This window comes from Cognatishimia sp. MH4019 (assembly GCF_020177595.1).
Classification (GTDB): Bacteria; Pseudomonadota; Alphaproteobacteria; order Rhodobacterales; family Rhodobacteraceae; genus JAHTBL01.
Genome location: NZ_JAHTBL010000011.1, coordinates 55,526 through 99,907 on the forward strand (window position 1 = coordinate 55,526; position 44,382 = coordinate 99,907).

The 44,382-nt window shown below is 60.0% G+C and carries 48 protein-coding genes (1 of these 48 running past the window's edge); 21 read left to right on the top strand and 27 right to left on the bottom strand.

The features are described 5' to 3' along the window. Positions 1 to 153: the 5' portion of a CTP synthetase gene (locus KUW67_RS16430; protein ID WP_224826419.1), read on the bottom strand. The gene continues 27 nt to the left of window position 1, outside the view; 153 of the gene's 180 nt are visible here — the first part of the coding sequence; the start codon lies at positions 151 to 153; its stop codon lies beyond the left edge, outside the window. A 153-nt stretch (positions 154 to 306) separates the two neighbouring features. Between KUW67_RS16430 and KUW67_RS16435 the strand changes: the two genes are divergently transcribed. The 4 genes from KUW67_RS16435 to KUW67_RS16450 all read left to right on the top strand — a co-directional run bounded on the left by KUW67_RS16435 (position 307) and on the right by KUW67_RS16450 (position 2,322). Further along, complete coding sequence (locus tag KUW67_RS16435) at positions 307 to 729, top strand: VOC family protein (protein WP_224826420.1); 423 nt, start codon at positions 307 to 309, stop codon at positions 727 to 729. Continuing rightward, positions 726 to 1,028, top strand: coding sequence for a Dabb family protein (locus KUW67_RS16440; protein WP_224826421.1), 303 nt, complete (start codon positions 726 to 728; stop codon positions 1,026 to 1,028). The genes KUW67_RS16435 and KUW67_RS16440 overlap by 4 nt, the downstream gene beginning before the upstream one ends. 101 nt (positions 1,029 to 1,129) lie before the next feature. Next, positions 1,130 to 1,528: a hypothetical protein gene (locus KUW67_RS16445; RefSeq protein ID WP_224826422.1), complete on the top strand. Its 399-nt coding sequence runs from the start codon at positions 1,130 to 1,132 to the stop codon at positions 1,526 to 1,528. A gap of 164 nt (positions 1,529 to 1,692) precedes the next feature. Continuing rightward, positions 1,693 to 2,322 carry a hypothetical protein gene (locus KUW67_RS16450; RefSeq protein WP_224826423.1) on the top strand — a complete coding sequence of 210 codons (630 nt, stop codon included), beginning with the start codon at positions 1,693 to 1,695 and terminating at the stop codon, positions 2,320 to 2,322. A gap of 97 nt (positions 2,323 to 2,419) precedes the next feature. On the opposite strand, the gene lepA is transcribed toward KUW67_RS16450, so the two are convergent. Then, a complete protein-coding gene (gene lepA, locus KUW67_RS16455) occupies positions 2,420 to 4,219 on the bottom strand; it encodes a translation elongation factor 4 (protein WP_224826424.1) in 1,800 nt (599 codons plus the stop codon). Positions 4,220 to 4,364: 145 nt separating this feature from the next. Between lepA and KUW67_RS16460 the strand changes: the two genes are divergently transcribed. The 5 genes from KUW67_RS16460 (at position 4,365) to KUW67_RS16480 (ending at position 9,614) form a co-directional block, all read left to right on the top strand. Beyond that, positions 4,365 to 5,645 carry an ATP-binding protein gene (locus KUW67_RS16460; protein WP_224826425.1) on the top strand — a complete coding sequence of 427 codons (1,281 nt, stop codon included), beginning with the start codon at positions 4,365 to 4,367 and terminating at the stop codon, positions 5,643 to 5,645. 135 nt (positions 5,646 to 5,780) lie between these two features. Further along, on the top strand, positions 5,781 to 6,404 hold the full coding sequence (locus KUW67_RS16465; RefSeq protein WP_224826426.1) for a paraquat-inducible protein A: 624 nt from the start codon (positions 5,781 to 5,783) through the stop codon (positions 6,402 to 6,404). Then, positions 6,362 to 7,000: a paraquat-inducible protein A gene (locus tag KUW67_RS16470; protein WP_224826427.1), complete on the top strand. Its 639-nt coding sequence runs from the start codon at positions 6,362 to 6,364 to the stop codon at positions 6,998 to 7,000. The genes KUW67_RS16465 and KUW67_RS16470 overlap by 43 nt, the downstream gene beginning before the upstream one ends. After that, positions 6,997 to 9,060 (top strand): intermembrane transport protein PqiB, encoded by a 2,064-nt coding sequence (locus tag KUW67_RS16475; RefSeq protein WP_224826428.1) that lies wholly within the window; start codon positions 6,997 to 6,999, stop codon positions 9,058 to 9,060. The genes KUW67_RS16470 and KUW67_RS16475 overlap by 4 nt, the downstream gene beginning before the upstream one ends. Before the next feature lie 2 nt (positions 9,061 to 9,062). Next, a complete protein-coding gene (locus tag KUW67_RS16480) occupies positions 9,063 to 9,614 on the top strand; it encodes a membrane integrity-associated transporter subunit PqiC (RefSeq protein ID WP_224826429.1) in 552 nt (183 codons plus the stop codon). Positions 9,615 to 9,625: 11 nt separating this feature from the next. Here KUW67_RS16480 and arsH read toward each other — a convergent pair whose 3' ends face one another. The 5 genes from arsH to KUW67_RS16505 are packed head-to-tail and all read right to left on the bottom strand — an operon-like array spanning position 9,626 to position 16,625. Then, the gene (gene arsH / locus KUW67_RS16485; protein WP_224826430.1) at positions 9,626 to 10,333 is read right to left on the bottom strand and encodes an arsenical resistance protein ArsH; all 708 of its coding nucleotides are present in this window, start codon (positions 10,331 to 10,333) and stop codon (positions 9,626 to 9,628) included. Beyond that, positions 10,330 to 11,001, bottom strand: coding sequence for an MIP/aquaporin family protein (locus KUW67_RS16490; protein WP_224826431.1), 672 nt, complete (start codon positions 10,999 to 11,001; stop codon positions 10,330 to 10,332). Before KUW67_RS16490 ends, arsH begins: the two co-directional genes overlap by 4 nt. Then, positions 11,002 to 11,328, bottom strand: coding sequence for a helix-turn-helix transcriptional regulator (locus tag KUW67_RS16495; RefSeq protein ID WP_224826432.1), 327 nt, complete (start codon positions 11,326 to 11,328; stop codon positions 11,002 to 11,004). Positions 11,329 to 11,379: 51 nt separating this feature from the next. Continuing rightward, entirely contained in the window at positions 11,380 to 14,799 is a 3,420-nt protein-coding gene (locus tag KUW67_RS16500; RefSeq protein ID WP_224826433.1) for a translocation/assembly module TamB domain-containing protein, read from the bottom strand. Next, on the bottom strand, positions 14,799 to 16,625 hold the full coding sequence (locus KUW67_RS16505; RefSeq protein ID WP_224826434.1) for an autotransporter assembly complex family protein: 1,827 nt from the start codon (positions 16,623 to 16,625) through the stop codon (positions 14,799 to 14,801). Before KUW67_RS16505 ends, KUW67_RS16500 begins: the two co-directional genes overlap by 1 nt. A 208-nt stretch (positions 16,626 to 16,833) precedes the next feature. Between KUW67_RS16505 and KUW67_RS16510 the strand changes: the two genes are divergently transcribed. From KUW67_RS16510 to KUW67_RS16520, 3 genes are all read left to right on the top strand, one after another. Next, the gene (locus tag KUW67_RS16510; protein ID WP_370635024.1) at positions 16,834 to 18,048 is read left to right on the top strand and encodes a glycerophosphodiester phosphodiesterase family protein; all 1,215 of its coding nucleotides are present in this window, start codon (positions 16,834 to 16,836) and stop codon (positions 18,046 to 18,048) included. 143 nt (positions 18,049 to 18,191) lie between these two features. Continuing rightward, positions 18,192 to 18,863, top strand: a complete 672-nt coding sequence (locus KUW67_RS16515; protein WP_224826435.1) for an HAD-IA family hydrolase — start codon at positions 18,192 to 18,194, stop codon at positions 18,861 to 18,863. A 136-nt stretch (positions 18,864 to 18,999) separates the two neighbouring features. Then, positions 19,000 to 19,317: a hypothetical protein gene (locus KUW67_RS16520; protein ID WP_224826436.1), complete on the top strand. Its 318-nt coding sequence runs from the start codon at positions 19,000 to 19,002 to the stop codon at positions 19,315 to 19,317. Here the strand turns inward: KUW67_RS16520 and KUW67_RS16525 are convergent. Then, positions 19,299 to 19,742, bottom strand: a complete 444-nt coding sequence (locus KUW67_RS16525) for a low molecular weight protein-tyrosine-phosphatase (protein WP_224826437.1) — start codon at positions 19,740 to 19,742, stop codon at positions 19,299 to 19,301. The two genes, KUW67_RS16520 and KUW67_RS16525, sit on opposite strands and share 19 nt — an antisense overlap. A 27-nt stretch (positions 19,743 to 19,769) precedes the next feature. Here KUW67_RS16525 and KUW67_RS16530 point away from each other — a divergent pair, with 27 nt between their 5' ends. Further along, positions 19,770 to 20,459 (top strand): NAD-dependent deacylase, encoded by a 690-nt coding sequence (locus KUW67_RS16530; RefSeq protein WP_224826438.1) that lies wholly within the window; start codon positions 19,770 to 19,772, stop codon positions 20,457 to 20,459. A gap of 77 nt (positions 20,460 to 20,536) precedes the next feature. On the opposite strand, the gene KUW67_RS16535 is transcribed toward KUW67_RS16530, so the two are convergent. The 5 genes from KUW67_RS16535 to meaB form a co-directional block, all read right to left on the bottom strand. Next, entirely contained in the window at positions 20,537 to 21,040 is a 504-nt protein-coding gene (locus KUW67_RS16535) for a copper chaperone PCu(A)C (protein ID WP_224826439.1), read from the bottom strand. A gap of 42 nt (positions 21,041 to 21,082) precedes the next feature. Beyond that, positions 21,083 to 21,427 carry a hypothetical protein gene (locus tag KUW67_RS16540; protein ID WP_224826440.1) on the bottom strand — a complete coding sequence of 115 codons (345 nt, stop codon included), beginning with the start codon at positions 21,425 to 21,427 and terminating at the stop codon, positions 21,083 to 21,085. A 114-nt stretch (positions 21,428 to 21,541) separates the two neighbouring features. After that, on the bottom strand, positions 21,542 to 21,841 hold the full coding sequence (gene rpmB / locus KUW67_RS16545; RefSeq protein ID WP_224826441.1) for a 50S ribosomal protein L28: 300 nt from the start codon (positions 21,839 to 21,841) through the stop codon (positions 21,542 to 21,544). Between the two features lie 151 nt (positions 21,842 to 21,992). Further along, positions 21,993 to 22,778, bottom strand: a complete 786-nt coding sequence (locus KUW67_RS16550; protein ID WP_224826442.1) for an alpha/beta hydrolase — start codon at positions 22,776 to 22,778, stop codon at positions 21,993 to 21,995. A gap of 1 nt (position 22,779) precedes the next feature. Further along, complete coding sequence (gene meaB / locus KUW67_RS16555) at positions 22,780 to 23,757, bottom strand: methylmalonyl Co-A mutase-associated GTPase MeaB (RefSeq protein WP_224826443.1); 978 nt, start codon at positions 23,755 to 23,757, stop codon at positions 22,780 to 22,782. A 91-nt stretch (positions 23,758 to 23,848) separates the two neighbouring features. Here meaB and hrpB point away from each other — a divergent pair, with 91 nt between their 5' ends. After that, positions 23,849 to 26,239: an ATP-dependent helicase HrpB gene (gene hrpB, locus KUW67_RS16560; protein ID WP_224826444.1), complete on the top strand. Its 2,391-nt coding sequence runs from the start codon at positions 23,849 to 23,851 to the stop codon at positions 26,237 to 26,239. On the opposite strand, the gene argF is transcribed toward hrpB, so the two are convergent. After that, positions 26,236 to 27,162 carry an ornithine carbamoyltransferase gene (gene argF, locus KUW67_RS16565; RefSeq protein ID WP_224826445.1) on the bottom strand — a complete coding sequence of 309 codons (927 nt, stop codon included), beginning with the start codon at positions 27,160 to 27,162 and terminating at the stop codon, positions 26,236 to 26,238. The genes hrpB and argF overlap by 4 nt on opposite strands. A gap of 78 nt (positions 27,163 to 27,240) precedes the next feature. After that, positions 27,241 to 28,422 carry an aspartate aminotransferase family protein gene (locus tag KUW67_RS16570; protein WP_224826446.1) on the bottom strand — a complete coding sequence of 394 codons (1,182 nt, stop codon included), beginning with the start codon at positions 28,420 to 28,422 and terminating at the stop codon, positions 27,241 to 27,243. A gap of 221 nt (positions 28,423 to 28,643) precedes the next feature. Between KUW67_RS16570 and KUW67_RS16575 the strand changes: the two genes are divergently transcribed. Beyond that, on the top strand, positions 28,644 to 29,528 hold the full coding sequence (locus tag KUW67_RS16575; RefSeq protein ID WP_224826447.1) for a DMT family transporter: 885 nt from the start codon (positions 28,644 to 28,646) through the stop codon (positions 29,526 to 29,528). Here the strand turns inward: KUW67_RS16575 and KUW67_RS16580 are convergent. Next, on the bottom strand, positions 29,525 to 30,328 hold the full coding sequence (locus tag KUW67_RS16580) for an ABC transporter permease (RefSeq protein ID WP_224826448.1): 804 nt from the start codon (positions 30,326 to 30,328) through the stop codon (positions 29,525 to 29,527). The two genes, KUW67_RS16575 and KUW67_RS16580, sit on opposite strands and share 4 nt — an antisense overlap. A gap of 127 nt (positions 30,329 to 30,455) precedes the next feature. On the opposite strand from KUW67_RS16580, the gene KUW67_RS16585 reads away from it, so the two are divergent. Then, positions 30,456 to 31,019 (top strand): GcrA family cell cycle regulator, encoded by a 564-nt coding sequence (locus KUW67_RS16585; RefSeq protein WP_224826449.1) that lies wholly within the window; start codon positions 30,456 to 30,458, stop codon positions 31,017 to 31,019. A 58-nt stretch (positions 31,020 to 31,077) separates the two neighbouring features. On the opposite strand, the gene KUW67_RS16590 is transcribed toward KUW67_RS16585, so the two are convergent. From KUW67_RS16590 to KUW67_RS16605, 4 genes are all read right to left on the bottom strand, one after another. Further along, the gene (locus KUW67_RS16590; protein WP_224826450.1) at positions 31,078 to 31,422 is read right to left on the bottom strand and encodes a thermonuclease family protein; all 345 of its coding nucleotides are present in this window, start codon (positions 31,420 to 31,422) and stop codon (positions 31,078 to 31,080) included. A gap of 49 nt (positions 31,423 to 31,471) precedes the next feature. Then, positions 31,472 to 32,263 carry a DUF2927 domain-containing protein gene (locus KUW67_RS16595; RefSeq protein WP_224826451.1) on the bottom strand — a complete coding sequence of 264 codons (792 nt, stop codon included), beginning with the start codon at positions 32,261 to 32,263 and terminating at the stop codon, positions 31,472 to 31,474. Between the two features lie 211 nt (positions 32,264 to 32,474). Next, positions 32,475 to 34,454, bottom strand: a complete 1,980-nt coding sequence (locus KUW67_RS16600) for an AsmA family protein (RefSeq protein ID WP_224826452.1) — start codon at positions 34,452 to 34,454, stop codon at positions 32,475 to 32,477. Between the two features lie 69 nt (positions 34,455 to 34,523). Beyond that, on the bottom strand, positions 34,524 to 36,074 hold the full coding sequence (locus KUW67_RS16605) for a pentapeptide repeat-containing protein (protein ID WP_224826453.1): 1,551 nt from the start codon (positions 36,072 to 36,074) through the stop codon (positions 34,524 to 34,526). Positions 36,075 to 36,173: 99 nt separating this feature from the next. Here KUW67_RS16605 and rimO point away from each other — a divergent pair, with 99 nt between their 5' ends. After that, complete coding sequence (rimO, locus tag KUW67_RS16610) at positions 36,174 to 37,553, top strand: 30S ribosomal protein S12 methylthiotransferase RimO (RefSeq protein WP_224826466.1); 1,380 nt, start codon at positions 36,174 to 36,176, stop codon at positions 37,551 to 37,553. Positions 37,554 to 37,556: 3 nt separating this feature from the next. Here rimO and ggt read toward each other — a convergent pair whose 3' ends face one another. The 5 genes from ggt to KUW67_RS16635 all read right to left on the bottom strand — a co-directional run bounded on the left by ggt (position 37,557) and on the right by KUW67_RS16635 (position 40,809). Then, positions 37,557 to 39,311, bottom strand: a complete 1,755-nt coding sequence (ggt, locus tag KUW67_RS16615) for a gamma-glutamyltransferase (RefSeq protein WP_224826454.1) — start codon at positions 39,309 to 39,311, stop codon at positions 37,557 to 37,559. Between the two features lie 146 nt (positions 39,312 to 39,457). Next, a complete protein-coding gene (locus tag KUW67_RS16620) occupies positions 39,458 to 39,706 on the bottom strand; it encodes a DUF6455 family protein (RefSeq protein WP_224826455.1) in 249 nt (82 codons plus the stop codon). A gap of 71 nt (positions 39,707 to 39,777) precedes the next feature. Further along, positions 39,778 to 40,125, bottom strand: a complete 348-nt coding sequence (locus KUW67_RS16625; RefSeq protein WP_224826456.1) for a YigZ family protein — start codon at positions 40,123 to 40,125, stop codon at positions 39,778 to 39,780. Beyond that, positions 40,112 to 40,477, bottom strand: a complete 366-nt coding sequence (locus KUW67_RS16630; RefSeq protein ID WP_370635025.1) for a diacylglycerol kinase — start codon at positions 40,475 to 40,477, stop codon at positions 40,112 to 40,114. The genes KUW67_RS16625 and KUW67_RS16630 overlap by 14 nt, the downstream gene beginning before the upstream one ends. A 77-nt stretch (positions 40,478 to 40,554) precedes the next feature. After that, the gene (locus KUW67_RS16635; RefSeq protein ID WP_224826457.1) at positions 40,555 to 40,809 is read right to left on the bottom strand and encodes a DUF6455 family protein; all 255 of its coding nucleotides are present in this window, start codon (positions 40,807 to 40,809) and stop codon (positions 40,555 to 40,557) included. Between the two features lie 145 nt (positions 40,810 to 40,954). On the opposite strand from KUW67_RS16635, the gene KUW67_RS16640 reads away from it, so the two are divergent. Then, complete coding sequence (locus KUW67_RS16640; protein WP_224826458.1) at positions 40,955 to 41,257, top strand: hypothetical protein; 303 nt, start codon at positions 40,955 to 40,957, stop codon at positions 41,255 to 41,257. Here KUW67_RS16640 and KUW67_RS16645 read toward each other — a convergent pair whose 3' ends face one another. Beyond that, the gene (locus KUW67_RS16645; RefSeq protein WP_224826459.1) at positions 41,258 to 41,998 is read right to left on the bottom strand and encodes a M48 family metalloprotease; all 741 of its coding nucleotides are present in this window, start codon (positions 41,996 to 41,998) and stop codon (positions 41,258 to 41,260) included. Positions 41,999 to 42,111: 113 nt separating this feature from the next. Here KUW67_RS16645 and KUW67_RS16650 point away from each other — a divergent pair, with 113 nt between their 5' ends. The 3 genes from KUW67_RS16650 to KUW67_RS16660 are packed head-to-tail and all read left to right on the top strand — an operon-like array spanning position 42,112 to position 43,924. Next, positions 42,112 to 42,477 carry a thiol-disulfide oxidoreductase DCC family protein gene (locus tag KUW67_RS16650; RefSeq protein WP_224826460.1) on the top strand — a complete coding sequence of 122 codons (366 nt, stop codon included), beginning with the start codon at positions 42,112 to 42,114 and terminating at the stop codon, positions 42,475 to 42,477. Positions 42,478 to 42,515: 38 nt separating this feature from the next. After that, positions 42,516 to 42,749, top strand: a complete 234-nt coding sequence (locus KUW67_RS16655; RefSeq protein ID WP_224826461.1) for a hypothetical protein — start codon at positions 42,516 to 42,518, stop codon at positions 42,747 to 42,749. A 41-nt stretch (positions 42,750 to 42,790) separates the two neighbouring features. Further along, positions 42,791 to 43,924, top strand: a complete 1,134-nt coding sequence (locus KUW67_RS16660; RefSeq protein WP_224826462.1) for a carboxylate-amine ligase — start codon at positions 42,791 to 42,793, stop codon at positions 43,922 to 43,924. A gap of 155 nt (positions 43,925 to 44,079) precedes the next feature. Here the strand turns inward: KUW67_RS16660 and KUW67_RS16665 are convergent. Beyond that, the coding region (locus KUW67_RS16665) for a transposase (protein ID WP_224826463.1) at positions 44,080 to 44,382 on the bottom strand (303 nt) is incomplete at its 5' end.

Genomic DNA, 44,382 nt, shown 5'->3' on the forward strand with positions numbered 1-44,382 from the left:
GTAAGCCGCTGGAATCGCGATAATAAATCCAACACCCGCAGCGGCCAGAATTGGCGCAAGCGTGCCATAGCCCGACACCAATGCAATCACCACGCCGACCCCGGCAAAGGTCGGTGCGGCCATGGTGTAAAGGGTGAGCGCGAGACGGATCATGGGAGCCACCTTAGCTGATCTGCGCGCATGATATCGCGCACCCCGGAACTGTCTTTGATGCAGGACAAACTGTCTGGTTCGGGTATGGTTTCGGTATGGCTTGCGTATGGCTCCTGTATGGACACTGCGCGGCGCAAAACCGGGAGGAAACGGATGAGCTGGTCAATCCATCATGTGAACCTAGAGGCGCGCGATTTGCGCAAAACAGCCGGCTTCTACGCCGCGATGCTGGGGATGGAGGAGCACGCCTGGGCGTTCCCTGCGTCCCGCGGATATCTGCCGGGCGATCCGGACAAACTGGCGCTGTTTGGCGATGGGCGCGACAGCCATTCCGGGCTGCACCTGATCGCGCCGGATGAGGCGTTCGCAGCGAAGAACGACCTGACCCACAACCCGTCAGTCGGCGGGCATGTGGCGTTCGAGGTGGACGATCTGGAGGCTGTGATTGCGCGGTTGCGGGCGGCGGGCATCCGCTATTCCCTGACGGGCGAGTTCGCCATTCCGGGGATGCGGCATCTGTATGTGGAGGATCCAGACGGCAACATGATCGAAGTGAACGAAAGGTTAAAGCGATGATCCGGCATATCGTGTTGTGCAAGGTGTCTGCAGAGGCGGACCCGGCGGAAGTCGCGGCGGTCTGGGCGGGTTTGGCCGCGCTGGAAGGCGTGGTGCCGGGGCTTCTGGGGAGCCATTTCGGCGCCGATGTCAGCCCCGAGGGCATCGGGCGCGGCTATAACCACGGGTTCACGATGGATTTCGAGGATAGGGCGGCGCTGGAGGGGTATTTGGTGCACCCGGCGCATGTTGAGGCCGGGGGGCGGTTGGTTGGGATTTGTGAAGGGGGTGTTGAGGGGGTTTGTGTGGTGGATTTTTGATAGCACCAATATTGTAAGTTTTTTTGCCCGATAAGAATTTTTGCACCGTTTTTGACAAAATTTGTGTTGGCGCACCGGCAAAGCACTGTATGTTGTGACCCATGAGGACACTTAGCGAATTGGAAGTAGCGAATGCCGAGATGCTGGCATCCAAGCGGAGACTTGATGATGCGCTTCATGAGTTCCGTGATGCCTGTGCAAAGTATAGCTACTATTATGAACAGCAGTTTTCTGGCGCCGCCCACAAAATTGAAGAAAAAGATCGAGAAAGACAACCAAAGGGTAGAGTCGAGGACTTGGTGCGTGCGGTCTTTCAAACAGGCAACCTAGGTGCTGCAAAGTTCGGTCAACTACGCGACGCCGTTGGTGCTATAGCAGGAACCGAGGTCAACGAGACCACACTTCGTAAGACGTTGTATCGAATGGAAAAAAAACAAGAGCTAGAACGAAACTTTGGCCTTTGGGCGAAAGGCCAGAAAATGCGAAGTCTCATAAAATAAAATGGGGCAAGCTGTTACCAGCTTACCCCAAAGAGTTGTTAACTCGCCTCCTAGGGGTATACGCTAGCGTAGTGACCAAGTCTAAGAGTTCACTCATTAAACATGGGGTAATAGTACTAGAAATGCAAGTTCTTTTGTCACACGACCCCGTAATCGTGAACTCAATGAAGAAGTCGTTAAGCGCTTCCCGTTTTCAACGATATCTCGCAGATTCTGATGGAAATGATGGCAAAGCATTGTCACTCTATCAACATAATTCTCGTCTGTGCCAATCGTTGTACATTTACACACAAGCTTGGGAAATCTGCCTTAGGAACAAGATCGATGAATTCTTAAGGACTAAGTATGGTGATCGGTGGTTCGAGAACCAGGGAGCCATCCGAAATTTCAAAAAACATGATCGTAGGTCTCTAGACACCACTGTTTCCCGCCAGAAACGAGAGCGTAACAGCACACGCCTGAAAGCTGATGTGGTAGTAGCAGATCTCTCAGCAGGTTTTTGGGTCTCGCAACTATCGGTAGACTACGAAGCACACTATCGCTGGGCCAACGGCGTCGGAGCGATATTTCCAAACGATTTCTCACTCGACCGGCAAGCTGCTTGGGAGATATGCGACCGATCTCGACGATTACGCAATCGCATCGCGCATCATGAGCCAATTTATCATTTTGATCTGAACGCCCACTACCGCGACCTACAGCGCATCACTGCAGCAATGTGCAAAGGGACCTTCCTCTTCGCCAACCAAAACTGCACATTCAGAGAAGTTCATGATGGATGGCCTGCCGAATAGTTTACCAGCAGTCTATTGATCTCGCTTCACAATTCACAGGTGTGGGCACGCATTTCGCTGCGCGAATTGCTTCAGCCCACCCGGCACTTAAGATGGACTAAGAGTCCATCTTAAGTGCCGAAATAAACGCCTCCTGTGGGATATCAACCTTCCCGAACTGGCGCATCTTCTTCTTACCGGCCTTCTGCTTCTCCAGCAGTTTCTTCTTGCGGGTGGCGTCTCCGCCGTAGCATTTGGCGGTCACGTCCTTGCGCAGGGCGGCGAGGGTTTCGCGGGCGATGACGCGGCCTCCGATGGCGGCCTGGATCGGGATTTTGAACATGTGGCGCGGGATCAGGTCTTTGAGCTTTTCGCACATCGCACGGCCCCGCATTTCGGCGCGGTCGCGGTGGACCATGGTGGAGAGCGCGTCGACCGGTTCCTCGTTCACCAGCACCTGCATTTTGACAAGGAAATCCTGCCGGTAGCCGATCATCTGGTAATCGAAACTGGCGTAACCTTTCGTTACGGATTTCAGCCTATCGTAGAAATCGAACACTACCTCGTTGAGCGGCAGGTCATAGACGACCATCGCGCGGGTGCCGGCATAGGTAAGGTCCTGCTGGATGCCGCGGCGGTCCTGACACAGTTTCAGCACGTCGCCCAGATAGTCGTCGGGCACAAGGATCGTGGCCTTGATGCGCGGCTCTTCGATGCGGTCGACGAGGGACAGGTCGGGCATGTCGGCGGGGTTGTGCAGCTCGATCATCTCGCCGTCGCGCAGGTAGACGTGGTAGATCACCGACGGCGCGGTGGTGATGAGTTCGATATCATATTCGCGCTCGATCCGGTCGCGGATCACTTCGAGGTGTAGCAGGCCCAGAAAGCCGCAGCGGAAGCCGAAGCCGAGGGCGGCGGAGGTTTCCATCTCGAAGCTGAACGAGGCGTCGTTCAGGGCGAGCTTTTCGATGGCGTCGCGGAGGTCTTCGAACTGGGCGTTATCGACGGGGAAGAGGCCGCAGAAGACGACCGGCTGGGACGGCTTGAAGCCGGGCAGCGCGTCGGTCGTGCCGTGTTTTTCATGGGTGATCGTGTCACCCACGCGGGTGTCGCGCACCTGCTTGATGGAGGCGGTCAGGAAGCCGATTTCGCCGGGGCCGAGCGTGTCGATGGTCTCCATCGCGGGGCGGAAGACGCCGATGCGGTCGACATGGTGGACCGAGCCGTTCGACAGCATCTTGATCTTGTCGCCCTTCTTGAGGTGCCCGTCGATGATGCGGACAAGGACGATCACGCCGAGATAGGCGTCGTACCAGCTGTCGACCAGCATCGCTTTCAGCGGCGCGTCGGGGTCACCGCTGGGGCTAGGCAGTTTGGTGACGATGGCTTCGAGGGTTTCGTGGATGCCGACGCCCGTCTTGGCGGAGACCTGAATGGCGTCGGTGGCGTCTATGCCGATCACGTCCTCGATCTGTTCGGCCACGCGGTCGCAGTCGGATGCGGGCAGGTCGATCTTATTCAGAACGGGGACGATTTCGTGATCGGCATCAATGGCTTGGTAGACATTGGCGAGCGTCTGCGCCTCGACCCCTTGGGTGCTGTCCACGACCAGAAGGGAGCCTTCGACGGCGCGCATGGAGCGGCTGACCTCATAGGCGAAATCGACGTGGCCGGGGGTGTCGATCAGGTTGAGGACGTAGGCCTGCCCGTCATCGGCAGTGTAGTCGATGCGGACGGTGTTGGCCTTGATGGTGATGCCGCGTTCTCGCTCGATATCCATCGCGTCGAGAAGCTGTTCCTTCATGTCGCGATCCTGCACCGTGCCCGTCTCTTGGATGAGGCGGTCCGCGAGCGTGGATTTGCCGTGGTCGATATGCGCCACGATGGAGAAATTCCGGATTTTTGCGAGATCGGTCATGGAAGTGGATATGCGGCGGAAATGGGGGTTGGTCAATGGGGGATGGTGAGGGTGCTTTGCCTGTTTCACACTATCAAATCATGCTGCACTTCAATTCTATAGCGCACAGCTTATCTATTGGAGCACAATCAAGAGGGGACTTGTAATGAGTGACTTAGAGGGACTTCGCGCTGTCTTGACCCAACCCGAAAATGACTTCGGTAAGCTCATGTCTAGAGTTTTGTCTCCTGCACGACCTTTGCAATCTGTTGAGTTTTTGAGAGGACGTGCTGAGCAGCTGAATGCAATCAAGCGATCACTTTTACAACCTGGACGGCACGCACTAATCCATGGTCTGCGAGGTGTTGGCAAGTCGTCACTAGCGCAGACTTGCGCATATTCATTGGCAGACAGCGAAGATGCTGTTTTGATTGCGTGTGATGGGCAGAGCACTTTTTCTTCAATAATCAGAGAAGTTTTTGACCAAGTGAACGGTCGTAGTCCAACTCTAGAGAAGAGGATCACTGAAAAAGGCCTTAGTTTCGGAAGGTTCGGAATTTCTGCGGATGGGCGGGTAACAACTGAGGAAGGTCGTTCGTCTAGTCCGAATTCAATAAATGAAGCAGTCAGACTGATTAGGTTCATTACTGAGAGCCTAGAGCGCGATTTAGTTGTGGTCGTAGATGAGTTCGATCTGATCGAAAATAGGAACGAGCAAATCTTGTTCACTAACTTCTTGAAACAGGTTTCCGATCAACACGTTAAGGCACGCTTTATCGTCTGCGGGATCGGTGAGAGTGTTGAGGTCCTGATGGATGCCCACGGAAGTGCTGACCGCTATTTTCACACTGTTGGGCTAAAACAGCTGCCGTGGGAGGCACGTTACGAAATTGTAGAAAATGCTGCGTCAGCGCTCGGCATCGAGATTGATGAAAATACAGTCATACGAATTGCTCGCATAAGTGATGGGTTTCCTCACTACGTTCACTTCATCTCTGAGAAGCTCTTTTGGCGGGTATTTGAAGCCCGCAACGGCGGTGTCGTAACACCTGAGCTATTTGAAAAGGCAATGAACGACGCAGCAGAGGCGATGGATATGAAGTTACGAAAGCCCTATGAGGATGCTACACAAAAGTACCAAAACGACTATGAAACCGTTCTATGGGCTGCCGCAGATGGACATGAACTGAGACGGAGAAGTAGTGACATCTTTTCGTCCTACGAACGGATAGCGACCGCTAGGCCGCAAGAGCGGTTGGATCGAGCAAAATTCAATCAACGCATCAACGCTCTCAAGAGAGACAGTCATGGAAGCATTCTGACTGGAACGAGAGCGGGTTGGTATGAATTCTCTGAGACAATGATACGGGGATATGTGCGACTTCGCGCTGAGCAAAACGGAGTTGATCTTGAGGTAGATCACCCGGCTGTCGCAAAAATTCTTTAATGTGTCGGGCGTCTCTCAAAAGTGGGGTGAAAATTCGATACGGGAAGTTCTAACGTCGGATTTGGTCTCTCCAAATGCGCGCCCACTTAGTGGAGCCGCCTTCCCTTCCCTGCCCCCCTCCCTTACTCTCCCATTATGTCCACCACCCCGCCCCTCAAAGACCTCATCGTCTGCCCAAACTGCGACGCTATTTATCACGTCGCAGAGCCGAAATTCGGGGAACGGGCGGTGTGTCAGCGCTGTCATACGGTGCTGATTGCCCCCCGCCGTCGCGCGGGGGCGCAGATCATTGCGGTGGCGCTCGCCGTGTTCATTCTTGTGCTGGCCGCTGCGGTCACGCCGTTTTTGTCGATTGAAGCTGGGGGGGCGCGGAACTCGGTCTCGGTGCTGGATGCGGCACTGATTTTCAGTGGAGGGCCTTTGGTTCTGGTCTCGCTTGGAACGGTCGCGATGATCCTTTTCATCCCGCTTTTGCGCGTGTTGTTGGTGATCTACGTGCTGTTTCCGGTGGTCGCGGACCGGCCTCCGGCGAAACACGCGGCCTGGGCGTTCAGCTTGTCCGAGGCCTTGCGGCCCTGGTCCATGGCCGAGATTTTCGCCATCGGCTGCGCGGTGGCACTGATCAAAGTGGCCGATCTGGCGCAGATCGCTTTTGGGCCGGCGTTCTGGATGTTTTGCGTCCTGACGGTGCTTGTGGTCGTTCAAGACAGCTTTTTATGCAGGTGGTCGGTTTGGAAATCCCTCGAAACGGCAAAGTAGTCACCGCCCGCGAGATCGGCGTCGTGGGGTGCCAGCGCTGCACGAAAGTGTGGCCGCTGGGCACGAAGCGTTGCACGCGCTGCGGAGCGACGATTGTCTCGCGCGATCACAAGGCGTTGCAGCGGGTCTGGGCGTGGTGGATTGTTGGGCTGCTCTGCTACATCCCGGCCAATCTGTACCCGATGTTGCAGACCCGCACGCTGGTGTCGGTGCAGCAGGACACAATCGTGGGAGGGGTCGTGACGCTGATCAACCACGGCTCTTATGGAATTGCGTTGGTGATCTTTCTGGCATCGGTCATGATCCCGGTGGGCAAGTTTCTGGCCATTGCTTTTCTGGCGCTGGCCGCGCAGAGAGGCACGACGAGCCCGTCAAGCCAGCGCATGGGGCTTTATGAGATCGTGGAATATATCGGACGGTGGTCGATGATTGATGTGTTTGTGGTGGCGATCCTGTCGTCCCTGGTTCAGCTGAACGCGCTGGCTGCAGTGAACCCCGGCCCGGCGGCGCTGTTCTTCGGGCTGTCGGTTATCTTCACCATGCTGTCGGCGCAAAGTTTCGACGCGCGCTTGATCTGGGATGCGGAACGGTCATGAGCGAAACGCCCCCTCCGGTGCAGATCGAGCCTGCGCGGCGCTCTTGGGTGGAGCGTGTCTCGGTCGTGTGGGTTGTGCCGATCATTGCGCTTCTGATCGCACTTGGTGTGGCCTATAGCAGTTACGCGGATCGCGGCCCGTTGATCGAGATCACGTTCGACACGGCAGCGGGTGTGAAGGCCAGCCAGACAGAGCTGCATTACCGCGACGTGGTCGTCGGGTTGGTCGAAGAGGTTCGCTTTACGGACGATCTGAGCGCGGTGATCGCGGTGGTGCGGGTGGACAAGGATGTGGCACCGTTTATCGACAGTTCCGCCCGGTTTTGGGTGGTGCGCCCGGAGGTTACCACGCAAGGGGTCAGCGGCCTCGATACGGTGCTGAACGGTGTCTACATCGAAGGCTCTTGGGACACGGTCGCCGGGGACGAACGGCGCAGTTTTGTGGGCCTTACCGATCCGCCGCTGATCCGGCCGGGTCAGCCGGGATTGGAGCTGGGCCTGCGTGCTGTTGGCGACACGGTGCTGAACGGCGACACGCCGATCTTTTTCCGAGGCGTCGAAGTGGGGCGCATGGGCACGGCGCGTATCTCGCGCGATGGCGGGTTCACCATTGCCGAGGCGATCATCTATGAGCCTTACGACCGCCTGATTTCGGATGCCACGCGGTTCTGGGACAGTTCGGGGTTCACGTTCTCTCTTGGGCCTGCGGGGGCGGAACTGGATTTCACCTCTCTCGCATCGCTGGTCGGCGGGGGTGTGACGTTTGATACGTTCATTTCAGGCGGCGCGCCGGCACAAGATGGCGACGTATTCGACGTCTTTTCCGAACAGACCATGGCGCGGGCCAGCGTGTTCAACGCCTCGGATGTGGAGCCGCTCAACATCAACGTCATCTTCGAGGAAAACGTAGCCGGGTTGGCCGTGGGCGCGCCTGTCGAGCTCAACGGTCTGCGCATCGGCGAGGTCAGCAATGTGAACGGTCTGGTGGATCGTGCGCGATTTGGCGATGCGCGGGTGCGTTTGATCGTCACTTTGTCGATCCAGCCAGCGCGGCTGGGGCTGCAAAGCGAGCCGACCGCCCAGAACGCCCTGGATTTTCTGACCGCAAGCGTTGTCAACGGGCTGCGGGCGCGGCTTGCCTCGGCTGGGCTGCTGACCGGGGGACTGAAGATCGAGTTTGTGGTTGTCGAAGACGCAGAGCTGAGCTTGTTGGACCGTTCCACCACGCCCTTCCCGGTGATGCCGGTCACAGGCAGCGAAATCAGCGATGTGACGGTGAGTGCCGAAGGCGCGCTAGAGCGGATCAGCGCGCTGCCGGTCGAGGAGTTGTTGAACTCTGCCATCGACTTTTTGAACGCCGGCACTGCCTTGGTGGCCGATCAGGCGTTGCAGGACACGCCCGAGGAAATTCAGGCATTGATCGGCGATATGCGTGGATTGGTCGGCTCGGACGCGGCGCAGAACGTGCCGGTGTTGCTGGAAGCGGCGCTGCAGCGGATCGAAGCCGTCGGGCGCCAGCTTGAAGAGGACCGCGCCGTCGCGCGGCTTCTGGAGGCGGTGGACGCAACGGCCGAGGCCGCAAGCGGCGTGCCAGAACTTGTGGCAGAGCTGAACACACTGGCCGCAACGGCTGCTGAATTGCCATTGGAAACGCTGATCACCGAATTGACCGATTTGGTGGACGCTGCCGAGGATGTGATCGACACCGAAGACGCGCGCGCCCTGCCCGGCGATCTGTCGGCAGCACTGGCCGAGTTGCAAGCGACCCTGACCGAATTGCGCGAGGGCGGTGCGGTGGCCAATGTGAACGCAGCCATGTCGTCAGCCCGGCAGGCAGCGGACCAAGTGGCGCTGTCGGCGCAAGACCTGCCACGGGTGCTGGAGCGGATGAACACGGTGCTGTCGCAAGCCAGCACAACGCTGCAAAGCTATGACGAAAGCTCGCAACTCAACCGCTCGGCCCGCGAGGCGCTGCGTGATCTGAGCAAGGCGGCGGATGCCGTCTCGAGCCTTGCGCGCGCGATTGAGCGCAACCCCAATTCCCTGCTGTTAGGACGATGACTATGCTGCGGTTTCTTCCCCTTTTCCTGATCCTCGCGGCCTGTTCGGGCACTGCGCTGCGCTATCCCGTTCCGGTGCCTGAGATCACTGAGACGGTGTCGATCCGTTACAGCACGGTCGAGGTGCGCGACGTGTCGTTGCCAAGCTACGCCGCCGCAGAGGAAATTCAGATCCAACGCGCAGACGGCGCTTTGGTCAGCTCTGCCGATGCGTTGTGGGCCGACGCGCCTGAGCGGGAAGTGTCTCTGGCGCTGAGCCGAAATCTGGCGGCGTTGACCAACGCCCGCGTTGCCAATGAACCTTGGCCCTTTGACGGCTTTCCGGACGCACGCGTTGAAGTGCGGATCGAGGATATGCTGGCGATGGAAAGCGGTGCGTTTCGCTTGACGGGTCAGTATTTCGTGGCCCCCTCGCGCGGGCGCGGCGACCGGTCTGATTATTTCCAGATCTTGATCCCTTACGACCCAGACGGCGGGATTGCGGCCATCGGGGCTGCGCGCGCAGCAGCACTTTTGCAGCTGTCAGAGACAATTGCGCGCGACGGGTTACGCTAGACCCACGTGGGTCAGATCGCCTTCTGGTTCACGCGTTTCGACAGCTCTGCCGCGCTTTCCTTGCGCTCGCTATAGCGGTCGATCAGCACATCGTTGCGGTCGCGGGTGAGCAGGGTGAATTTCACCAGCTCCTCCATCACGTCGACCATCCGATCATAGAAAGGCGACGGCTTCATGCGCCCGTCTTCAAACTCCAGAAACGCTTTGGGCACCGAGCTTTGGTTCGGGATCGTCAGCATCCGCATCCAACGGCCCAGAATGCGCAACTGGTTGACGGTGTTGAAGCTCTGCGAGCCGCCACAGACCTGCATCAGCGCAAGCGTTTTGCCCTGGGTCGGGCGCACACCGCCCAGTGACAGCGGGATCCAGTCGATCTGGGCTTTCATGATGCCCGTCATCGCGCCGTGGCGTTCGGGCGACGACCAGACCATACCTTCGGACCATGTCGCCAGCTCGCGCAGCTCGGCGACTTTGGGGTGATCGGCCTCTGCATCGTCGGGTAGTGGGAGGCCGGACGGGTTGAAGGTTTTCGTCTCAGCGCCCAAGCGCTGCAGGATGCGGGCGGCCTCTTCCGTCATCAGACGGCTATAGGATGTTGCACGCAGAGAGCCATAAAGCAACAGAATACGCGGCGCGTGGGTGTCCCGCGCGGGGCGCAGCAGAGCGTCTTTATCGACCGGCGTGAAATGCGCTTCGGAGAGCTGGGGCGTGTCGGTCATTGGGCGTCTTTCGTGTCGCGCAAAAGCCATGTCAGCACGATTACAGCAAGGACCGAGCCGACGATCTGCGCGAGGATAAAGGCTGGCACATCCATCATGCGGATGCCCGCGAACGTGTCCGAGAACCCACGCGCAATGGCGACGGCGGGGTTGGCGAAAGAGGTGGATGCGGTGAACCAATAGGCCGCGGTGATGTAAAGCCCTACCAGCCATGGCACCGCGTCGCCGCGAAAGCGAATGCCCGCGAGGATCGTGCCGACCAGACCGAAGGTCGCGACAATTTCGGCGATCCACTGACCCGTGCCGCTGCGCACGGTGGTGGACATCTGAAAGATCGTCAGATCGAACATCGCATGGGCCACAAGGCTGCCGACAATGCCGCCTGCGATCTGAGCGATCACATAAGGCGCAAGCTCGGCCACGGGCATGGTTTTGTTGATGACGAAGGCGAGCGAGACCGCAGGGTTGAAATGCGCACCAGAGATTGGGCCGAGGATCGTGATCAGCACCACAAGGATCGCGCCCGTAGGCAGCGTATTGCCCAGCAAGGCAAGTGCCACGTCTTCGGTCAGCGCGTCGGCCATGATGCCCGAGCCGACAACGGTGCCCACAAGAAAGGCGGTGCCCAGAAATTCAGCCGTCAAACGGCGCGAGAGAGTGAAGGTCATTCAGCAGGCCAGTTCATCAAGAATGGGTTTGCACAAGGCGGGATTGCCGCCGCAGCAATCCTCCATCAGGAAGGCGAGCAAGCCGCGCATCCCGTCAAGATCGGCGTAATAGCGAATGGTGCGCCCTTCGCGGCGGTTGCGGATCAGACCGGCCTGCACGAGCACGGTCAGGTTTGCCGACATTGTATTCTGGCGCACGTCCAGTTGATCGCTGATCTCGCCCGCGCGCAGGCCGTCTTGACCGGCTTTGATGAGCAGGCGAAAGACATCCAGACGAGTGGGCTGGCTGAGAGCCGCGAATGCGGCGGCGGCTGTATTCTTATCCATATATCACGATTTATGGAAATGATTGAACCGCGTCAAGCGCGAAGACAGCGATCAGTAATCCCGCTCGAAAAAGATACCAAGGGACGTGTTGCTATCCGCCTCGACCGAGCCTTTCGCGGTGATATTCGGCGTCAGATCAATGTTGAGCGAGATCGCAGCGCCGCCCGCGCCACCGACAGTGACGTCCGTATAAATGTTGTCCGACAGATACTTACCAGCTCGCACCGCTGCGTTGCCGTCCTCATCCGTGGTCACGTCGAGATCATCAAGATCAAAGGACTGGCGCAGGTTTGAGATGATCCCGGCCCCGCCATTGCCCGCAAGCGTGGCGACGGCGTTGGCCAATTGAAGCGCCTGAAACGCCGAGAGTTGCGAGGCGTCGCGACCAAAGAAAACCTGGGCGAGCACCTCATCCTGGGGCGCGTCGGGCGTGGCTTCAAAGCGGACCGTCGGCTCGGCGGCGGGGCCGTCAAGGATCACGCTGGCCGTGCCGGTGGCAGTCTCGGTGATCGCGACGAAGCGCAGGAACGGCTCGAAGCGGCCTTGCAGCTGGATCGCGCCTTCGTCCAACTCAAAACGTTTGGAGAGCACATCAAGGCGGCCCCGGATCAGCTCAAACCGACCGGTGGAGATGATATCAGCGCTGGTGCCGGTCAGGCGCAGGGAGCCGCCAAGCTCGGCGTCCAGACCACGGCCGCGCACAAAAATACGAGAGGGCGCGCGGACCAGAATGTCGAGCGGAAAGGCGGGGCCACCGGCTGTCTCGCCCGTGTCTTCGGGCAGCAGACCGGCGCGGTCAAGCGTGCGCATCACGGGACGTGGTGCGTTTTGGTGGGTGATCTCTGGCAGGGCACCGAAGGTCGAAATGCCAGAGGCAGGCACTTGGACGATCGTCTCGCCCACGTCGATCTGTCCCGCGATGCGCGCACCACCGCGCAGACCGCCGTTGATGCTAAGCGCGCCATTCAAAGTCGTCTCATAAAGCGTCGGATCGACAACTTTCATCCCGTTCAAGGCGATGCTCAGATCAGCAGGGAACGCGCCGGACAGCGTGATCGGCCCGGTGACGCTCACGTTGCCGCCCTCAAGCACATCGGCATTTGCCTGCAGGTTCGCGACCCCGCCACTGAGCCCGATCTGAGCGTCGATATCGCCAAATCCGATGCGTAAGGCGGGGGCCACGAAGCGCGCGTTCGAGGTCGTGATCGTGCCGGACACGGCGTTCAATGCCGGGGCACCATTCACGGCCAAATCAAACTGCGCCGTGCCTTGCAGATTGTTCGGACGCAGGGCCGGATTGGCCAGCCCCAGCGGCGCTGTTCCGTTGACCGAAAGGTTCAAACGGCCGCTCGGCGCGATGGTTCCGGAGACAGTCGAACTGGTGCCGGACGGGCCATCAAGGGCCGTCTCTATTGCCCATAGCTCACCCTGCTGACGGGCCGTCCCGTCGATGCGAAGGGGGCCGGGCAGTTCGACGACGAGGGGCGAAAAGTCGGGGATGCGAGCGGTGTAGCGCAGGTCAATCCCGGCGTCGTCGGACGCTGTGCCATTGACGGTGGCGGTTGTGCCGTAGGGGCCGGTGCCTTGGGTCTCGAATGTCCAGCGACCTTCGGCCTGACGCGCGGTGCCCGTCACGGTTAGAGGACCGTTGATCCCGGGGGCAAGCAGGTTGGCGTTGGCCAGTCGCGTGTCGAACTGAACCTGCCCGGTATCTGTCGCCAATGTGGCCGAGGCAGTGGCACCAAGTTGCGGGTTTTCAATCTCCAGACGGCTGATTTGCAGTCCCGCTTCGTCACGCTTGGCGGCAATATCAAGCTGGGTCGTGCCGCGCAAAAGCGTATCTGCTTGCGCGATCCCAACGCTCAGATCGCGCGCCTGCCCAGTCAGTGTCACGTCGAAAAAGCCGCCCAACGCAGCACTGCCCTCAGCCGCGAGCGTTGCCGAGCCGCTGAGAGGCTGGCCCACAAGCGGGGCAAATGCGCTGAGGTCTTGCGCGGTAATATCTGCGTCAAAGATGGTCTCAAAACCGCTGGCGAGCGCGTTGATTGCCGCCTCCCCGGTGAGCGACCACGTCGCCCCTTCCGTGGACAGATCGGACAGCTCGAGCGGGCGACCTTCGAGATAGCTCAGATCAACTGCGCCGGTCACATCGCGCCCCACCGCACGGGCCACATCGGGGTCGGCAAAGTCGATCTCATTGGCGGAAAACCGAAGGGCTGCAATCACTTGCCCGATGGCATTCACATCACCTTGCAACGTGCCACGCGCACCAAGGCTGATCGTCTCGACCTGCACATCGGCGCGGTTGAGCGCGCGCAGCTGGATCCCGCCCCGGAAGGCATCGCCCTGCGCCGCATCGAAGCGTAAGCGCAGGTTGGCGCTGTCGATCCGTGTCTCACCGCCCGAGATGGGCAGCAGCACCGGCGTGCCGTCTTGATTGGCAATTTCACCGTCGAGGACCAGCAAGGTCGGCCACGCATCCGCGTTAAGAGCGGCTTGACCTTGCAAGCTGAGCGCGCGGGTCTGCAACGACAGATCATCTAGTGCAAGCGCCCCATCCGGTGCGCGTTCACCACGCACGACCAAGCGGATATCATCGCCAAAGAAGTCACGATATTGCGGCAGGAACAGTGCGGTGACATCGCCGTTCAGCGCGGCATCGAAACCCAATGGCGCAGGCGCACCTTCGGCCTCGGGTGTGCCGTCCACAAGGGTCAGCGTGCCCGTCAAGCGATCCGCGCCATCCGTGGCAAGGCCGATATCGGCTGTGAAGTCCGACAAAGTTCCGTCGCCAACAACGCGCAGATCAAGGCTGGGCGTGTTAGGCAGCCCCATCAGACGGGCCGCGATACCATCAGCCCCTTCGCTAAGCAGCAGATCAATCTTGAGCGCGCGGTCCCCCGCAGTGAAGGCAGCGTCCAGCGTCAGCTCGCCAGTTTTGTCATCAATACGCGTGGCGTTGAGTTGCGCCGAACCGGAGCCATCCGCCAATTGCGCATTTCCTTCGAGCGAGAGGGTCGCGGCCTCCCCCAGGATCGGGGCACCAAGAGAGATTTCGTCGATGTCCAGAGTGCCGATGCGGATGGAGACTGGCAAATCAGGCAGCGCAAACGGGGTCGCTTCGGGATCGGGCACATTTGTTTCCGGAGGCAACGGCGCACGCGGCAGATCAATGGATGCCGCCGACAGCTCGTTCACCTCGATCCGCCCGCGCAGCAAGGCAGAGCGGTTCCAGTCCACCACCACATCTGTCAATGTCAGCCACACCCCGTCGCGATCGGAAATCGTGATCCGCGCGATGGAGGCCGCACTGCTGAACGCCCCTTCAAACCCTTCGATACGCACGTCGCGACCCTCGCCGCCCAGCGCGTCTTCAAGCACGCCCGCAAGGTAGCCGCGATCCTCGGCCTCTTCTTGTGCAAAGGCCGCGAGGGGAAGCATCAGACAAAAAAGAAAAACGAGGAACCGCATCAAAACGCCTGCCCAATTCCGATGTAAATTTCAAAGCCGTCAGTATCATCCGGACCACTGACAGGCACCGCCAGATCAAGCCGGATGGGTCCGATGCCAGTGTCGTACCGCACCCCGGCGCCCGCCCCCGCATGCCATTCGCCGGACGTGCCGTCGGGGAATTCCTCAGCGCCGATATAGCCCATATCGTAGAACCCTACGACGGATAGGTTGTCGCCGGTTTTGACGCGCAACTCGGTGGACAGCCCCAGAAAGGAGCGTCCCCCGATGGTAACGTCATCTTCCAGATCGACACCGAGCGACTGATATTCATGCCCGCGGACTGTCCCGCCACCTCCTGAGAAGAACAGAAAGTCAGCGGGGGCTTCTTCGATATCCGGCCCAGCAACAGAGCCAAGCTGGCCACGCACCGCGAAGGTCACGCGATCATCTACGCCGAAACTGCGATAGGTGCGCAGGTCGAGAGAGGTGCGCAAACCACTTTCGGTGCCCGACAGCCCCACGAAAGGGGTCAGTGCGAGTTGGCCGTAAAACCCGGCAGTGGCGTTGAGGCGGTCATTCCGCTCGTCAAAGGTGCCGACGGCGGGGAATGTCAGGATCGTGTAATCGCGTTCGCCCAGATCATCTTCGATCTCGGCAGCCTGGTAACCGATGCCGACGCTGAACTCGCGGGATTCTCCGGCAAAATAGGTGGCTCCCCCTTCGAGAGCGAAGCGGCGGGAAAAGAGGTTTGGATCGTCGATCTGCTCAAGACGGACAAGCGCGTAGGCTTCAAGGTCAGGCAGATAGGTCGCCGGGCGCGACAGCCGGGCGAACAGGCGATAGTCAGGGCCTTCCTCACCCGCCCCGATACCGCCGACCTCGGCCTCTGCCACGAACCGCTCTGCGCCGCCGAAGAAGTTGCGGTGCAGCCAGGAGGCAGACACGCCAAGCCCGTCCAGCGACGAAATCTCGGCTCCGAAGCTGAGGCGACGCGGCGGCTGATCTGTGATCTGCGCTTCGATATCAAGTGTCCCGTCGGGATTGGCTGTTTCCGCCTCGGTCAGCGCGGCAACGCGGAACGTGCCTGTGCGGCGCAAGCGCGTCTGGGATTTGGCGACCGCGTCAGGATCAAAGACGTCGCCAGTCGGCAGGCCCGCGATTTCGCGAATCCGGTCCGGGCGGACGGCGCTTTCAGAAGAGATATCCAGCCGCCCGAAACGCAAGCGCGGACCGGGGTCCAAGCGCACATCCACATCAAGCGCACGGTCAGAGTGACGCGCTGTGATCTGTTGTTGATCAACGGCGGCCTTGGCGTGCCCGATCTGGCGCCAACCTTCGATAGCAGCGGCAACACCGTCTTGCAGCGCGGAGACCGATGCGGTCTGACCAGAGGCGAAACTTTCGGGCAGTTCGGTGCGACGGGCCAAAGGCGAGATGCGGGTCTGACCAAGGGCGAAGACCGGCCCCGGCGTCACGGTGATAACGGCGCGGTTGATCCGCGCGGGGGCTGCAATCGGTGGGATGCTCGCCGCTTCGCGCCCATCCAGCGAGATGGTGATCGCAGGGCCAAACCGGCCTGCCTCATAGAGCACCGTGACGAGCCGCGCATAATCGGCCTGCGCATTGGCCAGAACTTCGATGGGCGCTGCGGGGTCTTCTTCCTGCGCGGTCTGCACCAACAAAGAGGCGTTGCGCAGCTTTTCGGCCAAATCATCGTCTATGCCGGGTGTGCGAAGATCAACATCCAGCGCGGCAGCGCCACTGGCCAGCACGCATGCGAAGACCAGATGCACAAGGTAAATTCGGAATAACAAAAGAGAGGTCCCCAGAAATCTCAGCAGCATATACGCATCATCTTAGCGGATGGTTTCGGCAATGTATCGGCTCATTTCCGGCGTTACACAGGAGCCGGCACGATCCAGCCCGTTATCGTTTAATGCACGAGAGGGCAAAAGGATCCCTACCAAATTTTGAAAAGGCGTCATGAAAGCGTCATCAGAACGTCATTGAGGCTCTGCACGACGGGTCGCAGACGAACCTGGAGGATGTCTGATGACGACTTTGAAAACCCTGTTTTGTGCGAGTGCATTTGTGATGGGCGGCGCGGTCGCGATGGCCGATGTGATCGAGATGGGCCCCCGCCCCTACTACCTGATCGACCGTATGGAAGCCGGTCCGCTGAAGGACAAGCTGATGTCCTGCATGGGGCAGGATGTGGTGCGCACCGATTTTTCAATCGGGCATCGCGGCGCGCCGATGCAGTTCCCCGAGCATACCGTGGAAAGCAATGTCGCCGCCGCACGGATGGGCGCGGGCATTCTGGAATGCGACGTGACCTTTACCAAAGACAAAGAATTGGTTTGCCGCCACGCGCAGAACGATCTGCACACAACGACGAACATCCTCGCCTCTCCCTTGGCAAACACATGCGTGACGCCGTTCTCGCCTGCCTCGGGTGACACCGACGCTGCAGCCGAGTGCCGCACATCCGAGATCACGCTGGCCGAATACCGCACGCTGAACGGCAAGATGGATGCCGCCAACAGCAAAGGCACCACGGTTGAAGAGTATATGGACGGCACCGCAGGCTGGCGCACCGATCTTTACTCCGCCGAAAAAGGCACGCTGATGACCCATGCAGAGTCGATCGAGCTTTTCAAATCGCTGGGCGCCAAGTTCACGCCTGAACTGAAGACGCCTTCGGTCGAGATGCCGTTCGATGGCTTCTCGCAGCAGGACTACGCGCAAAAGCTGATTGATGAATATGAGGCTGCCGGTATCCCCGCCTCGGATGTCTGGGCGCAGTCGTTCAACTTGGAAGATGTGCTCTACTGGATCGAGAACGAGCCGGAGTTTGGCGCGCAGGCGGTCTATCTTGTGGATCACTACAATGAAGAGGGTTTCGATCCGCAAGACCCGGCAAGCTGGCCGCGCCCCCTGGCGGAGTATGCCGAGCTGGGTGTGAACTTCATCGCGCCGCCCACATGGATCCTTGTCGCGGTCGAGAATGGCGAAATCGTGCCGTCGGAATGGGCCAAGCAGGCGCAAGCGGCTGGGCTGAATATCATCACCTGGACCATCGAACGCTCTGGCCCGCTGACCACAGGTGGCGGCTGGTATTACCAGACCATCGAAGAGGTCACCAGCAGCGACGGCGTGATGTATGAGCTGATCGACGTGCTGGCCCAAGACGTTGGTGTTGCTGGCATTTTCAGCGATTGGCCTGCGACCGTCAGCTATTACGCAAGCTGCATGGGTCTGGACTGAGCCACCTCGATGTTCTGGGTGGCGGGATCGCTGCGCCAGAATGTCGCAAAAAAGAGCACCCGAGCGGGAACCAAACCCTCGCTCGGGGCTTGTCCTTCTGCACCGATCGTTTTCGGGCGCTGCTTGTATGAAGGACCACACCCATGAAAGCACTTCTATTCGGATCAATCGGGACGTTGATCGAAACCTCCGAGCTTCAACGCCACGCGTTCAATATGGCCTTTGCGGCGCATGGTCTGGAGTGGCATTGGGACCGCGACGCGTATCGCAAGATGCTCAAGGATGCAGGCGGCGCGGACCGGGTGATGCGCTATGCCGACGCGCGGGGCGAACAGGTTGATGCGGGACGCATCCATCAAGCCAAGTCGCGTATCTTTCAAACCGCACTGATCCATGGTCGTCTGCCCTTGCGCCCCGGCGTGCCGGAAGCGCTTCGACACGCGCGGGAAAGCGGCGTGATGCTGGGCTTTATAACCACCACGTCGCGCGCCAATGTCGATGCCGTGCTTGAGGCCGCCGCCAGTTCCGGCGTTGTCGAGATCTTTGACCGGATCACGAGCCGCGCCGATGTCTCTGCGCCCAAGCCAAACCCGGAATGCTACACTCAAGTGATGGCTGAACTTGGCCTGCCCGCCAATGAGATCGCTGTCATCGAGGATAACGCCGATGGCGTGGCCGCTGCTGTTGCCGCTGGCTTGCGGCCCATTGCGTTCATGGGCAAGAACACGCGCGATCATGCGGTTCCGGATGCCCTCAGTGTTCAAACGGATCGGCTTGATCTGTCGGTCTTGGACACCCCCGAAGCCGCCGCCTGAGCGGTGCGGTTTTTCAAAGCCAGCGGCGATCTACGGAATTGAAACAGCCCCTCGTTTGAGGCATAGTCTTGCTCAGAAGTGATTTTGGGCAAGACACCGGATCAATCCGGGCGGCCCCTTTGATCGAGGCAGAAACATGAAATATTTGACTATTCTCACCGTGCTTGTCGCGCTCTCCACCCCCGTATTCGCCACATTTGCCGAGGCAGGCCCCATAACGCGGGCCTGTTTGCAGTCCGACCGCAAGGCGGCCTCGCGCAGCTTGTGCAACTGCATTCAGAAGGCTGCGAATACGCATCTGTCGCGCGGAGATCAGCGCTTGGCGGCGAGTTTCTTCAAAGATCCGCACAAGGCGCAGGAAATCCGCCAATCGGATCGCCGCAGCCATGAGGTGTTCTGGAAGAAATACCGGGCCTTCGGCTCAACGGCTGAAACTTACTGCCGCCGCAGCTGATCTTTCAGCCCAGCGGCACAGCGTTCAATCAGATCCAACGCACCTTCAAAATCGCGCGTGTAATACGGGTCGGGGACTTCGGTCTCCGGCCCGTCTGCATAATGGGTGAAGAGTTGGACGGGCGTGGTGTTGTCTGCAGGGCGAAGCGCTTCGATATTGGCAATGTTCTCGGCATCCATAGCGATGATCAGATCAAAATCGTGGAAATCCTGCGCCACAAAGGCGCGGGCGCGCAAATCTGACAGATTGACCCCGCGCCGGATCGCAGCCTTCTGCATAGGCCCATACGGCGGATCACCCACATGCCAGCCCGATGTGCCTGCGCTGTCGGTAGCAACCTCGGGCATCTGCGCACGCACGACCCCTTCGGCCGCAGGCGAGCGGCAGATATTGCCAAGGCACACAAAGAGGATACGCTGGGTCATGCAATCAATATCCGCGAAAGGGCAACCATGGACAAGATCGTGATTCTCACCGGAGCAGGCATTTCTGCCGAAAGCGGGCTTGGCACGTTTCGCGACGAAAACGGGCTTTGGGCGCAGCACCGGATCGAGGATGTGGCGACGCCTGAGGGCTTTGATGCCAACCCCAAGCTGGTGCATGACTTCTACAATATGCGCCGCGCCGAAAGCGAAAAAGCATCGCCAAATGCGGCGCATACCGCCTTGGCCGAGCTGCAGAAATCCTTTGCGGGCGAGGTGATCCTGGTCACGCAGAACGTCGATGATCTGCATGAGCGTGGCGGGGCGGAAACGATGCATATGCACGGCTCTTTGGCCGGATCGCTTTGCGCGGCCTGCGGGCATCGTTGGCCCTCACCGCTTGAAACCCGGCCCGAAGACCCCTGCCCCAATTGCGCCCGTCCCGCGACGCGGCCTGATATCGTCTGGTTTGGCGAAATGCCCTATCAGATGGACGAAATTTACGCCCATCTGGGGGAGTGTGATCTGTTTGCAGCCATCGGCACCAGTGGGGAGGTTTACCCTGCTGCGGGCTTCGTGCAGCACGCCAATGCGAGCGGCGCGGATACAATCGAGCTGAACCTCGCGCCCTCCTCAACCGTGTCGCATTTTGCCCAGACGCGCTTTGGCCCCGCGACGCAAACCGTGCCAGCCTGGGTCAAAGAGCTGTCGGGAAAATAAGCGAAGGCCGGACCCTGAAAGGCCCGGCCCCCGTTCGCATGAGCGGCGGGGTTTAGCCCGCTCGAAGAAGGACGCTCTTAGTGGTCGTGGCTGCCGTGGCTGTGATCGCCGTGTCCGCCATGAGCGCCGTCTTTCGGCTGACGCTCCAGATCGACGGGGATCTGAACTTGCACATCACCGGCCTTCTCGAAGGTCAGCGTGACGTCGATCATCTCGCCCTGCTCAAACGGCTCGTTAAGCCCCATGAACATGACGTGCTTGCCGCCGCGCTTGAGCATGATCGTCTCGCCTGCTGCGATCTCGAAGCCTTCCTCGACTTCGACCATGCGCATGACGCCGTTTGCATCCTCAAGATGGGTGTGCAATTCGACGCGCTGCGCCACGTCCGAGGTTGCCGAAATCAGGCGGTCATCTTCGTCCGAATGGTTCATGATCCCCATGAAGGCCGCGCCGGATTTAGCCATCGACGTGGCGGAGCGGGCATAGGGATCATCCACCATGATCTTGGCCATATCTGCAGCAGCAGGCAGGGCGAACGCGGTTGCGGCAATGGCCGCCAGAAGAGTGGTTTTCAAAGACATATCCGTCTCCTTAGTTTGAAATTTCAACGTGTTAGGTAGATTTCAAACCAAAGGGGGATCGCGCGCTTGAGCTTTGCGCGGTTGTGCTTTGCGGGCCAACGTGTCTGCAGCATCGAAGCGGATCGACTGGACCGCGCAGAGGTCCTCAACAACCGGCGCGTGGCCTGACACGGCGGCCAACAGTGTCATGGCACAGTCCGGGCAGTAATGCGGCGCACCAACCGGATCACCGTTTTCATCGAAATGCATCACGACCGGCCCAGAACCGGTGCAGAGCACCATCTGACCTGCCGCATCGGGTGCGGCGCGCGCCACAGCCAAGCTGGCCGAGGTCAGCACCATCAGCGCAACCATGAGTGGGATCAAAAGGCGGGGGAACGTCCTCATGATGCGATATTTAGGCGCGTCTTTGACGTAATCCAAGCGCCAAAACGACACGCCAAAAGCAAAAGGCCCCGTCTGTTTAGACGGAGCCTCTCTATTGTAGAAAAAGTCGAAAAATCAGAGGGCAGTTTCGCCAGCTGCTTTCGCCTTCGCAATCTCTTTCTTGATCTTCAGCGCGTTCGGGGACAGCTCTTCATCCTTGGCTTTCGCCATGAAGCGATCCAGACCACCGCGGTGATCGACCGTACGCAGCGCAGCAGCCGAGATGCGCAGTTTGAACGCGCGGCCCAGAACTTCGGACTGAAGCGTGGTGTCGTTCAGGTTGGGCAGGAACCGGCGACGGGTGCGGTTCTTGGCGTGGCTGACATTGTTGCCAGTCATCGGGCCTTTTCCGGTCAGTTCACAACGGCGCGACATAGCACTTCCTCGATCTCTTTGGGCCTCTCGGATACCCCTTGCATCCGCGGCACTCTCAAACAAAATGAGCCCTGCGTTGGCAAGGCCCCGAATTCAGTCCGGTTGACCTAAAACCATTTCCAGCGCCCGTCAAGCGATTCATCTGTCTGCTTTACGGGTTTTCCGCGTGTATTTGCTTGGCGCGTTGCTGTGCTTGGCGCGCCCAATCAGGATGACGCGGGGCAGCTTTTTCCGCAAGCCGTTCCCAATAGAGCGCGGTAATCCGGCAGGCGGCGCGGTGATCCGCCTTCAATGCGACGGCATCAAAGCCTTGAACCACCTGTTTTTGGACTTTGCCAATCGCGCGTTGCTCACGCAGAATATTCGTCGCCGGGTGCTGCCCCAAAGCCATCGGAACGCGTTTGATCTTGGGGAACGCCGCGGCGATCAGCGCCGCATGGGCGCTATCAAGCCTGTGGAACGGATCGTAGCAGATCACTCCACCTAGGTTTGGGTTGGCACTGTCTAATGCACCGGTTTCGGCGCTAAACCGTTTCGCTTCGCGCTTATAACGGGTCTCAAACGGAACCACAGCCCGGTCGATGCTGATCTGGGCCGAGATCAAGGCGACTTCATCAATGCCCAACGCGCCCGAGAGGCGCAGCGCGCCGTAGCCGCCCATCGAAAAGCCAATCGCTTTAACCTGATGAAAGCGTCCTCTCAACTTGGCTAAGGCCACTTCCAAAGCGGGTGTCGAGGCGTTGATGAACCAGTCATTCGCCTTCGTCTCAATATGCAATTGCGCAAAGCCCGCGTTCAGGAAGTTGCGCGCCGGGTCGCGGGGTTCGAAATCGGCTTTGCCCAGTTTGCGATTGTCGAAGGTGACGACCAGTCTGCGCGCGTCCAGCGCGTGAAGTGTGGCCCGCAAGCGATCATCCGCAAAAACCAATTCGGCCATGTCAGAGGTTTAGTTTGCTCAGAATATCGCGCACGGCGGTGCCGACGGTGGTGTGCCCGGTGGCGACTTTCTCGCGCAGCGTGGCCATGCTTCCCGCAAGCTCTGCATTCTCGGTGAGTTGCGCAAGCAACCCGTTGCGCACTGCTTCTTCAAACCAATAGACCGCTTGGCCAGCGCGCGCGGCGTCCCAATGGCCGGTTTCGCGGCGCCAATTGGCAAGGGTCTGCATCTCGTCCCAGACCGTTGCCAGCCCGTCTTCGTGCAAGGCAGAGACCATCATCGCCTTGGGGAAATCCTCGGGGTCTTGCGGACGCTTTCTGAGCAAACGCAAAGCACCGGTATAATCAGCGCAGGTGCGGGTCGCGGCGGGTTTCAGATCGCCATCGGCCTTGTTGATCAGGATCAGATCGGCCATCTCCATGATGCCGCGCTTGACGCCTTGAAGCTCATCCCCGCCTGCGGGGGCCAGCAGCAGCACGAACAGATCCGACATCTGCGCCACAACCGTCTCGGACTGACCAACACCGACCGTTTCAATCAGCACCACGTCAAATCCGGCAGCCTCGCATAGGCTGACCGCTTCGCGGGTGCGCCGCGCGACGCCGCCCAGATGCGTCTGGCTTGGAGACGGACGAATGAAAGCGTTGGGATCACGCGACAGGCGCTCCATCCGGGTTTTGTCGCCCAGGATTGAGCCGCCAGAGCGCGCAGAGCTTGGATCGACCGCGAGGACCGCAACGCGCAGCCCTGCTGCGGTCAGCATCATGCCGAACGCTTCGATGAACGTGGATTTACCAACGCCGGGCGTTCCGGACAGACCGATCCGCAGGGCTTGCTTGCCCGCTTTGCTGACCTCCGCCACCAAGGCATCAGCCTGCGTCCGGTGGTCCGCACGTCCGCTTTCGATCAACGTGATTGCGCGGGCCAGCGCGCGGCGGTCGGCGGCAAGGACGCCATCTGCGAGGGTCTTGGTTTCCATGGGTGTTTTCTGCACCGCACAGGCTGCGCCGTCCAGCGCTTAGGCAAAAAACGCATGGTCTGGCGCAGGGTTTGTGCCCATAAACAGCCCCATGACCGCGCTGCCCATCGAAGACGCCCTGCCCGATCTGATCGCCGTTTTGCAGCGGTCGCGCTGCGCTGTGCTGCAAGCCCCACCGGGCGCGGGCAAGACGACGCGGGTCCCGCTGGCGTTGCTGGACGCAGAGCTATGCGATGGCCGTATTCTGATGCTGGAGCCACGCCGCTTGGCCGCGCGGGCCGCTGCGGAACGCATGGCGCAAACTCTGGGCGAGCGTGTTGGCGAAACGGTGGGCTACCGGATGCGCGGCGAGGCGAAGGTGTCCAAATCGACACGGATCGAGGTTGTCACTGAGGGCATCCTAACCCGGATGATCCAGAGCGATCCGTCGCTGGACGGCATCGACGCAGTAATCTTTGACGAATTTCACGAACGCTCTTTGAACGCCGATCTCGGACTCGCATTGGTTTGGGAGGTTCGCGGCGCGCTGCGCGAGGATTTGATCGTTCTGGTCATGTCCGCCACACTGGACGCAGAACCCGTCGCGGAGATGATGGACGCGCCGGTCGTGACATCCGAAGGGCGCAGCTTTCCGGTTGAGATGCGCTGGCTGGAACGGCCTGTGGGCAAGAGTGTTCGTTTCGAGGCAGCCGTCGCGGCGCTTATCGAGCAGGCGGTAGCCGAGACCGAAGGGGGGGTCTTGGTGTTTCTGCCTGGGGAAGGCGAGATTCGGCGGGTTGAAGGGGCGCTAAAGCTGCCGGGCTGCGATGTACGACCGTTATTCGGGGCGATGGATTTCAAAGCGCAACGCGCGGCGATTGGGCCGTCAGAACGGCGCAAAGTGGTGCTGGCCACGTCGATTGCGGAGACCTCGCTGACCATTCCAGACATCCGCGTGGTCGTGGACGCAGGCCGCGCGAGGCGAGCGCGATTTGATCCAAACTCGGGCATGTCGCGGCTGGTGACAGAACGCGTGACGAAAGCCGAAGCCGTGCAACGCGCAGGGCGTGCAGGGCGCGTGGCGGACGGGGTGTGCTACAAGCTGTGGACCAAGGGCGAAGATGGCGGCTTGCTGGCCTTCCCCCCTGCCGAGATTGAGGCGGCAGACCTGACGGGGCTTGTCTTGGAACTGGCGCTTTGGGGCGCAGCACCCGGCGATCTGGCGTTTCTGACCGCACCGCCCGCGCGGGCCTTTGAAGAAGCGCAAGACTTGCTTCGGATGCTGGGCGCGCTGGACGCGGCGAACCGGATCACCGAACATGGCCGCGCGTTGGCAGCCCTCCCGCTGCATCCGCGCTTGGGCCATATGCTGACGGTTGCGGGCAAGGAGGCGGCTGTCTTGGCGGCTCTTTTAGCGGAACGTGATCCGCTCAGGTCGCGATCCTCGGATCTCATGGCGCGGGTGAAAGCGGTGGCCTCCCCGCCCGCCGACGCCAATCGTGGCGTGATCGAGCGGGTGCGCGCAGAGGCGAAACGGCTGGCGCGGATGGCCCCTGACAGCGCGGGGCTGGACGTGGCCGAAATGGCGGCACTGGCTTACCCGGACCGCATCGGGTTGCGCCGCAGGGGCGAAGCCCCGCGCTATCTGCTGTCGGGCGGCAAAGGCGCGTTTTTCGAGGGTGCCGATCCACTGGCTGGGCAACGGCTGATCGTGGCGACCGATCTGGACGGCGATGCGCGAGAGGCGCGGATCAGGCAAGCTGTCGCCATTTCGGAAAGCGCGGTGCGCGCCCTCTTTGCGTCTCGCCTGACGGTTGAGAAGCTCTGCCACTGGTCGAAACGCGAGCGTCGCGTTGTCTCGCGGGTGCAGGAAAAGCTGGGAGCCATCGCGTTGAGTGATCAGCTTTGGAAAGACGCGCCGGAAGAGGATGTTGCCCAGGCGATGCTAGAGGGCGTGCGCGATCTGGGATTGGTCTGGACCGATGCGGCACGGCGGTTTCAAGCGCGGGTGGCCTTGTTGGAGGATGTGCCAGACCTGTCGGATGACGCTTTGATGGAAACGTTGGAGGACTGGCTTCTGCCGCACCTCTCTGGCGTGAAAACGGACGCGCAGTGGCGGGGGTTCGATATCCTTCCTGCGCTGCGGGCGATGCTGGATTGGGGGCAGATGCAGCGGCTGGATCAGGCGGCTCCCGCGGCGTTTGAGACACCGCTGGGGCGCAACGTGCCGATTGATTACAGCGGCGAAGCACCAGAGATTTCCCTGCGCCTGCAAGAGATGTTTGGCGTGACCGCGCACCCGATGGTCGGGCGGCAACCGCTCAGGGTCACGCTGTTGTCGCCAGCGGGGCGACCCTTGCAGACGACCATGGATGTTCCGGGCTTCTGGGCCTCAAGCTACGCCGATGTGCGCAAGGATATGCGCGGGCGATACCCGAAACATCCTTGGCCCGAGGACCCGACGCAAGCCGATCCGACACTGCGGGCCAAGCGGCGGCGTTAGACGCCCAAGCACCAGCGCATGACGGCCTTTTGCGCATGCAGACGGTTTTCAGCCTCGTCAAAGATCACCGAATTAGGACCGTCCATCACAGCACTCGTCGCCTCTTCCTCGCGATGCGCAGGCAGGCAGTGCATGAAAAGGGCGTCCGGTTTGGCGTGGCTCATCAGCTCTTCATTGACCTGATAGGGGCGCAGCATGTTGTGGCGACGTTCCTTGGCCGATTGCGCGTCATGCATGGAGACCCACGTGTCGGCGACCACAAGATCCGCGCCTTCAACGGCCTTGAACGCGTCCCGTTCGATGATGATCTTCGAGCCTTTCGCGCGAGCCTCGTTCATGAAGACCTCCTCGGGGTCCAGTTGCGAGGGGCCTGTGAAGGTCAGGTCGAACCCGAATTGACCGGCGGCATGCAGAAAGCTGGCGCAGACATTGTTGCCGTCGCCCGTCCAGACAACCTTCTTGCCCTTGATCGGGCCGCGATGTTCTTCAAACGTAAGGATATCGGCCATGATCTGGCACGGGTGGGTGCGGTCGGTCAGGCCGTTGATGACGGGCACGGACGCGTATTCGGCAAGCTCCAGAAGGACGTCTTCGTCAAAGGTGCGGATCATGATCAGATCGACATAGCGCGAGAGCACCCGCGCGGTGTCAGCGATGTTTTCACCATGGCCAAGCTGCATGTCGGAGCCAGACAGCACCATCGTTTGCCCGCCCATCTGGCGCACGCCGACATCAAAGGACACACGGGTGCGGGTGGAGGGCTTTTCAAAGATCAGCGCAACCATGTGGCCTGCGAGCGGCTGCTCATCATCGGGCGCGCCTTTGGGACGCCCCTGACGCGCGGTCTTCATAGCCCCTGCGTGATCAATCATATGTCGCAAGTCGGCGGGGTCGGTTTTGTGGATGTCGAGGAAGTGGGTCATTTTTTGAACGTCGCTTTGAAGGACGAAGGCCGGGGGCGCTGCCCCCGGACCCCCGGAATATTTTCGCAAAGATGAAACTCAGGCGGCTTTTTGGGAAAGGGAGGTTGCGGCTTTGTCCAGACGGTGTGTCGCCTCGGCAATCTCGTCCTCGGTGATGGTCAGCGCGGGCAACAGGCGGATGACGTTATCGGCGGCCGGCACGGTGAGGAGACCCTCGGCATAGCCCGCTTGCACGACATCCACATTTGTTGCCTTGCATTTGAGGCCCAGCATCAGGCCCTGGCCGCGCACGCTGTCAAAGACATCTGGATGCGCAGCAATCAGCCCCTCGAGCTTTTGACGCAGCAAACCCGCCTTGCGGTTCACATCGTCCAGAAAGGCAGGATCCTTGACGATCTTGAGGACCGCGTTGCCCACAGCACATCCCAGCGGGTTGCCGCCATAGGTCGAGCCATGGGTGCCTGCTGTCATGCCGCTGGCTGCGTCTTCGGTGGCCAGCACCGCGCCCAAGGGGAAGCCACCGCCGATGCCCTTGGCGACCATCATGATATCCGGCGTGATCCCGGCCCATTCATGGGCAAAGAGCTTGCCAGTCCGGCCCACGCCGCATTGCACCTCGTCAAAAATCAAAAGCGTACCGGTCTCGTCGCACAGATCACGCAAGCCCTTGAGGCATTGATCGGGCACCGGGCGGATGCCGCCTTCGCCCTGGATCGGCTCAATGAGGACAGCGGCGGTTTTATCCGTGATCGCCGCGCGCACGGCATCATGATCGCCAAAGGCCAGATGGGTGAAACCGGGCAGAAGCGGGCCGAAACCATTGGTCATCTTCTCGGACCCGGCGGCGGCGATGCCTGCGGAAGACCGACCGTGGAAAGAGCCTTCGAACGTCACGATTTCGGTCCGCTCGGGTTGGCCTTTGTCATGCCAGTATTTGCGGGCCATCTTGACGGCCAACTCGCAGCTTTCCGTGCCCGAATTGGTAAAGAACGCCGTGTCGGCAAAGGTGCTGTCGACCAGCGTGTCCGCCAGCTCTTGCTGCTGAGGGATCTGATAGAGGTTGGAGACATGCCAAAGCTGGCTGGCCTGCGTGTTGATCGCGTCAACCAGCGCGGGATGGGCGTGGCCCAGCGCGTTCACCGCAATGCCTGCCCCCAGATCCAGAAAACGTCGCCCGTCCGCCTCAAACAGCCAGGAGCCTTCGCCTTTGACGAATGACAAAGGGGCGCGGTTGTAGGTCGGCAGAACGGACGGGATCATCTGAGAAGTCCTTATCAATAAGAAGGCCTGTTGGTGCCGCAGGGGCAAGGCCAAGTCAACGATTTTGAGGGGATGCGCAGGGTGCGCGGGGATCAAACGAAAGACGGGCGGCGCGTTAGCGTCGGCGTCGGGTCACGATATCTGTGCGTTTGATCATGAGCGCGTCATAGCGGGCGTGATGGGCGTTTGCCAAGGGTTTATTTCGGGCGTATGCGCGGGTCATGGACCACGTGATCCCCCAGAACCGGCCCTTGGCGATTGCACTGATGCTGTTGGCGGCCGTGTTCATCGCCGCCACGACGCTGATCGCCAAGATGCTGGGCGGCGCGGATTTCGGCGCGCCATTGCACCCTTTGCAGATCACCCATGGTCGGTTCATCTTTGCGCTTTTGGCATTGGGATCGGCCGCGCTGGTGCTTCGGCCAAAATTCGGCAAAATCCACTGGCGACTGCATCTTATGCGGACGACCTGCGGGGCGGGCGGTGTAACGCTGATGTTTGCCTCGGTCGCGTTCATCCCGTTGGCGGCCGCCACCGCGATCAGCTTTCTCAACCCGGTCTTTGCGATGATTTTCGCGATTTTCCTGCTGGGCGAGAAAGTGGGCCGCGTGCGTTGGTCGGCAGCGGCGATTGCCTTCACGGGCATGCTTTTGCTGCTGCGCCCCCTGCCCGGCGACTTTGAGCCTGCCGCCTTGCTGGCCTTGGGCGCTGCGGTGATCCTGGGGCTGGAGGTGATCTTCATCAAGCGGCTCAGCGGGGTCGAAAGCCCTTTTCAGATCTTGCTGGTGAACAATTGCATCGGGGTTGTGATCTCGACCATCGTTGTGCTGGCCGTCTGGCAAACACCGACGGCGGCGCAATGGGGGCTGCTGGCAGCGCTCGGTACGATGATGGCCGCGGCACAGACCTGCTTTGTGAACGCAATGAAACGGGCGGAGGCGAGCTTTGTCGTGCCGTTCAGCTATGCCACGCTGGTCGTGGCAGGGCTCTACGATTTTGCGTTCTTCCGGGTGGTGCCGGACGCGATTGCCCTGCTCGGCATGGCCACGATCCTGTGCGGCGCGGGCTTGCTGGCCTGGCGCGAGGCGCGGCTGAAAGAGGCCTAGCTTTTGATCCGGTAGCCGGATTTGAACCAGCGCCAACAGACCGACAGCACGAAAGCGGCGGTCACAAGACAGATCACCAGACCGAGGCGCGGATCGCTGTCTGACACGCCCAGCACCCCGTAACGTGCCCCGTCGATCATGTAGAACATCGGGTTCCAATGGATAAGCGTCGCCAGCACGGGCGGGATCGTCTCAAGCGAATAGAACGTGCCCGACAGGAACGCCAGCGGCGTAATGATGAAATTGGTGATCGCGGCCATCTGATCGAACTTGCGCGCAAAGACAGCGGCGATGATGCCGAGACCGGCCATGACGGCAGAGCCGACGATCGCAAAGACCAAAAGCCAGATCGGGTGCGCAACCGAGATACCCAGAAAGAGCAGCATGCCGAGCGCAATTGATACGGCCACGAAAAGACCGCGTGCGATCCCGCCTGTGACATAACCCATCACCAGTTCCAGCGGGGAGAGCGGCGGCATCAGCGTGTCGACAATATTCCCCTGCACCTTGGCGCTCACGATAGAGCTCGAGGTGTTGGCAAAGGCATTTTGTATCACGGTCATCATCAACAGACCCGGCGCGACGAAGGTGACGAATGGCACGCCCATCACGTCTCCGCGCTGGGGACCAACGGCGAGCGCAAAGATCAGCAAGAACAGACCGGCGGTGACCAAGGGTGCGGCCAGCGTCTGGGCCCAGACGTTCAGAAAGCGGCGGATCTCGCGCTCGGCCAGGGTTTTCGTGCCGAGCCAGTTCCAGCGACCGAACCGCCGTGTGCCCATTTCCAGTTTCTCTGACATTGCGCCCCCTCGCTTCACGCCTCGCGCTTGTAACCGATGCACGCAGTGGCTAAAATAGCAGGTAAGAGATTTTTCCAAGGCGGCCCTGCGAGAAACGAGGGGCCGCTTTTCTGATAAAGGAATTCGCATGTCCTGGACTGACGAGCGCGTAGAAGTTCTGAAAAAGATGTGGGGCGAGGGCCAGTCGGCCAGCCAGATCGCCAAGGAGTTGGGCGGTGTGACCCGCAATGCCGTGATCGGCAAAGTGCACCGTCTGGGCCTGTCGAACCGGGCGGGCGGCGGTGGCTCAAAGCCTGCGGCCAAGGAAAAAGCTGCGCCCAAACCCAAGGCAGCGGCGGCTCCGAAACCCGCGCCGAAGCCTGATTTGAAAACCGAACCCGCGATTGAGCAGAAATCTGCGATCCCCGCGCGCAAGCAGATCATTCCGGCAGGCCAACCCCTGCCCCCGCAGCCCTCTGCCAACGAGATCAGCCCCGAGGCCTTGGCCAAGGTCAACGAGGTCGAGAAGAAAGCCAAGAAGCTGTCACTGATGGAACTGACGGAGCGGACCTGCAAATGGCCCGTGGGCGATCCCGCGACCGAGGATTTCTGGTTCTGCGGCCTTCCGGTCAAAGCGGGTAAGCCCTATTGCGAGGCGCATGTGGGCGTGGCGTTCCAGCCGATGTCCTCACGCCGCGACCGCCGCCGTTGAGCGGGTAAAAGTTTTCAGAAAACTTTTGTCAAAACTCTTCATGAGAGTTTTCTGCTGCTCAGAACGAGACGCCGTAATAGGTGCAATACCTACCCTCGACCATGTGTTCTGATACTGTCATGGGATCGGTGCCGCGCTGGCACTGCCCTAACCTGCGCCCATACCGATCCGGTCCAAGATCCGTGCAGCGCAGGGTCTGACCAGCCACCAAGGCACGCATGGCACCTTTTGCCCGCGCCCCTTCTTGCGTACCCAGCTCTGCACAATCCAGCGCGGCCAAACGGATAACGACAACACCGATTTCAATTGTGTCGCCGTCCCTGACATGGGTCACCCGGCCTTCAATTATAGAGATATCTTCAGGCGGCGCACCGAGCGTCAGAAGCGCCCAGACAATTGCCAAGGCAACGAAGCTGAGCCCAAGGGCCGTAACCCGGTCTGGTCGCCGGGACCTAGCCCCGCGCCACAACCTGCGCCGCAATCCGCTTGAGCAGCGGTTCAGCCTGCTTGCGCGGCATGCCCGAGGTCAGCGCCGGATGGTAGAGCATTTGCAGCAAACGCTCGTCATGCTGGGTCAGCAGGCCAAACTCTTGATCGTCATTGAAGATTGAGGGGCGCGCATAATTGCAGTCATTGGGCAGGCCCATGCCTTGGGCCAGTTCCTCTTGAATGCAGGCGGTGCGCATCATGTCGGGATGTTCAGCCCGCACGATGGCCACGACCGACTGATAGCCGTTTCTGCGATCCGGGTAGGGCGACGCAATTACCATGCAGAAGTGATTGGGCTTCATCCGCTCGACCGCGCGGATCGACGCATTGCCAAGGTTCGGCACCATCTTGCGCAACGTTGTCGCCAGCGATTTCCGCTCGGCGTCATTCACGACAAGCACATGAAAATTCGACCCTTTGTTGGTCTGCGTGACCGGATGCCCGGTGATTTTCGACAGCCTTTTCATATAGGCTCCGATGGCGCGATTGTCCTTCAAACGCTGCTCAGTCGGCACGGAGGCCCCGAACACGACATTCATGCGCACCGGAACTTCCCAACGCATCACCGGCTTGCGGCTGCCCGATCCCGACGCGCCCAGCGACCCGCCATATTCGGAACGCAGCGCAATCTCGGCAAAGTCACGGGCCAGACGGTGTGGGGTCGATGGGGTGCCTTTCAAGGTCCGGTCCTGACGGAGCAGGCCTGCATTGATCAAACTGTCCTGCACGCGGGTGTAGTATTGGCCCAGCGACATGCCTTTCTCCATTCGGAACATCATCCGATTGGAGTCCGCCAAAGACGGCGTGGCGGTAACAGCCGCAAGAGAAGCAATCACAGACGCGATACAAAAGCGTTTGCACAACGACGCGGTATATTTCGGCACTACAGATTCCCCAAATTGCAGCAGGCACAGGCCTTACGATAACGAGAGCACCCGCCGGTTTGCAAATCAAACGTCATGTCACTTAATTACCGCCCAGCAAGTTGCGCAGGGCATTGCCTGCCTCTTCTTCCAGCTTTTTGCGCAAGGCATCCTCGATGCTTTCGCCCTCTTGCGTTTCGACGCCGAGCGCTTTTTCAGCCTCGCGGCGTAGCTGCTCTTCTGCGCGGATACGGGCTTTCTCGGCCTCCTCGCGAGCGCGTTCTTCCAGCTTGGCTCTTTCAAGTTCAAGCTGTTCTTCCAGCTTCTTTTTTTCCGCCTCAAGGTTCAGATCAATCGCCGCGCCCATATCCGGCAAGAACTGAGGAGAGGACCACGGCCCTTTGATCCGGAACGGGATCGCAAGGCCTTGATCATCGCGCGCCTGCAGCGCGATGGGCGTCACCAGATAGTCGATTTCGCGATCCCCCAGATCGACCTTGCCCTCGCCCCGCGTCTCGACATTGGGCAGGGTCATCACAAGATCGTTATTGCGCAAAACACCATCATTTATCCTGTAGCTGGCCCTAAAATCGTCAAAGACCGTGGTTCCCGGCCCCGTCGCGCCCGAGCGGATCAGCTTGTCCAGATCAATTCCGCTGATCTGTCCGCCTGCCATCGTGATCGACCCATCGCCTGACAGGCTTTTCATGATCGCATCAACGGATTGACCAACGCCCAGAAACGCCAGCTGCATATTTGCAAGGCCAGACATTCGGTCGAGATCGGCCATGTCCGCCAGCAAGGATTGCACCTGCACACCCGTTGCGCTCAGATCGCCGCCCACGGACAGGCCATTGCGGTTATTGGCCACGAACTGGCCTGTGATATTGCCGTCATAGCCGCGCAATTCGTCAAAGCGCACCACCGCGCGGGATCGATCATTAGTGACTTTCAGCCGCGTGCTGCCAAAGCGCAATGTGCCCAGATCAAGGCTCTGCGCCGTCATCCCGATAGAGCCGTTGAACGCTGCCAAGCCGCTGGCATCAATGCGGTCTTTCGACCAGCCAGAGCCTCCGCCACTGCTGCCGCCTTCGGCCAGAAACGCCAGATCAAGATCGCCTGCCGCGAAATTTGCGGTGATCTGCGGCGTGGCGGCCAGCACCACATCGGCAGAACCATCCAGCCGTGTGCCATCGGCCACGATCACGCCCTCTCGCAGGCTGACCTGGTTGCCCTTGAAGCTGACCAACCCGTCAATGTTCAAAGCCTGCCCGAAGCCTTTCGGCACGTCGACGCCGCTGACCCCCATCGCTGCCAGAAACCGGCCCGTATCACTCAGATCTGCATCAATACGCCCGGCGGCCTCGGGCGTCGTGCCAACCGCGCCATTGAACGACAGCGCACCGCCCGGCGCTGCAATCTGCGCGGTGACAGGCGTTGTTTGCGACGCGATCACCGCAGCTACATTAGCGATCTCGGCATCTACGGTGATGCGGCTGCCAAAAGGCTCTGCTGCCAGATCGAGAGTGACGGGGCCATTCGCGACAGGCCATTCCAGTGCCAGATCAAAATCGTCAAACCGCGTGTCGGACCCTGCCTGCGCATCCAGATAGCGGAACGATCCGTTCTCGACCTCCGCGCGATCCAGCGTCAATGTCGGCAATGCGCCCGAACTGGTCCCAGTGCTCCCCTCGGTGCTGCTCCTGAATGTCCAGTTGTTGCGCCCATCGGCGGCGACTTCCAGCAGGACTTCGGGGGAGACCGCGCGCAATGTGCGGATTTTTATATCGCGATTCCAGAGGGCTGCGGCGTCCACGCCAATCTCAAGGCTCTCGGCCCGCAGCATCGGCCCATTATCCGACCACTCGGCATTGCCAATCTCGACAGCACCCGTTGTGACGCCCAAAGTCGGCCAGAAAGTGGCACTGACATCCCCGGTGATCTGCACATCCCGCCCAGTATATTGCGTGATCTGATCCGCCGCGATCCGGGCAATCCGCTCGGACGGCAATAGCAGGATCGAGGTAACAGCCACCACAGCCAAAACCACAACAAACCCGATCAGGCGGAAAATCCAACGCATATGCTCATCCTCTTTTCTTTGAAGGTAAGCGGAGCGTGGTATCCGCACAAGCCAAGGTCACGGGTAGTTTTAGCGCAACCGGAACCGTTGGCGGAGGCCAAGGCCGAGGAAAAAGAGGAGGATGAAGGACAGCGCGGTTTGGAGGCCGGAAGCGATGATGAGGTTACCCGTATCCCCCAATGTCGCCCCGCAGTCGCGGTAATAGGTACGCAAGAAGCTCGACCCGAAAAACGGCAGCGTGTTCGCTGTGGAAAGCCCGAGGGCAGAGGGGCAAGGGTCCGGCAGCTTGCCATCGAAGTAATAGCAGAACACGGCGAGCAATGCGGCGAGAGCAGCCAAAGGCCGCTCCACCGAGTGTCCGTAGGCAGAGATCAGCCCGAAACTTCGATAGAGCGCCTGCGTGAACCAAGGCCCATAGCGGCCCGCATAGAACATCTCCCGCCGGTAGAAGAAGTGTTCGTCTTCGGGCAGGCCTTGTTTGGCGACCGCGTGTCGGATCACGGCATAGCTGTCCCGCGCGTCTTTCGGGAATTGCGATGAGCGGGGCGTCCAGAAGCGTGGTTCGATGGGAAGGCCGGAGCGGATCACGGGCCAGAAGGGGCCGTCTCCGTCCTTATCTTCGGCCGTAAAGGTCGTTTTGTCATGCAAAACAGCGCCTTCGAAATTTGGCGTATGGTTGGAGAATCGAGCATTGCGGAATGATGTGGGTTTGCCGAACTGGCAATCAGTGAATACGGGGCCACCTCTTTGTAATGTCTGCAAACTACCGAACCGCGCCTCGACGAAATGGCAAATCCCACTAAATCGGGCTGCCCCAAAATCCGCGACAGACTCAAAAAACGTAAGCGAAAAGTTAGCATGACGATCAAAACGCGTTTCGCGGAAATCACATTCATCAAGGAATCTTGAACCTCCGAAGTCCACCTGATCCTCAAATCGCGCCCCCCTGAAATCCGCCCACTTTCGAAATACGACATCTTTAAAACGAGCAACCCTCTGAAAAGAAGCGACAGAGAATCCTACGTTTCCGTGAAAATCCGACAGCCTAAAATCAGCTGGGTAGCAAAAGCGCGATCGATTAAAATTTGCACCTTGCAAAAAGTTACCAGCAAGGAAAAAAGACTTACTACAGAACACCCTTGAAAAGTTCACGTTATCCATGAAGGTTGCGTAGGAGGCTTGGAAGTTCACTCGCCACGATGAGTAGAAGAAGGAAACACTACATTCGAAAAGAACACTGTTCAGCCATAGTGGCTGCGGAAAGATAAACCTTTGAAAAAGGACTGGGTTTGTGAAGTGAAATTTATAAAAATCGATCGGGTCATCAGTACTTGGCATGCCTGGATAGGCAAGATCAGGATTTCTTTCTTTCCAAACTCGTTCATATAGTTTTTCAATCTCCGATCCTCTTTTAGCCCAAGAGGACAGTTGCCCATCGACAATGTTCGAACTTTCAGCAAATCTCTTTGCCTCTTCATCCGACAGAGTCTGACCCGCCCAAGCATTCCAAGCAGCTTGGTTTTTCTTATGGAGTTCAAGGTCCACCTCCCCCTTCTGCTCCCCATAAAGCGTCATCAGCACGTACCAGGGGTTCTCGTTCGCGGGTTTTAGGTCGCTCATTGCTCAATCACTTTTCAAATAGCCCACCACAACCCTACCGTGCACCCCACTGCACTCAACCCCCTACCCATCCCTGCCGCACCCCGCTATATGGCCCGCATGACCCAGAACCCGCCTGATCTTCGCCCTGACCTTGCCCGCGCGCGCATCACCGAGACGCAGCGCGAGGGGCAGCCGACCATTGGGATGGTCAGCCTGGGTTGCCCCAAGGCGCTGGTGGACAGCGAACGCATCCTCACGCGGCTGCGCGCGGAGGGGTATGGGATTTCGCCTGATTATTCCGGCGCGGACGCTGTGATCGTGAACACCTGCGGATTTCTGGACAGCGCCAAGGCGGAAAGCCTTGAGGCGATTGGTGAAGCGCTGGCCGAGAACGGTCGCGTGATCGTCACTGGCTGTTTGGGCGCGGAGCCGGAATATATCGAAGGGCACCATCCATCGGTCCTCGCTGTCACCGGACCGCATCAGTATGAGCAGGTGCTGGATGCGGTGCACGATGCTGTGCCCCCTGCGCCCGATCCCTTCATTGACCTGCTACCAGCCAGTGGCGTGTCCCTGACCCCGCGGCACTACAGTTATCTGAAGATAGCCGAGGGCTGTAATCACAAGTGCAAGTTCTGCATCATCCCCGATATGCGCGGCAAGCTGGCCTCGCGCCCCGCCAACGCGGTGCTGCGCGAGGCGGAAAAGCTGGTGGATGCGGGCGTGCGCGAACTGCTGGTGATCTCGCAGGATACCTCGGCTTACGGCTTGGATCGCAAGTATGACGAAACCCCGTGGAAAGACGGCACCGCGCGGGCGCATATCACCGATCTGGCACGCGATCTTGGGTTATTGGGTGCGTGGGTGCGGCTGCATTACGTCTACCCCTACCCGCATGTGCGCGACCTGATCCCGTTGATGGCGGAGGGGCTGGTGTTGCCTTATCTGGACATCCCGTTCCAGCACGCGCACCCAGATGTGCTGCGCCGGATGGCGCGGCCCGCGGCGGGGGCGAAGACGCTGGACGAGATTGCAGCATGGCGCGAGGTGTGTCCCGAGATCACGCTGCGCTCGACCTTCATTGTCGGCTATCCGGGCGAGACGGAGGCCGAGTTCCAGACCCTGCTCGATTGGCTGGACGAAGCGCAATTGGATCGCGTGGGCTGTTTTCAATACGAAAACGTGGATGGGGCGCGGTCGAACGCGCTGCCGGATCACGTCGCGCCCGAGGTCAAGCAAGAGCGCTGGGACCGCTTCATGGAGAAATCGCAAGCCATTTCGGAAGCAAAGCTCGCCGCGAAAGTCGGCACACGCCAAGAAGTCATCGTCGATCTGGTGGAAGAGGACGCAGCCACCTGTCGCACGAAAGCTGACGCGCCGGAGATCGACGGCAACCTGTTTATTGACGAGGGATTTGAACACCTCTCCCCCGGCGATATCGTCACCGTCGAGGTCGATGAGGCCAGCGAATATGACCTGTGGGGAAAGCTGGTCTAGCGCCTATTCGCCAATCGCGATGCCTTCACGGCGCGGGTCAGCGCCCCCTTCCAGACCATCCGCGCCAATCGCAATCGCGTGCAAGCCAGAGGTCAGCGCCCGCGCGTTCACTTCATAGCCCAAGGCAGTCAACGGTTCGGCCAATGCCTCGGCAGAGGTGCCTTCCTCGACATCATAAGTGCCAAAGCGGTTGACCAGATGGGGCATCGACACGGCGGCCTGCACGTCCATCCCCCAATCGAGATGCGCGATGATCGTTTTGGCAACGTAGCCAATGATCCGGCTGCCCCCCGGCGAGCCCACGACCATCACCGGCGCGCCGTCCTGCATCACGATGGTGGGCGACATGGAGGAGCGCGGGCGCTTGCCCGGCTCAACGCGGTTGGCAATCGGCACGCCATCGGTATGGGTGCGGAACGAGAAATCCGTCAGCTCGTTGTTCAGCAGGAACCCACCGGGAGCCATCAGACGCGAGCCGAAGCCGTTTTCAATGGTCGTCGTCATCGACAGCGCGTTGCCCTGCGCGTCCACGATGGAGATGTGGCTGGTGGAGGGCAGTTCGAGCGAAATGTCATCGGCAAAGAGAAGCGCGTGATCAAACGCGGGGGAGCCTGGGCTGACCTCTGGCAAAGCGTCATCGCCGCTCAGAAGCGCGCCGCGATTGGCAAGGTAATCGGGGTCGACCAGCCCTTCGGTGGGCATCGGCACGAAATCACTGTCGGCCATGTAACGGCCCCGATCTGCGAAGGCGAGGCGCGAGGCATCCCCAATCAAACGCCAGCTTTCAGGGTTCTCTGCACCAAGCTCTGCAAGGTCATAACCCTCGAGCATCCCGAGAATCTGACCCACCGTCAGCGCGCCGGATGAGGGCGGGCCCATGCCACACACGTCATGGGCGCGATAGGTTACGCAGACCGGCGCGCGTTCTTTAACCGTGTAGTTGCTAAGATCATTCAGCGCCAGAACGCCGGGATTGCCTTCAGCGCTTTGCACCGCCTCGACAATGCCCTCTGCGATGGCCCCTTCATAAAAAACGCCCGCGCCGTTGGAGGCCAAGGCGCGCAAGGTCTCTGCATAAGGCGCGTTGACCAAGGTTGCGCCTTCGGCAATGGGCACACCCTCGGGCAAGAAATAGGCGGCTGTGGCGGGGAAACGGCCCAACCGCTCTGCATCGCGGGCCACCAGCCCGGCCAAACGCGGAGAGACGGCGAAACCGTCCGAGGCAAGCGCAATGGCCTCGTCAAAAAGACCCGCCCAGTCAGATGTGCCCCAGCGCTCGTGGGCCGCTTCCATCAAGGCAGGCGTGCCGGGGGTGCCGACGGACAGGCCGCCGACGACGGCATCAAAGAACTTCAAAGGCTCGCCGTTCTCGTCCTGAAAGAGCGTGGGCGTGGCGGCCATAGGCGCTGTTTCACGACCATCAAGCGTGGTGAGTTCACCGGTTTCCGCGTCATACCAGACCAGAAACGCCCCCCCGCCCAAGCCAGAGCTTTGCGGCTCGACCAGACCCAGAACGGCTTGCACGGCAACCATCGCATCGGCGGCTGATCCGCCCTCGCGCAACACGCGGGCGCCCGCTTGCACGGCCAATGGATTGGCTGCGGCCACCATCCAATTGTCGGACGTAACAGGCGCACCTGCGGCTTTCGCCTCAAGGGCCGTGGCGGCTTCAGGGGCGACCGCATCAGCGGCCTCTTGTGCAACGAGCGGCAGCGCCAATGCGACGCTGAGAGATGTGATCAGGGAAAAGCGAAGCATGGCAGCACTCCTTCATGTGGCAGCGGCGTGATACCAAAAGGATAGGCCGAACTAGGTTGAGAGCGAAAGCACCATCAGCAACGCTCCGCGCAGAAGACTTTTATCTAAAAGCCTTGGACAGAAAATTATCTTATTTTCTGAGGTGCTTAGCGCAGCGTTTTGAACAGATCGCTGTTGCGGCAATAGCCTGGTGTTTGCTCTGCCCCGTCTTGATGGGCCTCAAGCCAGTGATCGCAGTCGCCCGCACCCGTGCAGCCGGTGCAGCGCAGAACAGCCTCGGAAATCTCGTCGAAGGGCAACTCGCCCCGCAGCGCTTTTTCTTCCAGATCAAGGCCAAGTGTCGTGGCCATGCGGTCCATCAGATCCGCGTGTCGTTTCAAGGTCGACGTTTGCATAACAGGTCCCAATCTCGCGTTGTCTCCGCAAGAAAGGTCTCATGGGCGGGGCGAACTGCCCTTGATCCACGTCAAACTTCCGCCAGATAGGCCCGCACGGCGTCCTGCACGTGGCGAAACCGGTCGCCACCCAGCTTCGTGCCGCCATACCAGCGCGTCACGACGATGATGTGGTTTTCCAGGCCCTCGCGTTCGAGCATGCGCAAGATCACCATGCCTGCACCCGCCTCGCCATCATCGGCCTTGAGCGGAGCATCCGGCAGCAAAACCGCCCATGTGTTATGGGTCGCCTTGGCGTATTTCTTCTTGCGTTTGAGTTGCTTGAGGAAGGCATCCACATCTGCGCGACTGCACACCACACCGCCCGAGACCGCGTATTTCGAGCCGCGATCATTGATGATGCCTTCAAGCTGCAGCAAGGTCGTAGAGCAGCACAAGCCACATCACACCAACCGCAATCGCGCTGATTGCGACGGCGGCACTGGCCATATCCTTGGCCTGTTTGGCCAGCGGGTGGGTTTCCTTGGATGTATAATCAACCGCGCGTTCAATCGCCGAATTCAGCATCTCAACCGCCAGAACCAGTACGCCGCCGCCCAGAATCAGGGCGCGTTCCGCTGGCTCTAGCGGCAACCACAGTGCCAAAGCGCCAGAGATCAGGTTGGCCACGATCCATTGGCGCAACGACGGCTCGTGCTGCCACGCATGAACCCAACCTTCCCATGACCAGACGCAGCGGTTGCGAAACCGGGTCCATTGCTCTTGCAGCATAATGTGCGTTGCCTTTGATTGTCTGACCCGCAAACTAGGGCAAAGACGCCATCAAAGACCAGATTTTTCGTGCCGGATCAGGCAGCAAGTGCCTCAAATGTTGTGCGGTTCAGGCAAAACTCGGGCGCGTTTTCCAGCCGCCCCATGCAGCCCCCCAATATCGCGCCACATGTGTCGGCTTGGGTGCACCCGCGGCATCGGTTGATCAACCCGCTATAATCTGACCGCGTGATCTTCGCCTCGTAGAAAGCCGAATTCAAATCCACGCCCGTGGCCTTGGCCATTCCAAGGGTCAGCCAGAAATGCGTGCGGGGGTTACCAAGGGGGGCCATTATCAATCTCCGATCATAGGCATGCAAAACACCGAGCGCAGTCTGCCTCGAAATTGTTACCGCTGCATTGACGTCGATCAAATCATGCGACGCTTGACATGGCTCCTACTTCCAAGCACATGATTCCACATAACAAAAAAGACTTATGGGCGGTTTCCAAGTGCAGGTATTTATCGACACCCATGCCGGGTGGTTTCACAATGCAGGGCTGATCGGCGTTGCAATCTACGTAACGCTCTATTTCGCGCTGACCTTCGAGATGATCTCCTCCAAGGCGTTTACCTATTACGCGCTGAATTTCCTGGCCGCCGCGATGGTGCTGCTGGGCTTGTTGGTCGCGTTCAATCTGGCCTCGGCCCTGATCCAGATCTTCTGGGTCGTGATCTCGACCGGTGGTATGATCCTGCGGCTGCGCGAGCGCGTGCCGCAGAACTCCTCAGGCCGCTGATTACTTCAATGTCGCGGCAACCCGGCGGACGGTTTTGATCCGGTCCGCATTGGGCGGGTGCGTGCCAAGGAACCGGTTGCCCGGATCGGGGATGCGGTTGAAGAACTCTGCCCCGCGCACTGGATCGTACCCGGCCTTATGGGCAATGACAGTGCCCAGCGCATCCGCCTCAAGCTCAAACTCCTTAGAATAGCTGCGCGCACCGACGGTTGCGCCAATCCGGGTCGCCGTCTCTACCGCCGAGCTTCCACCGCCAGTGATCTGCGCAAGACTGCCAAAAACCAGCGCGCCGGCTGTCGCATTCTGGCGCTGACGACCCAGATGTTCGGCGATGTGATGCGCAGCTTCATGACCCAAAACAAATGCCAATTCATCAGTGTTCCGCGCATCTGCAATAAGCGCCACTGTCATCGCCAGGATCGGACGGCCCGTATTGTCGACCGTTTGATAGGCATTGGGCGGCTGATTGGGTCGGTCATCCACAACAATCTTGAAATCACAATCCTGTTGGGGTGTGCGCGCGCGACATTCACGCTCTGCCACAGGTTCGATCCGCCTCACGACGCTGGTGAAATTCCGGGCCAGTCGCCTTGCATCCGCTTGTGTGATCTGCTGCGGAGCTTCACGCTTTTGTGGCGCCTCCTGTTGCGGTGCAGGTGTCGAGGGCGGCGCGGTTTGCGTCGTCGTCACCGTGCACGCGGAGATCAGCAGAGGAAACAGAAGTATCGCAGCAAGGCGCATGAGGAGCACTCCGGGTTGTCTGCCTCTTAAACTAGCAAGATACACAAAACGTTCCAGAGCGATCACGCAGCTGTGGGATTGGCGCGCGCCCGTCGCGACCTATCTGTCGGGTCATGTCAGATACAGAAGTGCTTTATAACGGCGAATGCCCCATCTGCTCGCGCGAGATCGACAGCTATGCCCGCTACGCGAAAGGCGCGGCGTTGCCTTTGCGGTTCGAGGCGTTGCAAGACAGCGATCTGGCGCGTTGGGGCGTGACGCCCGAAGACGCGGCCAAGCGGCTCCATGTTCTCAAGGACGGCAAGGTCTATGACGGGCTAGAGGCCTTTCAGGTCCTGTGGGCCGACATGCCCCGTTTTGCATGGCTCGCGCGGCTGACACGCCGCCCTTTGGTGCGCCCCTTGGCCCGGCGGCTTTACGATTACGTCCTGGCACCGCTGCTTTACGCGATGCACCGCAGACGCCAATCGCGCAGCTAGGGCTTGCATGGTCAGCGCACATCGCCCACCCTGCTGACATGTTTTCCATTGAGCATGATTTCGACGCGACCGTTGTCACCCTCGTTGATGAGGGGGCCGGACCGCTGCAAGAAGATGTGTCCGTGCAGGCCTTTGAGGACGTGATCCGGGTCGAGCAATATGACCCTCGCACGGACAGAGTGTCGGTCATCACCCTGTCGCTCGCCCAGGCGCGCGATCTGGCCGCAGCCCTTGATTTGCCAGAGGGCGTCTACAGCCTGCGCAAGACGTAGCGCGCCAACGCAGGACTTTGATATCGCGAGGAGCTGTTTTTGTGAGCACCGAAGACCCATCATTTACCCTTGGCATCGAAGAGGAATACCTCGTCGTCGATGAAACCACGCTCGATCTGGTGGAAGCCCCGAAAGAGGTGATGGACGCATGCGTGGCAGAGCTGGGCGATCAAGTCAGTCCGGAGTTTCTGAAATGCCAGATCGAGGTGGGCACCGGCGTCTGCGCCACAATCGCCGATGCACGCGCCGATCTGGCCCATCTGCGCCGCACGATCCAAAAGTGTTGTGCGGCCCACGGGCTTGCCCCGATTGCCGCCGCAACGCATCCTTTCGCCAATTGGCAGGATCAGGACCATACCGACAAGGAACGGTATCGCGATCTGGAAAAAGATCTTGCAGGCGTCGCGCGGCGGATGCTGATTTGCGGAATGCACGTGCATGTGGGCATTGATGACCCCGATCTGCGCATCGACCTGCTCAACCAGTTTTCGTATTTCCTGCCGCATCTTCTGGCGCTGTCCACGTCCTCGCCGTTCTGGGAGGGGCGCGAGACCGGACTGCACTCTTACCGCTTGACCGTCTTTGACAATCTGCCGCGCACTGGCCTGCCGCCGCAGTTTTCCAGCTTTTCGGAATATGAGCGTTCGATCAACACCATCATCGATGCCGGCATTGTCGAAGATGCCACCAAGATCTGGTGGGATCTGCGCCCGTCTGCCCGCTTCCCTACGCTGGAATCGCGCATCTGCGATGTGTCCCCCAAGATCGACGAGACGATCACAATCGCGGCCCTGACCCAAAGCCTGATGCGGATGCTTTACGTTCTACGCCGCGAGAACAAGCGCTGGCGTCAGTATGACCGCTTTCTGGTCGAGGAAAATCGCTGGCGCGCGCAACGCTATGGCCTGACCGGAGGCCTGATCGACTTTGGTGCCGGGGCGGTGGTGCCGTGTGCGCAACTGATTGACGAGCTGGTCGAACTCGTCACGCCACATGCCGCCGCGTTGGGCTGCCTCGCTGAGGTGCAACACGCGCCCATGATGCTAGAGGACGGCACCAGCGCCAAGCGCCAGATGAGGACCTATCACGAGACGCGCGAGGCAGGGGCATCGAACGATGAGGCTTTGAAAGCAGTGGTGCAGTCGCTGGTCGATGAGTTCGGGGCGGGGGTATAGGCCCCGCTGCGGCAGCGCAGTCTTTTTTCCGGGTTCAGCGCAGTGCAGCTAAGGTCGGGTTTGAGCCGATTTTGTTGAAAAAGTCGCTGATATTGGGGCGTCTGTTTGAGGTATCGGTTTGATTTCCTGCAGTTGTCTAAAGCGTAGCCGCCGCTTCAACTTGCGGCGGGTGCCATCGGCTTGAGCTTTGCCATTTTACGGAGGTTTTGGGCGGTGGCGGCGAGGGTAAATTCGTCTTGGACGCCGCATGGGCCTCGTAATCGGAGCCGTCCCAGGCCGAGGATGCGTTTGAGGTGGGCGAAGAGCATCTCGACCTTTTTTCGTCGCGCTAGAGCCTTGGGATTGAAGTCTGAGGTGGTGCATCGACGGGCAAAGTCTCTGACGATCTCATATTTGTCGCGATGAACAGAACGCGTTTCGGCGTTGGGGCAGCACTTTGCCTTCAGCTCGCATCCTGC

Coding starts and splice junctions, on each gene's coding strand:
- KUW67_RS16435 (WP_224826420.1), top strand. CDS start 307: ATGAGCTGGTCAATCCATCATGTGAACCTAGAGGCGCGCGATTTGCGC.
- KUW67_RS16440 (WP_224826421.1), top strand. CDS start 726: ATGATCCGGCATATCGTGTTGTGCAAGGTGTCTGCAGAGGCGGACCCG.
- KUW67_RS16445 (WP_224826422.1), top strand. CDS start 1,130: ATGAGGACACTTAGCGAATTGGAAGTAGCGAATGCCGAGATGCTGGCA.
- KUW67_RS16450 (WP_224826423.1), top strand. CDS start 1,693: ATGAAGAAGTCGTTAAGCGCTTCCCGTTTTCAACGATATCTCGCAGAT.
- lepA (WP_224826424.1), bottom strand. CDS start 4,219: ATGACCGATCTCGCAAAAATCCGGAATTTCTCCATCGTGGCGCATATC.
- KUW67_RS16460 (WP_224826425.1), top strand. CDS start 4,365: ATGAGTGACTTAGAGGGACTTCGCGCTGTCTTGACCCAACCCGAAAAT.
- KUW67_RS16465 (WP_224826426.1), top strand. CDS start 5,781: ATGTCCACCACCCCGCCCCTCAAAGACCTCATCGTCTGCCCAAACTGC.
- KUW67_RS16470 (WP_224826427.1), top strand. CDS start 6,362: ATGCAGGTGGTCGGTTTGGAAATCCCTCGAAACGGCAAAGTAGTCACC.
- KUW67_RS16475 (WP_224826428.1), top strand. CDS start 6,997: ATGAGCGAAACGCCCCCTCCGGTGCAGATCGAGCCTGCGCGGCGCTCT.
- KUW67_RS16480 (WP_224826429.1), top strand. CDS start 9,063: ATGCTGCGGTTTCTTCCCCTTTTCCTGATCCTCGCGGCCTGTTCGGGC.
- arsH (WP_224826430.1), bottom strand. CDS start 10,333: ATGACCGACACGCCCCAGCTCTCCGAAGCGCATTTCACGCCGGTCGAT.
- KUW67_RS16490 (WP_224826431.1), bottom strand. CDS start 11,001: ATGACCTTCACTCTCTCGCGCCGTTTGACGGCTGAATTTCTGGGCACC.
- KUW67_RS16495 (WP_224826432.1), bottom strand. CDS start 11,328: ATGGATAAGAATACAGCCGCCGCCGCATTCGCGGCTCTCAGCCAGCCC.
- KUW67_RS16500 (WP_224826433.1), bottom strand. CDS start 14,799: ATGCGGTTCCTCGTTTTTCTTTTTTGTCTGATGCTTCCCCTCGCGGCC.
- KUW67_RS16505 (WP_224826434.1), bottom strand. CDS start 16,625: ATGCTGCTGAGATTTCTGGGGACCTCTCTTTTGTTATTCCGAATTTAC.
- KUW67_RS16510 (WP_370635024.1), top strand. CDS start 16,834: ATGACGACTTTGAAAACCCTGTTTTGTGCGAGTGCATTTGTGATGGGC.
- KUW67_RS16515 (WP_224826435.1), top strand. CDS start 18,192: ATGAAAGCACTTCTATTCGGATCAATCGGGACGTTGATCGAAACCTCC.
- KUW67_RS16520 (WP_224826436.1), top strand. CDS start 19,000: ATGAAATATTTGACTATTCTCACCGTGCTTGTCGCGCTCTCCACCCCC.
- KUW67_RS16525 (WP_224826437.1), bottom strand. CDS start 19,742: ATGACCCAGCGTATCCTCTTTGTGTGCCTTGGCAATATCTGCCGCTCG.
- KUW67_RS16530 (WP_224826438.1), top strand. CDS start 19,770: ATGGACAAGATCGTGATTCTCACCGGAGCAGGCATTTCTGCCGAAAGC.
- KUW67_RS16535 (WP_224826439.1), bottom strand. CDS start 21,040: ATGTCTTTGAAAACCACTCTTCTGGCGGCCATTGCCGCAACCGCGTTC.
- KUW67_RS16540 (WP_224826440.1), bottom strand. CDS start 21,427: ATGAGGACGTTCCCCCGCCTTTTGATCCCACTCATGGTTGCGCTGATG.
- rpmB (WP_224826441.1), bottom strand. CDS start 21,841: ATGTCGCGCCGTTGTGAACTGACCGGAAAAGGCCCGATGACTGGCAAC.
- KUW67_RS16550 (WP_224826442.1), bottom strand. CDS start 22,778: ATGGCCGAATTGGTTTTTGCGGATGATCGCTTGCGGGCCACACTTCAC.
- meaB (WP_224826443.1), bottom strand. CDS start 23,757: ATGGAAACCAAGACCCTCGCAGATGGCGTCCTTGCCGCCGACCGCCGC.
- hrpB (WP_224826444.1), top strand. CDS start 23,849: ATGACCGCGCTGCCCATCGAAGACGCCCTGCCCGATCTGATCGCCGTT.
- argF (WP_224826445.1), bottom strand. CDS start 27,162: ATGACCCACTTCCTCGACATCCACAAAACCGACCCCGCCGACTTGCGA.
- KUW67_RS16570 (WP_224826446.1), bottom strand. CDS start 28,422: ATGATCCCGTCCGTTCTGCCGACCTACAACCGCGCCCCTTTGTCATTC.
- KUW67_RS16575 (WP_224826447.1), top strand. CDS start 28,644: ATGGACCACGTGATCCCCCAGAACCGGCCCTTGGCGATTGCACTGATG.
- KUW67_RS16580 (WP_224826448.1), bottom strand. CDS start 30,328: ATGTCAGAGAAACTGGAAATGGGCACACGGCGGTTCGGTCGCTGGAAC.
- KUW67_RS16585 (WP_224826449.1), top strand. CDS start 30,456: ATGTCCTGGACTGACGAGCGCGTAGAAGTTCTGAAAAAGATGTGGGGC.
- KUW67_RS16595 (WP_224826451.1), bottom strand. CDS start 32,263: ATGTCGCTGGGCCAATACTACACCCGCGTGCAGGACAGTTTGATCAAT.
- KUW67_RS16600 (WP_224826452.1), bottom strand. CDS start 34,454: ATGCGTTGGATTTTCCGCCTGATCGGGTTTGTTGTGGTTTTGGCTGTG.
- KUW67_RS16605 (WP_224826453.1), bottom strand. CDS start 36,074: ATGAGCGACCTAAAACCCGCGAACGAGAACCCCTGGTACGTGCTGATG.
- rimO (WP_224826466.1), top strand. CDS start 36,174: ATGACCCAGAACCCGCCTGATCTTCGCCCTGACCTTGCCCGCGCGCGC.
- ggt (WP_224826454.1), bottom strand. CDS start 39,311: ATGCTTCGCTTTTCCCTGATCACATCTCTCAGCGTCGCATTGGCGCTG.
- KUW67_RS16620 (WP_224826455.1), bottom strand. CDS start 39,706: ATGCAAACGTCGACCTTGAAACGACACGCGGATCTGATGGACCGCATG.
- KUW67_RS16630 (WP_370635025.1), bottom strand. CDS start 40,477: ATGCTGCAAGAGCAATGGACCCGGTTTCGCAACCGCTGCGTCTGGTCA.
- KUW67_RS16635 (WP_224826457.1), bottom strand. CDS start 40,809: ATGGCCCCCCTTGGTAACCCCCGCACGCATTTCTGGCTGACCCTTGGA.
- KUW67_RS16640 (WP_224826458.1), top strand. CDS start 40,955: ATGGGCGGTTTCCAAGTGCAGGTATTTATCGACACCCATGCCGGGTGG.
- KUW67_RS16645 (WP_224826459.1), bottom strand. CDS start 41,998: ATGCGCCTTGCTGCGATACTTCTGTTTCCTCTGCTGATCTCCGCGTGC.
- KUW67_RS16650 (WP_224826460.1), top strand. CDS start 42,112: ATGTCAGATACAGAAGTGCTTTATAACGGCGAATGCCCCATCTGCTCG.
- KUW67_RS16655 (WP_224826461.1), top strand. CDS start 42,516: ATGTTTTCCATTGAGCATGATTTCGACGCGACCGTTGTCACCCTCGTT.